51 protein-coding genes, 1 pseudogene and 1 riboswitch (2 of these 53 running past the window's edge) are annotated in these 57,671 nt (G+C 58.5%); of the genes and pseudogenes, 15 read left to right on the top strand and 37 right to left on the bottom strand.

From position 1 onward, the window contains the following. Both fdxA and H2515_RS06935 read left to right on the top strand, forming a co-directional pair. Positions 1–88, top strand: the 3' portion of a protein-coding gene (gene fdxA / locus H2515_RS06940; RefSeq protein ID WP_035191655.1) for a ferredoxin FdxA. Its footprint begins 236 nt before the window's first position; the window shows 88 of its 324 coding nt (coding positions 237–324); its start codon lies off the left edge, out of view; the stop codon is at positions 86–88. Further along, the gene (locus H2515_RS06935) at positions 85–1,773 is read left to right on the top strand and encodes an ABC transporter ATP-binding protein (protein WP_065412616.1); all 1,689 of its coding nucleotides are present in this window, start codon (positions 85–87) and stop codon (positions 1,771–1,773) included. The genes fdxA and H2515_RS06935 overlap by 4 nt, the downstream gene beginning before the upstream one ends. A 17-nt stretch (positions 1,774–1,790) precedes the next feature. Here the strand turns inward: H2515_RS06935 and H2515_RS06930 are convergent, their stop codons facing one another. From H2515_RS06930 to H2515_RS06885, 10 genes are all read right to left on the bottom strand, one after another. Next, positions 1,791–3,803, bottom strand: a complete 2,013-nt coding sequence (locus H2515_RS06930; protein WP_065412615.1) for a transglutaminase family protein — start codon at positions 3,801–3,803, stop codon at positions 1,791–1,793. 3 nt (positions 3,804–3,806) lie between these two features. Then, positions 3,807–4,808, bottom strand: a complete 1,002-nt coding sequence (locus H2515_RS06925) for a hypothetical protein (protein WP_065412614.1) — start codon at positions 4,806–4,808, stop codon at positions 3,807–3,809. Beyond that, complete coding sequence (locus H2515_RS06920) at positions 4,805–5,713, bottom strand: AAA family ATPase (RefSeq protein WP_065412613.1); 909 nt, start codon at positions 5,711–5,713, stop codon at positions 4,805–4,807. Before H2515_RS06920 ends, H2515_RS06925 begins: the two co-directional genes overlap by 4 nt. Then, positions 5,710–7,140, bottom strand: coding sequence for an aminomethyl-transferring glycine dehydrogenase subunit GcvPB (gene gcvPB / locus H2515_RS06915; RefSeq protein WP_051984700.1), 1,431 nt, complete (start codon positions 7,138–7,140; stop codon positions 5,710–5,712). The genes H2515_RS06920 and gcvPB overlap by 4 nt, the downstream gene beginning before the upstream one ends. Next, the gene (gene gcvPA, locus H2515_RS06910; protein WP_065413941.1) at positions 7,137–8,480 is read right to left on the bottom strand and encodes an aminomethyl-transferring glycine dehydrogenase subunit GcvPA; all 1,344 of its coding nucleotides are present in this window, start codon (positions 8,478–8,480) and stop codon (positions 7,137–7,139) included. Before gcvPA ends, gcvPB begins: the two co-directional genes overlap by 4 nt. Positions 8,481–8,484: 4 nt before the next feature. Continuing rightward, positions 8,485–8,868 (bottom strand): glycine cleavage system protein GcvH, encoded by a 384-nt coding sequence (gcvH, locus tag H2515_RS06905; protein WP_014029171.1) that lies wholly within the window; start codon positions 8,866–8,868, stop codon positions 8,485–8,487. Next, on the bottom strand, positions 8,865–9,992 hold the full coding sequence (gene gcvT / locus H2515_RS06900; RefSeq protein ID WP_198661269.1) for a glycine cleavage system aminomethyltransferase GcvT: 1,128 nt from the start codon (positions 9,990–9,992) through the stop codon (positions 8,865–8,867). The genes gcvH and gcvT overlap by 4 nt, the downstream gene beginning before the upstream one ends. Before the next feature lie 88 nt (positions 9,993–10,080). Continuing rightward, the gene (locus H2515_RS06895) at positions 10,081–10,566 is read right to left on the bottom strand and encodes a YajQ family cyclic di-GMP-binding protein (RefSeq protein WP_014029173.1); all 486 of its coding nucleotides are present in this window, start codon (positions 10,564–10,566) and stop codon (positions 10,081–10,083) included. A gap of 11 nt (positions 10,567–10,577) precedes the next feature. Beyond that, complete coding sequence (locus H2515_RS06890) at positions 10,578–11,063, bottom strand: molybdenum cofactor biosynthesis protein MoaE (protein ID WP_198661268.1); 486 nt, start codon at positions 11,061–11,063, stop codon at positions 10,578–10,580. Between the two features lie 2 nt (positions 11,064–11,065). Then, complete coding sequence (locus H2515_RS06885) at positions 11,066–11,308, bottom strand: MoaD/ThiS family protein (protein WP_014029175.1); 243 nt, start codon at positions 11,306–11,308, stop codon at positions 11,066–11,068. 27 nt (positions 11,309–11,335) lie between these two features. Here H2515_RS06885 and sohB point away from each other — a divergent pair, with 27 nt between their 5' ends. Continuing rightward, the gene (sohB, locus tag H2515_RS06880) at positions 11,336–12,415 is read left to right on the top strand and encodes a protease SohB (protein ID WP_232821604.1); all 1,080 of its coding nucleotides are present in this window, start codon (positions 11,336–11,338) and stop codon (positions 12,413–12,415) included. Positions 12,416–12,573: 158 nt separating this feature from the next. Here sohB and H2515_RS06875 read toward each other — a convergent pair whose 3' ends face one another. Next, positions 12,574–12,975 (bottom strand): hypothetical protein, encoded by a 402-nt coding sequence (locus tag H2515_RS06875; RefSeq protein WP_014029177.1) that lies wholly within the window; start codon positions 12,973–12,975, stop codon positions 12,574–12,576. 12 nt (positions 12,976–12,987) lie between these two features. After that, positions 12,988–13,404, bottom strand: coding sequence for a DUF423 domain-containing protein (locus H2515_RS06870; protein WP_035191664.1), 417 nt, complete (start codon positions 13,402–13,404; stop codon positions 12,988–12,990). Between the two features lie 96 nt (positions 13,405–13,500). Here H2515_RS06870 and H2515_RS06865 point away from each other — a divergent pair. Then, a pseudogene (locus H2515_RS06865) lies at positions 13,501–14,223 on the top strand (NAD-dependent epimerase/dehydratase family protein); the annotation flags it as partial. A gap of 366 nt (positions 14,224–14,589) precedes the next feature. Here H2515_RS06865 and H2515_RS06860 read toward each other — a convergent pair. From H2515_RS06860 to H2515_RS06845, 4 genes are read right to left on the bottom strand one after another with little or no spacing between them, the layout of a single operon-like run. After that, a complete protein-coding gene (locus H2515_RS06860; RefSeq protein ID WP_198661266.1) occupies positions 14,590–15,006 on the bottom strand; it encodes a tetratricopeptide repeat protein in 417 nt (138 codons plus the stop codon). Next, on the bottom strand, positions 15,006–17,099 hold the full coding sequence (gene mdoH / locus H2515_RS06855; RefSeq protein ID WP_198661265.1) for a glucans biosynthesis glucosyltransferase MdoH: 2,094 nt from the start codon (positions 17,097–17,099) through the stop codon (positions 15,006–15,008). Before mdoH ends, H2515_RS06860 begins: the two co-directional genes overlap by 1 nt. Before the next feature lie 2 nt (positions 17,100–17,101). Beyond that, positions 17,102–17,608, bottom strand: coding sequence for a hypothetical protein (locus H2515_RS06850; RefSeq protein WP_198661264.1), 507 nt, complete (start codon positions 17,606–17,608; stop codon positions 17,102–17,104). 5 nt (positions 17,609–17,613) lie between these two features. Beyond that, on the bottom strand, positions 17,614–19,149 hold the full coding sequence (locus H2515_RS06845; RefSeq protein ID WP_198661263.1) for a glucan biosynthesis protein: 1,536 nt from the start codon (positions 19,147–19,149) through the stop codon (positions 17,614–17,616). Positions 19,150–19,549: 400 nt separating this feature from the next. Here H2515_RS06845 and H2515_RS06840 point away from each other — a divergent pair, with 400 nt between their 5' ends. Beyond that, the gene (locus H2515_RS06840) at positions 19,550–20,968 is read left to right on the top strand and encodes a dihydrolipoyl dehydrogenase family protein (RefSeq protein WP_198661262.1); all 1,419 of its coding nucleotides are present in this window, start codon (positions 19,550–19,552) and stop codon (positions 20,966–20,968) included. Between the two features lie 12 nt (positions 20,969–20,980). Here the strand turns inward: H2515_RS06840 and H2515_RS06835 are convergent, their stop codons facing one another. The 11 genes from H2515_RS06835 to H2515_RS06785 form a co-directional block, all read right to left on the bottom strand. Next, a complete protein-coding gene (locus H2515_RS06835) occupies positions 20,981–21,463 on the bottom strand; it encodes a CopD family protein (RefSeq protein ID WP_051984701.1) in 483 nt (160 codons plus the stop codon). Beyond that, on the bottom strand, positions 21,454–22,137 hold the full coding sequence (locus H2515_RS06830) for an alpha/beta hydrolase (RefSeq protein WP_198661261.1): 684 nt from the start codon (positions 22,135–22,137) through the stop codon (positions 21,454–21,456). Before H2515_RS06830 ends, H2515_RS06835 begins: the two co-directional genes overlap by 10 nt. After that, entirely contained in the window at positions 22,121–23,482 is a 1,362-nt protein-coding gene (locus tag H2515_RS06825; RefSeq protein WP_198661260.1) for a sigma-54 interaction domain-containing protein, read from the bottom strand. The genes H2515_RS06830 and H2515_RS06825 overlap by 17 nt, the downstream gene beginning before the upstream one ends. Before the next feature lie 125 nt (positions 23,483–23,607). Then, the gene (gene thiC / locus H2515_RS06820) at positions 23,608–25,491 is read right to left on the bottom strand and encodes a phosphomethylpyrimidine synthase ThiC (RefSeq protein WP_065413931.1); all 1,884 of its coding nucleotides are present in this window, start codon (positions 25,489–25,491) and stop codon (positions 23,608–23,610) included. A 73-nt stretch (positions 25,492–25,564) separates the two neighbouring features. Next, positions 25,565–25,658: riboswitch (TPP riboswitch) on the bottom strand. A gap of 40 nt (positions 25,659–25,698) precedes the next feature. After that, on the bottom strand, positions 25,699–28,446 hold the full coding sequence (locus H2515_RS06815) for a DEAD/DEAH box helicase family protein (RefSeq protein ID WP_198661259.1): 2,748 nt from the start codon (positions 28,444–28,446) through the stop codon (positions 25,699–25,701). Next, entirely contained in the window at positions 28,443–28,628 is a 186-nt protein-coding gene (locus H2515_RS06810; protein WP_198661258.1) for a hypothetical protein, read from the bottom strand. Before H2515_RS06810 ends, H2515_RS06815 begins: the two co-directional genes overlap by 4 nt. Beyond that, positions 28,610–28,774 carry a nucleoside/nucleotide kinase family protein gene (locus H2515_RS06805; RefSeq protein ID WP_198661257.1) on the bottom strand — a complete coding sequence of 55 codons (165 nt, stop codon included), beginning with the start codon at positions 28,772–28,774 and terminating at the stop codon, positions 28,610–28,612. Before H2515_RS06805 ends, H2515_RS06810 begins: the two co-directional genes overlap by 19 nt. Continuing rightward, on the bottom strand, positions 28,771–30,489 hold the full coding sequence (locus tag H2515_RS06800) for a site-specific DNA-methyltransferase (protein WP_232821602.1): 1,719 nt from the start codon (positions 30,487–30,489) through the stop codon (positions 28,771–28,773). Before H2515_RS06800 ends, H2515_RS06805 begins: the two co-directional genes overlap by 4 nt. Further along, positions 30,486–31,544 carry a type II toxin-antitoxin system antitoxin DNA ADP-ribosyl glycohydrolase DarG gene (darG, locus tag H2515_RS06795; protein WP_198661256.1) on the bottom strand — a complete coding sequence of 353 codons (1,059 nt, stop codon included), beginning with the start codon at positions 31,542–31,544 and terminating at the stop codon, positions 30,486–30,488. Before darG ends, H2515_RS06800 begins: the two co-directional genes overlap by 4 nt. Positions 31,545–31,562: 18 nt before the next feature. Next, the gene (gene darT / locus H2515_RS06790; RefSeq protein ID WP_206385734.1) at positions 31,563–32,201 is read right to left on the bottom strand and encodes a type II toxin-antitoxin system toxin DNA ADP-ribosyl transferase DarT; all 639 of its coding nucleotides are present in this window, start codon (positions 32,199–32,201) and stop codon (positions 31,563–31,565) included. Then, positions 32,198–32,614 carry a hypothetical protein gene (locus H2515_RS06785; RefSeq protein WP_232821601.1) on the bottom strand — a complete coding sequence of 139 codons (417 nt, stop codon included), beginning with the start codon at positions 32,612–32,614 and terminating at the stop codon, positions 32,198–32,200. The genes darT and H2515_RS06785 overlap by 4 nt, the downstream gene beginning before the upstream one ends. 200 nt (positions 32,615–32,814) lie before the next feature. On the opposite strand from H2515_RS06785, the gene H2515_RS06780 reads away from it, so the two are divergent. After that, complete coding sequence (locus tag H2515_RS06780; protein ID WP_014029195.1) at positions 32,815–34,407, top strand: ABC-F family ATPase; 1,593 nt, start codon at positions 32,815–32,817, stop codon at positions 34,405–34,407. A 12-nt stretch (positions 34,408–34,419) separates the two neighbouring features. Here the strand turns inward: H2515_RS06780 and H2515_RS06775 are convergent, their stop codons facing one another. Then, entirely contained in the window at positions 34,420–34,728 is a 309-nt protein-coding gene (locus tag H2515_RS06775; RefSeq protein ID WP_014029196.1) for a hypothetical protein, read from the bottom strand. Next, positions 34,712–36,166, bottom strand: coding sequence for a phosphomannomutase (locus H2515_RS06770; protein WP_232821600.1), 1,455 nt, complete (start codon positions 36,164–36,166; stop codon positions 34,712–34,714). Before H2515_RS06770 ends, H2515_RS06775 begins: the two co-directional genes overlap by 17 nt. Positions 36,167–36,342: 176 nt before the next feature. Between H2515_RS06770 and H2515_RS06765 the strand changes: the two genes are divergently transcribed. The 4 genes from H2515_RS06765 to H2515_RS06750 all read left to right on the top strand — a co-directional run bounded on the left by H2515_RS06765 (position 36,343) and on the right by H2515_RS06750 (position 42,603). After that, positions 36,343–39,681 (top strand): DEAD/DEAH box helicase, encoded by a 3,339-nt coding sequence (locus tag H2515_RS06765; RefSeq protein WP_198661254.1) that lies wholly within the window; start codon positions 36,343–36,345, stop codon positions 39,679–39,681. 127 nt (positions 39,682–39,808) lie between these two features. After that, on the top strand, positions 39,809–40,003 hold the full coding sequence (locus tag H2515_RS06760; RefSeq protein ID WP_198661253.1) for a hypothetical protein: 195 nt from the start codon (positions 39,809–39,811) through the stop codon (positions 40,001–40,003). Between the two features lie 13 nt (positions 40,004–40,016). Further along, positions 40,017–41,978 (top strand): lytic transglycosylase domain-containing protein, encoded by a 1,962-nt coding sequence (locus H2515_RS06755; protein ID WP_232821599.1) that lies wholly within the window; start codon positions 40,017–40,019, stop codon positions 41,976–41,978. Between the two features lie 28 nt (positions 41,979–42,006). Then, on the top strand, positions 42,007–42,603 hold the full coding sequence (locus tag H2515_RS06750; protein ID WP_198661251.1) for a hypothetical protein: 597 nt from the start codon (positions 42,007–42,009) through the stop codon (positions 42,601–42,603). Here H2515_RS06750 and alaS read toward each other — a convergent pair. The 6 genes from alaS to thiL all read right to left on the bottom strand — a co-directional run bounded on the left by alaS (position 42,600) and on the right by thiL (position 49,354). Next, positions 42,600–45,236, bottom strand: a complete 2,637-nt coding sequence (gene alaS, locus H2515_RS06745) for an alanine--tRNA ligase (RefSeq protein WP_198661250.1) — start codon at positions 45,234–45,236, stop codon at positions 42,600–42,602. The genes H2515_RS06750 and alaS overlap by 4 nt on opposite strands. Before the next feature lie 48 nt (positions 45,237–45,284). Beyond that, the gene (locus H2515_RS06740) at positions 45,285–45,743 is read right to left on the bottom strand and encodes a regulatory protein RecX (RefSeq protein ID WP_198661249.1); all 459 of its coding nucleotides are present in this window, start codon (positions 45,741–45,743) and stop codon (positions 45,285–45,287) included. Beyond that, entirely contained in the window at positions 45,744–46,790 is a 1,047-nt protein-coding gene (recA, locus tag H2515_RS06735) for a recombinase RecA (protein WP_014029215.1), read from the bottom strand. 218 nt (positions 46,791–47,008) lie between these two features. Then, the gene (locus H2515_RS16320) at positions 47,009–47,857 is read right to left on the bottom strand and encodes a CinA family protein (RefSeq protein WP_198661248.1); all 849 of its coding nucleotides are present in this window, start codon (positions 47,855–47,857) and stop codon (positions 47,009–47,011) included. Continuing rightward, a complete protein-coding gene (locus H2515_RS06725) occupies positions 47,854–48,342 on the bottom strand; it encodes a phosphatidylglycerophosphatase A family protein (protein WP_198661247.1) in 489 nt (162 codons plus the stop codon). Before H2515_RS06725 ends, H2515_RS16320 begins: the two co-directional genes overlap by 4 nt. After that, positions 48,332–49,354, bottom strand: coding sequence for a thiamine-phosphate kinase (gene thiL, locus H2515_RS06720; RefSeq protein ID WP_198661246.1), 1,023 nt, complete (start codon positions 49,352–49,354; stop codon positions 48,332–48,334). The genes H2515_RS06725 and thiL overlap by 11 nt, the downstream gene beginning before the upstream one ends. Positions 49,355–49,415: 61 nt before the next feature. Here thiL and gluQRS point away from each other — a divergent pair, with 61 nt between their 5' ends. The 5 genes from gluQRS to hflD all read left to right on the top strand — a co-directional run bounded on the left by gluQRS (position 49,416) and on the right by hflD (position 55,177). Then, positions 49,416–50,291: a tRNA glutamyl-Q(34) synthetase GluQRS gene (gene gluQRS / locus H2515_RS06715; RefSeq protein WP_198661245.1), complete on the top strand. Its 876-nt coding sequence runs from the start codon at positions 49,416–49,418 to the stop codon at positions 50,289–50,291. A 26-nt stretch (positions 50,292–50,317) separates the two neighbouring features. Continuing rightward, positions 50,318–51,016, top strand: a complete 699-nt coding sequence (gene sfsA, locus H2515_RS06710; RefSeq protein WP_198661244.1) for a DNA/RNA nuclease SfsA — start codon at positions 50,318–50,320, stop codon at positions 51,014–51,016. Positions 51,017–51,034: 18 nt separating this feature from the next. Further along, complete coding sequence (gene map / locus H2515_RS06705; RefSeq protein WP_014029221.1) at positions 51,035–51,844, top strand: type I methionyl aminopeptidase; 810 nt, start codon at positions 51,035–51,037, stop codon at positions 51,842–51,844. Positions 51,845–51,846: 2 nt separating this feature from the next. Continuing rightward, entirely contained in the window at positions 51,847–54,438 is a 2,592-nt protein-coding gene (gene glnD, locus H2515_RS06700; RefSeq protein WP_198661243.1) for a [protein-PII] uridylyltransferase, read from the top strand. 70 nt (positions 54,439–54,508) lie between these two features. Beyond that, positions 54,509–55,177 carry a high frequency lysogenization protein HflD gene (gene hflD / locus H2515_RS06695; RefSeq protein ID WP_065413913.1) on the top strand — a complete coding sequence of 223 codons (669 nt, stop codon included), beginning with the start codon at positions 54,509–54,511 and terminating at the stop codon, positions 55,175–55,177. Positions 55,178–55,457: 280 nt separating this feature from the next. Here hflD and H2515_RS06690 read toward each other — a convergent pair whose 3' ends face one another. Together H2515_RS06690 and H2515_RS06685 are read right to left on the bottom strand one after the other, a co-directional pair. Then, positions 55,458–56,477 carry a hypothetical protein gene (locus tag H2515_RS06690; protein ID WP_035193906.1) on the bottom strand — a complete coding sequence of 340 codons (1,020 nt, stop codon included), beginning with the start codon at positions 56,475–56,477 and terminating at the stop codon, positions 55,458–55,460. 347 nt (positions 56,478–56,824) lie between these two features. Next, positions 56,825–57,671, bottom strand: partial view of a cytochrome c oxidase assembly protein gene (locus H2515_RS06685; RefSeq protein ID WP_232821620.1) — the 3' portion only. Its footprint extends 68 nt past the window's final position; only the last 847 of its 915 coding nucleotides appear in the window; the start codon falls outside the window, past its right edge — the gene reads right to left on this strand; it ends in the stop codon at positions 56,825–56,827.

The raw sequence follows: 57,671 nt of genomic DNA, 5'->3' as shown, positions 1-57,671 counted from the left end.
GCCGGCCATCATTCACAAGAAAGCAGCGCCCGAAGATGCTGACGCCTGGCTGGAAGTAAAAGATAAACGGGGCCTGCTCGAAGAGTGAGTGACGCTGACGTGCCCACCGCGTTGCGTTCTCCCAGCTTTCGCCGACTCCTCAGCCTGGTCAGCGCGTATCGGGGCCGCATCCTTCTCGCCATGCTCTTCATGATGATTTCTGGCGCAGCCACCGGTGGGGTGGCTTATATGATCAAGCCGGTCCTCGACCGGATCTTCATCGACCGCAACGCCAGCATGCTCCTCTGGCTGCCGCTGGGCGTCATCATGATCTACGCCGTTAAAGGTGGCGCCGATTACCTACAAGCCATCACCCTCGTGCGCGTCGAAGAAGATATACTGCGCGGTCTGCGTGAATGCCTTTTCGCCCACACTCTGCGCCTGCCCCTGGGCACCCTTATCGACAGCAGCCACGGCAGCACTCTGTCGCGGATGAGTCTGGACCTGACTTTATTGCAGCAGGGCCTCGCGGTGCTGGCGCGCTTCTTCCTTTCCACCTTCCAGATTGTCGCGCTCATGGCGGTAGTGTTTTACATGAGCTGGAAGCTGGCGCTGATCAGTTTTATCACCCTGCCCATCGCATTTTATCCCCTGATTCGTTTCGGCCAGAAGTTGCGCCAGCGCGGCGAGCGCCAACAAGAGCAGATGGGCCAGATCATGGACCAATTTTCTCAAAGTCTGCGCGGCGCCGAAGTGATCAAAAGTCAGGGTGGTGAAGGCTTTGAAGCGCAGCGTTTCGCTATTCAGGCGCGTCACTACTTCGACCTGATGATGCAGATGGCCCGTATCCAGAAAGCGACGGTTCCCATCATGGAGATGATTGCGGCGCTGGGCATTGCGGTCATCATCTATCTGGGGGGCAGTCAGGTGGTGAATGGCGGGATGACGACGGGGGCCTTTTTCAGCTTTCTGACGGCGCTGGGGATGATCTATGAGCCCCTGCGCCAACTCTCCTCGGCCAACAATCAACTGCAACAAGGTCTTTCTGCCGCGGACCGGCTCTTCGCCTGGCTGGACCAAGCGGCAGAAGGCAGCCAGCGCTCCCCGACACCGCGCCCCTGGGGCACCTGGCAATGCCACGATCTCCAGTTACAATTGGGGGGCGAAGCGATTTTACGCGGCCTTCATATCACGCTCCCCCCGCTCACGACGACCGCCATCGTTGGCCCCAGTGGCGGCGGCAAAACCAGCCTGGTACGGGTGATACTCGGCTTGTTGCCGCCCAGCGGCGGAGAGATTACAGTAGCCGGACAATCCATCCGCAATCTCCCCGCCGGCGATTATCGCGGCTATTTCAGCTTTGTCGCTCAAGAGCCGGTACTGTTCACCGGGACCGCCCTGAGCAATATCGCCTATGCCGATGCTCAGCCCGATTATGAACGCGCCGAGGCGTCGGCGCGGCAAGCGCACGCCTGGGATTTTTTAGCCCCCATAGGGGGACTGAAAACGCTGATCAAAGGCAATGGCGGCAATCTTTCCGGTGGTCAGCGCCAGCGGCTTGCCATCGCCCGGGCGCTCTATCTGGATCGCCCCGTGCTGGTCCTTGACGAAGCCACCAGCAACCTCGACAGCGAAAGTGAAGAACACATCGCGGAAACCCTCAGCGCCCTTCATGGCCGAAAAACCATCATCATCGTGGCACACCGCCCGCGCACCACCCGCCTCGCTGACCAGATCATCCACCTGGAGCGCGGACAGATCGTGGCAGGAGAACAGGGACACGGAACGATATAAGGGCTCCAGACGTTCAGTCAGAAAGTCTCGCGCAGCGATTGCCGCAGAGTGGCCAAGGCCACAGACAGACGCCGATCACCATCGGCATCCGGTGTCGGACCATAACGCTGGACCAGATAGATTTCACGCACAGATTCCCGCTGATCCTCTGGCAAGCGCTGCCAGAACAAACTCTCTACTCCCGGTCGGTCGTCTTTTAATCCCAAAGTACGCAAAGCGCGCACCGCACGCTGGCGCCAATATCCGACATCCTTACCCACCCGGTGGCGGTACCACAGTATCCATGCCATCAGCAGCGAAGCACTACTGACCACCCCCACCAACCAGTAAGTCAGTGTGGTGTGCCGGTGCCAACCCGGCGCTTTCGGCCAGTGTGGCGTATAGGCAGACAACTGCGCAATCTGCATGATTTGCGTCCCCGCCGACGCCCAGAGGGCGCGCTGTTTGGCCGGCGTCAGGTCGATAACCATATTAAGCCACTGCCATTGCATCCAGTCCCAGAGTTGTAACGCAGTAGGTACCACCGCAGGGGCTGACATACCGGCATGGCTGCCGCCCTGACCAGATATCGTCGCCGGCGTCGCATCCAGACGTACCCAGCCTTGTCCCGGTAGCCAGGCCTGCACCCAGGCATGGGCCATGCTCTGCCGCACAATCCAATAGTTACCCGCTGGGTTGTACTCACCACCGTGATACCCCGTCACCACCCGTGCCGGAATCCCGTCCAGGCGGAGCAGCAGAGCCAACCCACCGGCGTAGTATTCGCAAAAACCCGTATGGGTATGGAGCAAAAAATCCGCCATGCTTTGCCCATGGGGATAGCCTGCTGGCGCCTGCAGGCTGTACCGAAAAGAAGATCCATGAAACCAGTGCAACAGGCGCTGCACCACCACCGCATCGCTGCCACCCGCAAAATGTGCCGCCAGTGCCCGTACTTGCGGACTCGTGTCCGGCACCTGCAAAGCTGCGGTGCGCTCCGCCGCAGAAAGCACACGCGGTTCGGCCGGTGCAGACCAGACAATATAGCGCATGGGCAAGCCGGAGGCCTTGTTCAGACGCAAGACACCACCTGCCTGCTGCCGGTAGCCAACTGGGATATTCAAACGATAAGGCGTAGCTAAGGCAAACAGATAGTCACTGTTATCCGGACTTAGAACGATTTTCTGGCGAATGCCCGTGCTTTCGGTGCCGACACCTGCAGATACCCCATCCCTCACCCTGGCGACAGGTGAATCCGGTATCCAAGTCCGGCCTTCATCGCGCCAAAGGATCGCTCCCACCCAATACAAATGTTCCGGACCAGCTGGCTGCGGAATGATCTGTGCCCGGAAAGCTGTGGCGGAGTCGAGGGCTAAACGGGTAATACTGTCAGGCGACAAAACCGCGCTGAAACCCGAATGTGCCGCTCCCTGTGGCGGTGCCCAGACCCAGAGCGGCGTCGGCGTGCGCGGCAACATCAGAAAGAAAATGGCCGTCACCGGCAACAGCACCAGCAGAAAAACCAGACTGAAGGCCAGCATGTAGCGGAAATCCCGCCAGCGCAGCCCTTCCGTCGTGCGCGCCACCGCTGCATCGGCCAAGGGCTGCCAAAGTAATCCCAGCAGGGATAGATATAAGGCCGTCAACAGAAAAATGCCGAGCAGAATATCCACGCGCAGCCACGCCGCCACCCCCATACCCAACAGCACCAACGCCGCCACCTGATAAAAGTCGCGCTGGCTGCGCATCTCCAATGCCTTCACCGCCAGCAGCACCAGCACCACCTGACTGGCCATCGCCAGCCAGTTGCCCCATCCGGTCAGTAGTAACGCCAGCACCAGCAAAAAAAGGACCAACATCAAACGTTGCGCCGCACTAAGCCAGGGCAGCCGCCCGTGCCAGGCCCCATACAGCCCTAAACCGGTCGCTACGACCCAAACCCCTGTGGCCCAGAGTGCTGCCTCCGAACCCAGCGCCAGGAGCATAAAGACACCCATCAATGCCGCCAGCAAAGAACCCACACTACGCGTGGGAAGTCGCAGCCCAGACATAAATCAGCCCCCCCCTCGTGGATGCGGAAAACGCCGCAGCCACTGTCCGGCCGTACGCAGCCCCCAAGGCAGGGTCGCCCGCTGATTAGCCTCCCTAGGTATCGGCAGGGGTGGTTGCTGCGCCAGTAACAACCAGGCATGTTCCAGGCCCGAACGTCCGCAGCCGGTCACCATCCCGGCAGGCATCCGCAATTGCCAGGCCCAGCCCTGCTCCAGCACGGTGTCCAGCGCGGCACGGAGCATTTGCAGACGTTGCTCCACCGGCCAGCGTTGCAGTGCCGCACTTTCCCAGTCAAGTAACATCTGTCTCTGCCCTGCCTGCTCCCGTTCAAGCGTCGGCAGGCGCAGCTCCCCCTGTACGCCCAAAGACCAGTCCACCCGATGCCAAAGCACAGTGCCCAACCCTTCTCCGTGCCGACGCTCCCGCACCCAGAGCAAATCGCCGCTACCGCCGGGCTGACCTCCTTCCATCTCCTGATACCCCAGATCTGCTGGTGGCAGGAATTGCCCACCCGCAGCAGGGGCCACCCAAGGTTGATCTACTGGCTCCACCGCCAGATGCATACCGCGCCAGACAAAAGCGAAAGGAAAAGCGGAACCCATCTGCAAAGCGGGTAAAGGCGGCTGACCACGTAGCGGTGGGCGCCAGGTCAGCGCAACCAAGGCTTCCTGGCGCGCACCCACCCGCGTCAGAGTGCGGCGTGCATCACCCAGACGCAGTTCCAGCAGCCACAGAGGCCAGGGGCGTGAATTATGAATGCGTAGAAGCAGATCACCGGACTCTCCCGCGGTAAAAATCTGACCGGGCAGCACGGCGGCACGCACCCGCCAGAGGTTACCGACGGCGACAAAACCGGAGAGCACCATAATGGCCAGCATCATGGAAACCAGCAAGAACAAGACATTATTACCGGTGTTCACGGCAGCAAAGCCGAGGGCCAGGGTCAGCCCGACAAAGACCTTACCAGGACGGGAAAGACGTACCTCCCGCCGCTGGCGACTCACGGACCAAAACCCCAGGTATCCTGCATCAGCAGGGCCGTTAGCGCATCGCCGCTCAGGGATGCGCCAGGCAGCAAACGATGCCCCAGCACCGGTACCGTCACCGCGCGCAGATCATCGGGTGTCACAAAATCCCGGCCCGCCAGAAAAGCCCAGGCCTGTGCACTCGCCTTGAGCGCCAACAGACCCCGTGGCGACAATCCAGTCCGCACCCGCGCATCCTCACGGCTGTGTTGCGCCAGAGCCAAAAGCATTTCCTGTAGTTCAGGACTCAGGAATACTGCCGCAACTTCTACCTGCCACTGGCGCAGCAGCGCAGCATCAGCCAGAGCTTGCAGATCGACAGGCCGTCGGTTTTCCCCAGCCAACAACCGCCGCTCCGCCTCGCGGCTCGGATAGCCCAGCGACAGACGCAGCGTAAAGCGGTCCAGTTGACTCTCCGGCAGCGGGAAGACCCCAGCGTGCTCCTGCGGATTCTGGGTGGCGATCACAAAAAAGGGCTTGGGCAGCGGAAAGCTCTGCCCGTCTGCCGAAACCTGTCCTTCTGCCATAGCTTCCAGCAGGGCCGACTGACTGCGCGGCGAAGCCCGGTTGATTTCATCCATCAGTACTACGGCATGAAAAATCGGACCCCGATGAAAGACGAAGCGTTGCTCGCGCGGATCGAAGAGGCTACTCCCCAAGATATCCCCCGGCAGCATGTCCGCCGTCATCTGCACCCGCGCGAAATCCAGACCCAGCAGACGTGCCAATCCCAGCGACAAAGTCGTCTTGCCCACCCCCGGAACATCTTCCACCAGCACATGCCCGCCGGCCAGAAAGCCGGACAGAATCAGACGCAACGCCCGTTCTTTATCGAGCAATACCGCACCGAGTGCATCCAGCAGGCCCGCCGGAGATACCGTCATTGTGCCGCCGCCACATCCAGGCGCCGCGCCGCCAGCGCCTCATCCAGCCGCCCCACCGGCAGATGGTGGGGCGCTTCACGCAAAAGTTCCGGCTGCTCCAGTGCCTCCTGACGAATCTGCGCCATGACCTCCACGAAACGGTCCAGGGTTGCCTTGCTTTCCGTCTCCGTCGGCTCAATCAGCAAACACTCGGGCACCAGTTGCGGAAAGTAAATGGTCGGTGCGTGGATCCCGAAATCCAGCAGGCGCTTGGCCACATCCAGCGCCCGTATGCCCGTCGCCTTCTGCAAATCGCTGACGCTCAGGATGAATTCGTGACTGGCACGCCGCTCCGGGAAGGCCGCCTGATAACCCACCCGCTGCAATTCCTTGAGCAGGTAGTTGGCATTGAGCGCGGCATAAGCCGATACCCGACCTACCCCTACCCGACCCAGACGGCGTAGATAGGCATGGGCACGCAGCAACACGCCGATATTACCACCATAGGCACTGAGCCGACCGATACTCCGGGGCGACTCCTGCTCGGTCATCCAGTGCAGGGTACCCTCGCCTTCGCGCAGAACCGTGGGCAGAGGCAAGAAAGGCCGCAAGCGTTCCTGCACCGCTACAGCACCCGCACCCGGCCCACCGCCGCCATGGGGCGTAGCAAAGGTCTTATGCAGATTCAGATGCATTACATCAAAGCCCATCCGGCCCGGCTGCACCCGCCCGAGAATGGCATTCAGATTGGCGCCATCATAATAGAGCAGTCCCCCCACCCCATGAACGCGTGCGGCAATATCCGCAATCCGTCGCTCAAACACCCCCAAAGTGGAGGGATTGGTCAGCATAATTCCTGCCACATCCGGCCCGAGATGCTGATCTAAAAAGGCTATATCCAGATCACCATCAACCAGATTGGGAATTTCAACCACCGTAAACCCCGCCATCTGGGCACTGGCCGGATTGGTGCCGTGCGCCGCCGCAGGAATCAGCATTTTCCGCCGTCCATGGTCTCCACGCGCCGCATGATAAGCGCGGATCATGGCAACACCCGCCAACTCGCCCTGGGCGCCCGCCGCCGGGGTCAAACTCACCGCCGCCATGCCGGTTACCGCCGCCAGCCATTCCTGCAACTCCCAGAGCACCTGCAGAAGTCCCTGCATGGCTGGCGCCGGCGTATCCGGATGCAGGCGCGCGAAGCCCGGCAGCGAGGCCATGCTATGGGCAATCCGCGGATTATATTTCATGGTGCAGGAGCCCAGTGGATAAAAGTGAGTGTCGATGGAAAAATTCTTCTGCGACAGGCGGGTGTAGTGACGCAGCACCTCCAGCTCCGCCGGGTTGGGCAGATTCAGGGGCGCCTTCCGGAGCAGGTCCGCCGGGATATCGGACGGCAACTCCGCCGCTGGAAAATGATGATCGTAATCGAAAATGGAATCGCTCATATGGTCTCCAGGACAGCCGTCAGGGCATCGCGATACGCCAACAGGTCGGCCTCTTCCAGCAGCTCCGTGGTGCAAACCAACAGATCACCCGCCTCCCCCATCCCCCAGTCTGCCAGCGGAAGTCCCGCCAGCAGACCATGGTCCAGCAGCGCATCCCGCACCACCACGGCAGCCTGTGGCAGACGCAGCACAAATTCATGGAAGAAAGGTCCGCCATAAGGCAGGCGCACGCCCGGCACGACCGCCAACAGTTCCCGCAGCCGCACGGCACGTTCATGGCATAGCACCGCCGTCTGCTGCAAGCCATGCCCGCCCAGCGTCGCCATGTGGATGGTCGCTGCCGTCACCATCAGGCCCTGATTGGTGCAGATGTTGCTCGTCGCTTTACCGCGGCGAATATGCTGCTCCCGCGCCTGCAAGGTCAGACAAAAGCCCGCACGGCCCTGCCCGTCCACGGTTTTGGCAACCAGCCGTCCCGGTAACTGCCGCACATGGATCTTGCGGCAGGCGAGAAAACCAAAGTACGGCCCACCGCCGGTCAGGGGAATCCCCAGCGGCTGCCCTTCGCCCACCGCTATATCCGCGCCCTGGGTGCCCCAATCCCCCGGCGCCTTCAGCAGCGCCAAAGCCAGGGGATTGACCACGGCGATAGCCAGCAGGCCATGGCCATGGGCCCAGTCGGTCAGCGCATCCACGGACTCCAGCAAACCCAGGGCGTTACTCTGGGGAATAATCAGCGCCGCCGCATCCCCTGCATCCGCAGGCAATATCAGGGTGCCCGCCGCACGGTCATAAGGCACCGTCACCAAACGGATGTTTTGCAAGCCGAGCACGCTGTCCAACACCCGCCGCCAGCCCGGCAACAGGTTCTCCGGCACCAGCACCGACTTGTCGCTGCCCCGAATACGCAGCGCCATCAGGCAGGCCTCCGCCAGCCCCGAGGCCCCGTCGTAAAGTGAGGCGTTGCTCACCTCCAATCCGGTCAGCCGCGTGATAAAGCTTTGGTATTCATAAACGACCTGCAGCGTACCCTGACTGGCCTCCGGCTGATACGGCGTATAGGCGGAATAAAACTCGCCGCGCCCGGCAATTTCCCAGACAATGGCTGGGATGTGGTGGGCATAAGCGCCGCCTCCCGCAAAGCAGCGCAACGGCGCATTGCTCAGGGCCCGCCCCTCCAGTTCGCGGTGCAGGGCCATCTCCGACAGCCCTTCGGGCAAGACCATATCCTGCACTTGCAATTTTGGCGGGATCTCATCAAACAACTGGTCGAGGCGATCAACGCCGACGGCGGCCAACATGGCCGCCGTCTCCAACCCATCGTGGGGAATATAGGGCATTTATTTAAGACTCCGCTAATTTACCGTAAGCTGCTGCATCCAAGAGTCCGGCACAGGCTGCGGCGTCGGCCTCGACCACCATAATCCAGCCCTGACCATAGGGGTCTTCATTGAGCCACTGCGGGTTATCCCCCAGCCCGTCATTACGCTCCACCACCGTGCCATTGACGGGCGCATACAAATCCGCCGCCGCCTTGACCGACTCCAGCACGCCGCAGACTTCGCCACCATGAATCGCCTTGCCGACATCAGGCACTTCCACATACACCAGATCCCCCAGCAATTCCTGGGCATGATCGGTAATCCCTACCCGGTAGCGTCCGCTCCCCAGATCTTCGACCCACTCATGGGTATCGCTGTAACGCAACATCTCCGGAATCTTGCTCATGCCGCATGCTCCTCAGGAAAAGAAAAAGTTGCCACGCCTTTCCGCCAGAAAGGCGGCTTTACCACCAGAGCCGGACGCCGCGCCCCGCGCACCACAACGGCGCATACGGCCCCCGGCTCCAGCGCCGCATCGACACGGGCCAGCGCGATACCACACTGCAGGCTAGGCGAGAAAATACCGCTGGTGATCACCCCACAAGGTTGCCCCAGCGCATCTTCCACCACATAACCATGACGGGGAATCCCCTCACGCATCGCCAGACCAATCAATTTGCCGCCACTCCCCGCGGCCAACTGTGCCTCCAGTGCCGCTCGCCCCAGGAAATCCCGCTCTACGGCACGCAAATCCACCGTCCAGGCCAGATTGCTCGCGTAAGGCGAAACCGCCGTCGTCATATCCTGACCGTAAAGATCCAGCCCCGCCTCCAGACGCAGACTATCCCGTGCCGCCAACCCGGCTGGCCGCACCCCGGCAGCCACCAGCCGATCCGCCAGGCCCGGCAACAAAGTATTCGCGGCGATCACTTCGACACCATCTTCACCCGTATAACCTGTGCGCCCGACGAAGAAGTCACCCTGCTCCAATGCGTGAAAAACCGGCAACTCCGCCAATGCAGGCATCCCCAACACCGTCGCCGCCATGGCCCGCGCTGTGGGACCCTGTACCGCTAGAATCCCCAGATCCGGCCGCTTCTGCAGGGTCACCTGCCAGCCCCGGGCATCCACCAGGGTCTGCAGGTGCGCCGTGTCCGCCTCCGCCCCGCCCGCATTCAGCACAATCCGATACCTACCATCTCCACGATGCGTGACAATCAGATCGTCAATAATCCCGCCATCATCTTGCAGCATCGTGCTGTACAGTGCCTTACCCGGCACCGCATCCAGCTTCGCCACATCGTTGGCCAAGGCATAACGCAGCAACGTCCGCGCATCCGGTCCACTCAGGTCCAAAGGCCGCATGTGCGAGACATCAAAAAGCCCCGCCGTCTGCCGCACCGCCTCATGCTCCGCCAATTGCGAGCCGTAGTTCAGGGGCATCTCCCAACCCGCGAAATCCACCATGCGCGCGCCATGCGCGACATGCCAGTCATAGAACGCCGTGCGCTGTGCTGAGATCGTGCTCATAAAACGGCCGCCGCCGTCACGCTCGGCACCTCTGCAATGAGCGCTGCCCACTTTGTCTTATTCATGCCATCCCTCTTTATGCTTGCGATTAGTCCCGGAAGTTATTGAATTGTATTGGCAGACCAAAATCGTGCCCCCGCAGCGCGGCAATAGCAGCCTGCAGCTCGTCCCGGCTCTTGCCGGACACCCGCAACTGGTCTCCCTGAATACTGCCCTGCGCCTTGAACTTACCGTCCTTCAGGAACTTGATCATGCGCTTGGATACTTCTGTCTCCAACCCGACTTTCAGGCCCAGCACCTGTCGCTCCATTCCACCCGCCGCAGACGCCACTTTACCCACATCCAGTGCCTGCAAATCCACCCCGCGCTTCACCATACGCATTGAGAGCAAATCAATCATCTGCCCCAGCTTGTATTCATCTTCAGCGACCAGGATGATCTCCTTCTCCTTGCGCTCCATCGACGCCTTGCTGCCCTTAAAGTCATAGCGGGTGTTTATTTCCTTAACCGTTGTATGCAGGGCATTATCCACTTCCTGCATATCCACTTCAGACACCACATCAAAACTTGGCATAGAATCTCACTTCAACTTGTGTGTACATGGGAATAGGGAACATGGGTGTGACCCTCGCGACCCCCGGCACGGCAGCCTGGACAATCGGTCACCCAGCGCACGCCCGCAAGGGTGATCTCTTTTTTCCAGAAAGGCGCGCTGGTTTTCAGGACATCCATCAAAAAGCGGCAGGCATCAAAGGCCGCCGCCCGGTGCCGCGACCAGACCGCCACCATCACAATGTTGTCCTGGGGCGCCAGATGCCCATAACGATGAATAATCAGGCTATCGAGAATATCATAGCGCCGGGCTGCCTCGGCACTGATGCGCTCCAGTTCGCGCTCTGTCATCCCCGGATAATGCTCGATCTCCATGGCCAAAATATCTGCCGTCTCGCTATAATCGCGCACCGTCCCGATAAAAGTAACCGAACCACCCGCCCCGGCAATGGCATCCACTGGATAAGCCGCCATCTCCGCCATGGGCTCAAAATCTTCCTGCTGAACCTTAATAATCACAACTAACCACCTGTTACTGGCGGAAAAAATGCTACCTCATCGCCATCATGCACCACCCCAGAAAAAGGTACATGCTGCAAATTTACCGCGGCCAGCAAATGCGCGTCTTGCAGCAGCACACCGGTCGCATCTTCCGCCAGCAACAGCACCTCCGCTACCGTTACGCCCCCCTCCGGGATCAGCAAGGATATTTCCCCCACTCCAACACGCTCGCGCACGCTGGCAAAAAACTTCACATAGATCATGAAAGAAACACCTCAGCAAGAAGCAAAATGATAAGCCTGCACGCGCCAGCCATCAACCATATCCGAAATCTTTACAGCTATCGTCTTTCCGCCTATCTTTGCGCCATGGAAACCTTCTTCAATCACTATCTGCTTTTCCTCGCCGACACCGTCACCATCGTGGTCGCCTTGCTTATCGTTGCGGGCGGCATCACCGCTATTGCCGTGAGCAAACGTAAAAACCCCACATCAGGGCAGGTGCAGGTCAGCGACCTGCGCAAGCAACTAGAACAATCCAGTGAAAACGTCCAGCAATACCGGCTGAATAAAAAAGCCCTGAAAGCCCATCAAAAGACCCTCAAAAAAGACCGCAAAGACAAGGCTAAAGATCCCATTACCGAAAGCTGTACTTATCTGCTCGATTTTAAGGGCGACATCCGCGCCTCTGCCGTCAGCGCCCTGCGTGAAGAAATCTCCGCCATTATTCAGGCCACCAAACCCGGCGACGCCGTCTTGCTCCGCTTAGAAAGCGGCGGCGGCATGGTCAATACCTACGGCCTCGCCGCAGCCCAGATATTGCGCCTGCGCGCCGCCAAAATCCATGTCACGGCACTGGTCGACGCTGTCGCCGCGAGTGGCGGCTACATGATGGCCGTCACTGCCGACCGCATTGTCGCCAGCCCTTTTGCCCTCATCGGCTCCATTGGCGTGGTCGCACAAATCCCCAACTTCCACCGCTGGCTGCAAGACCGCAACATCGACTGGGAACAGTTCACCGCAGGCAAATTCAAACGCACGGTCACCCTATTCGGCGAGAATACCGACAGCGGGCGAGCCAAGCTGCGCGAAGAACTGGAAGAAACCCATGCCCTATTCCGCGAATTTGTGCAGCAGTACCGCCCGCAACTGGATTTAGAGCAGGTGGCCACCGGCGAGGCCTGGCTGGGGAGCAAGGCCTTACAACTAGGACTGGTAGATCAGCTCGCCACCAGCGACGAAATTATTCTGGAAGCGGCACAAAAGGGCAAAGTGCTCACCCTCCATTACCAGCGCCAAAAGACATTCCCCCAACGTCTCGGCCTCGCCGCCCAGCAAAGCTGGGACAAACTCTGGCAAACGCCACTCTGAAGCAGTCCATGCTAAGGATATCCCTTGTCGCGGCGAATACCGGAACACCACCCAGAACCTCAGAATCCAAGCCTACATCTCTGGCGAATTTACCGTTATATGACCCGCGATCAGTGCGATTGTTCTATTTATTTCCTTTTGCAGCTATTACCAAACGGCTATCCTGATGCTTCGGTCTTCCGCACCGATACCCGCTTCTGCCACGCCATTATCGCGTCGACAACCTCCTGATCAAAGTCCATGATTTCGTGTTCTTTTACTAGTTGTTTCGCTGCCTGAACCTGCGTATTAATCTGCCAGGTTCGCGAAATATTCTGGAAATAGGGGTCGGCATCCAGGTAGCAATTTTCTTGAGGCAAGGCACGCTTCAATTTGAGTGGTTTACCTTCTTCAGCACGGCACAGTACGGTTTTTGAATTAATTTCTGCTACGGCATACGCCCGTAGTGCCATTATCGTCCCGCTGTACGGCACATGCTCCACAAGCCAAAACTTATCCCCCACTTCGGCATCGGCGAAATCCAGATATTTACCGTATGCATTTCCCGTTGCAATTAACATAGTTATCCCTCTCTACGTTGCGGATGCCCGCCACATGCTCAGCGCGAGCAGCAGCCAGGAAAGAATCAGTGTTATTCCACCCACGGGTGCAAAAAAAGCCCAAGATACGTCGCCGGTCAGCGTCAGCAGATAGAGTCCGCCGCAGAACAGTAGCGTACCCAAGGCCATCAGTCCTCCTGCCGCATAAAGCAAGCGCCGTTTGCCATACTGGCGGATCAACACGCCGATGAACAACAGACCGAGCCCGTGATAAATCTGAAAACGATTCGCAATATCGTAAATATGCAAGTCCTCGGCACTCACCCGGCCAGCCACCAGATGATCTCCTGCCGCGCCGAAAATCACCGCCAGGGCCATCACCAATGCGCCCAGTGCTACAAAACGCCCACCCCACCGCGCCGCCGCAGTCCCTATCAAACATTCCGCCATACTATTCTCCTTGCCAGCACTCTGCGTTTATAGCCCATGTGCGAGGCCGGGTTCAAATACGGGTGTATCCATCCACACCTTTCATAAGCCTGTGCTATGCTTGGCAACGCAATTTCAGGAGGCATCATGGCAACACATAAGATTTGCATTCTCGGCGGCAGCGGTTTTGTCGGGCGTCATCTGGCTGAGCGTTTAAGTCAAGGCGGGCACTCGGTACGCATTCTGACGCGTAACCGCGAGCGCAACCGTGAAAACCTGCTGGTGCTCCCCGGCGTGGAAGTGGTTGAGGCTGATGTCCATGACCCCATCGCCTTAGAAAAACAACTCGAAGGATGCAATGTAGTCATCAACCTCGTTGGTATCCTCAATGAAAACAACCCCGGCCGCGAAGATTATCCGCCCGAGCGACATGGTGATTTCGAGAAAAATCACATAGAGCTGCCGCGCTTGGTGGCGAATACCTGCGGACATCTGGGCATTCCGCGTCTGCTCCACATGAGCGCCTTAGGGGCCAATCCCATTGGTCCCAGTGCCTATCTGCGATCCAAGGGGATTGGTGAGGAGATCATCCGCCAGTCTGGTGAGAACAGCGCGGAAATGGGTCACTTTAATTACCTGACTGGCCCAAAACTACTCTGGGGGCGCGGTCTGAAGGTAACGTCTTTCCGCCCTTCGGTAATTTTTGGTGAAGGAGACCGCTTTTTTAACCGCTTCGCTCAGTTGCTGCGCGGCATCCCTTTTTTCATTCCCATGGCTGGCACCAACGCCAAAATGCAGCCGGTCTGGGTAGAGGACGTGGTCAGTGCCTACGTGCAGTCCATTGATGATGAAAAAACCTATGGCAAGGCCTATGACTTGTGCGGTCCCAAGGTGTACACCCTCGGCGAACTGATGGCTTACACCCAGAGCCTGATTGGCACCCATCGTGCCATCGTGCCCCTCGGTAACTTTGTCGGCAACCTGCAAGCCAGTATCATGGAGAAGCTGCCGGGCAAAATGCTCACGCGCGATAATTTGCGTTCCCTGTCCGTAGACAATATATGCACCCGGAAGGATCTGGCTGACGTATTTCATATTCAGGCCACCGCCATTGAGAGCGTGGTACCCGGCTATCTGAGGAAAAAAGGTGCCCGTGCGGAGCGTCTGGCCGAAATCCGCAACCGGCGCGCCTAAGCACCAAACCAGCTAATGGGTGGGTGAGCCGACATCTCCCCGCCCAAAGGTGTCCAGAAGTTCTGCAGCGACATCTCCAGACACTTCACCGAGGACAGCCGTCATTCCGGCCAGGGCACGAGTGTCCCCTTGACCTGCTGCCAGACTGAACAGTTCGTAGGCATAATGCAGATCCCTGCGCAGCCCTATCCCCTGATAAAACATCAATCCTAAATTAAACTGGGCGGGCGCATCGCCCTGATCTGCTGCTGCCCCGTACCACCTGGCGGCTTCCAGATAGTCCTGTTTAACTTCAATGCCTTCGGCATATTTCACGCCCATATTGAATTGCGCCACTGGGTCACCCGCTTGTGCCCGTTCCTGCAAGTCGCGCAAGCTGCGGATACCCGCCAGAGCCATCAGATCCAGGGATTCGCCGCCCTTAGTCATCACTTACCCCCGATAATTTGCACATCCGTCAATTTCTGCTCGTCGCTTTGCAAGCCCCAGGCGGTCAAGCGTGCCCGATCGGCTGTAGACCAGACCGCACGGTGCAATGCGAGCATTGAGTTGCGATCACTGAGCAGTATGTTGCGCTCGCGGTTATTGAGCCCCTGCGGACCCTGCTCCAATGCTTTGTGGCAGAGATTCGCCGCGCGTGGCCAGGCACCCGTGCGATTACGCTGCAAGGCGGTATGTATGGCGTTAAAGCGCGGATCCACCACAACCTGTATGAAGGGATCTCCTTCAATGTGGGGCAGATAGGCTACGCTATCCACACTGAGCGCCTGCAACTCTTGCGGGACGTGCATCTCTTCGGGAATAACGAAGAGACGCTGACGCCGCGCCCAGCGTCCCAGTGCTGGCCGACTTGTCCAGGCAGCAAGTGGCACCGCTGCCGTCAATCCGCCAAGTATGGGTACCAGCCAGACAAAATGCCAGACACCCAGAAAGGGGTACAAAAGCGCTGCCAAACTCAGGCCCAGCGCAGAATACCAGCCAAAGTACCGGAAGGCATCGGCCCAGGAGGTTTCCTGATCACCGCGCACCTGCCCGCCCCAGTGCACACCTCGCCCCATCAATGTCTGTATCACGAACTGGCTATGAAAGGCCATACGGATAGGTGCCATGAGGATCGAAAAAAGACTCTCGAAAAACATGCTGGCCAACAGACTGAATAAGCCACCGAAATGGTCTTTTTGACCGCGCTGACGCACGACCCAGAGCACCGCCATAAATTTGGGTGACAGCAGCAGAATAACCGTTACCCCAAACAGCCAGAAGGGCATGGGATCGGCCAGCCAGCCCCAGTCAAAGAGCGCTATACTGCCGTCACTGGCTGTATTGGCCCAGTGCAGTGAGCCCAGTGCTCCAAGGATTAAAAATGTTCCCCATAAAGGCGCCGCCAAAAATGACATGGCACCGTTGATAAAGAGAAAACGATGCGCCGGGCGCAGTCCTTCCCCCGCGAGCAGGCGCAGATGTTGAAGATTGCCTTGCGCCCAGCGACGGTCCCGTTTGAGATCATCAATCAGTGTCGGTGGTACTTCTTCATAGCTCCCCGACAGGCTAGGCACAAACCATACCTCCCAGCCACTTTTGGCCATGAGCGCCGCTTCAACAAAATCATGGCTCAGCAGCGGGCCGCCTAGGGGCGCGCGCCCCGGCAACACGGGCAAAGCACAATATTGGGTGAAGGGTACGGTACGCAGAATGGCGTTGTGGCCAATATAATGGCCGTCACCCAGTTGCCAGAAGCGCAGACCAGCACTGAAGATCGGTCCGTACAAATGCTGTGCAAACTGTTGCAGGCGGGCATAGAGAGTTTCGCGATTGACGGCCAGCGGCTGAGTCTGGATGATGCCGACCTGTGGATTGCCCTCCATCATCTCCAGCATCCGGTAGAGCGTCTCGCCGTTCATCACACTGTCGGCGTCGAGCACAACCATATATTCATAATCCTTACCCCAGCGACGACAAAAGTCCGCCACATTGCCACTCTTGGCCTTGTTGTTGATGGGCCGCCGCCGGTAATGGATACGGCCAAAAGCATCTAAAGACTGACAGAGGGCTGACCACACCAGCTCTTCGCGCAGCCAGATCGAGGGATCACGAGTGTCGCTCAGCAAAAAAAACTCGAAGTGCGCGAGCGCTCCAGCATGTTGCAGAGATTTATAAGTCGCCTGGAGGCCCGCTGCGACTCGCTCTACCTCTTCGTTATAGATGGGCATGACTATAGCTACACGACTCTGCGGACGCGGCTCCGCAAGATGCAACTCGGGGCTACCCGGTACGGTATCTGTTCGTCCGCGCATAAGCAGAATAAATCCCACCAATGCGGTCCAAAAGCCCGCAGAGATCCAGGCAAACAATAATACGAAAATCAGCAGTGTTGGGATTTCCAGCCACAGAGGCAGACGATCGGTCAGTACCTGAGCGAGCATCAGGCCTGCGCTACACGCGGGCAAAATGATGAAGGTGCTGAGCCAGTAGCGCCGGTACCGGCCGATGGCTTCCCATGGCCGGGCGCTGCTACGGCCCATATTCAGGCTTCTCCGGGCAACACGCGCCGAATCGCACTAATCGCACTGCGGTCCAGCAGTGCAGACTGGAAAAGGCGCAACAAGGCCGTACCCCAGGAGCGATCCAAAGGCCGCGAGATCATGCTGGACCGCACAATAGCCGGGGCCATTTGGCGCTGCAACCAGCGACAGGATTTACCGTCATGGGTTCCGCCCACGGGCAGGTTGAGAGACAGATCCAGACGCGCATCCAGTTCATCGCCATCCGTCAGGGTTGCCAAGGCCATGTGCAGACTCGCAAAGGCCTGCGCATAAAGTGCTTCGCCTTCCATGTCGGTGCCACTCAGCTGCGCGACCACTTCCCCGCGAATCCACAGCCGCTGCGCCTCGCTTAAGGACAGGCGAGCCATGTACTGCTCCACACGGGTCAGCACCAGAGCATTGTTTGCGACGACCATGGCCTCCGCTGTCCAACCCGCCAGTAGCTCACCCGCAGGATTGACGCTGTAGCTTGATTCATCTTTAAACATTACGCCTACTCCTTTGCCGCACGTAAGAGATATGTCCAGGTATTACTCATCACCTGGTTGTCCAAGGTTAAAAAACACCGCACGTTGCTGGGCGAATCCGGTTGCGGCTGAATAACCGCAAGCACCCGCCAGACATGGTCTTCTTTATTCCATTCCAACTTTTGACTGAGCACTTTGGCATTGTCTGCAGCATTGAGGTGGATCTGCATGGGCACAGTCCCCGGCAGATTCGGGAGGGCGCCGCCCGCGAAATCAATTACCACCGTCCGCGCACCAGGCACTTTTATGTCATTACCCAAATAGGTGGCCACCGGATGAGCCAGCGGTATCAGACCGTGGTTATTGAGGAAAAAGCGCACGGTATACGCAAAATGCAGGGGTGTTTTGGGCGCAGGCTCATGCTCTGGCACCCAAAACACAGCAATATTATCCATATCGCGGTTGTTGGTGGGGAGTTCTATCAGACGTACCTGCCCCTTGCCCCAGTCGCCATCGGGCTGGACCCAGACGCTGGGACGCCGCTGGTAGTTGGTCTCGATCCCTTCATACGCGGAGAACTGACGATCCTCCTGAATCAGGCCGAAACCCTCGGGGTGATCCATGTCGTAAGTAGTGGTCTGGATGTACAAAGGGTTGTCTATGGGCCGGGTGATCCATTCGCCGTTGCCGTTGGCCATGACCAAGTCACTGGAATCATGCTGCGCCGGATGCCAGTCACCGGCGCTGATACCACGTCCATGTCCGTGCCAGTACATGCTGGTCAGGGGCGCAAGCTCCAGCACCTTTACCGGCTTGCGCAGGTAAATGGTGGCATCGACATGTACTGTGCTGCTATCACCCTGCTGGATGGTGAAGCGATAGGCACCCGTCGCCACCGGACTGTCCATAAGTGCGTAGACCACCATCCGGGTAGCGCCCGCCTTGGGCTGCACCAGCCAGAATTGTTTGAAGTAGGGGAAGATTTCGCCGGAAGGCTGAGCCGTGTCGATCCCGAGGCCACGTGTCGACGTCCCGTAGATGGCATTTTTCCCCACGGCGCGGAAATAAGTCGCACCGAGGAAGGAGATGAACTCGTTATAACGCGGCGGCGTATTCAGCGGCGCGAGCAGACGGAAGCCTGCGTAACCGAGTTCGCTGGGCATATCTTTGGGTACGTTTAGATCACCGAAGCTGAAATGCTTTAGCGTAAAGCGGATGGGCTGCACCACACCATCCACAACGCTGCGGATAACCACTGGGCGGTGAAACCAAGAGCCGGGCAGATAAAACTGTGCCTGAAACGGCAAATTGTCGCCACGCCAGAGTGGCATAACATCCTGAATTTGCGCATATTGTTCAGGGCTGAGGTCTTTCAGGAAGGCTGGGATGGGTAGCGGCTTCGCATCATAAGTGCTGTTCACCAACGTTTTGGCCTTGGCCTCCACGTTGGTCATGCTAAAATCAGCCGCATATACAGGCAGTGTCATCGCCCATCCTGCGAGCCCCAGTAGGGCGGCGGCCAGTAGCTTTAGTGACGGGCGATTCAGATGATAAACATTCATGGCAGAACAAAAGCAAAACTTATGCCAGTTTTATAACTACATAATTTTGTAGTTATTATTATTATTTTAAAGCGGTGATTGTCGCTTGCACCCGACGCTTTTAGAGGGATGGGCCATGAATCGACCGCACCGGAGAGTCTGCTCTTGCAGGCGGGTTTCAGGCAAGCTTTATAGCTCACTGAAAACATTATATTATCACAAGACATTGATAGATTGTTCCCATAAACAATGGGCTTCAGCCATTGAAGATGACGAGGGCTTGCGTCGCTGTCAAACAACACAATTTATTTGTCCAATGCTTGAGTTGCAGGGGGCCTACTGGCCTGGTCAGCAGCAACCCGCCATACACATGACATATAACTTTAAGAATACTTCTTATTTTATTGAAAAAGATGGAGCCATGGAAACAACAAATTATGACATCACGATTATCGGTAGCGGCCCAGGTGGCTATCGCGCGGCAGTACTCGCCGCTCTGCGTGGCAAAAAAGCCGCGATCATCGAGACACAGACCTGGGGTGGCACCTGTTTGAACCGCGGTTGCGTCCCCAAAAAGGACTGGCATGAGACGGCAAAGTGGATCGAGCAAAGTCGTCATTTCGAGAAACGGGGCGTTGTGGGTTTGGCGCTCACAGGAGATATGGCGCAAGCCTGGCAGCACCAGCATAAAGTGGTCGAGACGGTGCGCGCCAGCTACGTCGATTATCTGAAACGTCTTGGTGTGCATCTTTATAATGGCACCGGGCACTTCCTCGATCCGCAGCGCATTCAAATCCAGAGCGCTGCGGGTTTGACGGAAATCCATACGGAAGCCAGCATCATTGCCACCGGATCGGTGCCATCCCTACCCCAGGGAATCACCACGGTACCCGGTAAGGCGCTGACAAGCGATATGCTTTATGACGACGGCGTCCCCAGTGGGGACCGGGTAATTATGGTGGGCGGCGGGGTTATCGGCACCGAGTTCGCGTATATTTTCACCCAACTCGGCAAACAGGTGGAATGGCTGACACACTCCCCTTCCCTCGCCCATACCCGGTATTCCCCGCAGGCCAAGGATACGCTCAAAGCGGCGCTGGCGGCGTTGAATATCCATCCACAGGCCGGATTCAAGATCGCCCGCATTGAAACGACGGCCGCTGGAGTGACGGTCTTCGATGACCGGGGGAAGTCGGTTCAGGGCGATTGGCTGCTGCTCGCTACCGGGCGCCATGCTTTTACGGAGGGATTGGGGCTGGAAAACACCAGTGTCACCCTGGATGATCGCGGATTTGTACAGACCAATACTATGCTGGAGACGGAAGAATCCGGCATCTATGCCATTGGCGATGCGGTCGGACCGATCATGAATGCCAATCAGGCCCTCAACGATGCCCAGATAGTCATCCACAATCTGCTCAGCGCAGAAAAACAGGAACGCGATCCGCTCTGGGTGCCGGAACTGGTTTATTCGGCAGTGGAACTGGCGCGTATCGGGATGGATGATGATGCGGCCGAAGATCTGGGCTTTGAACCAGCCGTGGGTTTTGCCGCTTTTGAGACCTCACCGCGGGCACTGGGGCAGGATGATAGTGTGGGCTTCGTCCGTTTGTTGGCGGACATGGATAGCGGCGAACTGCTCGGCGGTGAAATTGTCGGCCGCGATGCTGGCGAGCTGATTCACCTGCTCGCCAGCAGTGGCAACCGCGATGAGGCCTTGCGTAAGATCGTCGAAACTCGCGTCAACCATCCCTCGCGCGCGGAGGAACTAGTGAATGCCGCCGAAACGCTGGCGGCACGATGGGGTCTGGAAGAGCAGATTTTTGGGACAACAGATTAACGGATTGCAGGGCTACCAAGGGGTGCCAACCATCCCCCACACCCCCATCAGAATCACCACCAGCGATAAGAGCAGGTTGACGCCAGAAACCAGGCGGACCTGACTCAAGGCACGTGCACCCGCCTTCCAGTCCTGATCGCGGACGGCACGCCGTAGCCGTTTGAGCGGCGCAAAGTAGACATGCAGCGACAGCATCACCATGATCGTACCCAACAACATCATCATTGAGATCGGCGCACTGAGGGTGGCAAAGCCCCCGTAGAACAGCGGTACCATGGTGTAACCACTGCTGAGCAATACTACACCGGATATCCAGACCCACAGAAAAAATCGGCGCAGGATGACGTGCAGCAAAGGAATTCGGGTGCTGGCCTGAGCGATTTCTGCCTGCAGAACGGGTGCCAACACGACCGTGGCGAAAAAAAGACCGCCAATCCAGATCACTACGGCAACAATATGTACGAATTGTTCAATCCATAACACATTCACTGGCATGCTATCGTCTCCTGGGAATCGGCAATTGTATGAAGAAAGGTACGTAAATCCAGCAGTTCGTCCTCACAAAGGGTGTGCTCCATGGGATAACGGTGAGCGCTTATCCTATAACCCAATACTTCCATCATCTGCTGGGCAATATCCATATAAGAAATGGGCAAGACGGCGTCCTGTTGCCCGTGCGCCAAAAATATCAGCGGCGACTTGGCCGTAGCTGTCGACAGCTGGGCGCGCAACGGCAGGTAGGCACTCAGGGCAAGCACCGCCTTGGTCACATAACCGCTATGCAACGCGGTATAGAGCGACATGGCGCCGCCCTGCGAGAATCCACCGAGAATGATAGAGGATCCCTTACCCGCCTCATGATCCAGTAGGACGCTGAGCCGCTTGGCCATGTCCTGTAATCCTTCCGCATCTTCCGCGGAATGGCTGTCTGAACCATAAATGTCATACCAGGCCCGCATCGGTCTGCCGCCGTTGATGCGGACCGGGCGCACAGGCGCATTGGGAAATACCCAGCGGCAGCGGCCTTCCGGGTCTACAAGATCCGCCACCCCGGCGAGGTCTTCCATAGAGGCACCGAGGCCGTGCAGCAGCACAACGCAAGGAGCGTCCGCATCGCGACCGGGGCGCGTCAGCAGACCCTCCGGCCAAATATTATGGCTCAACGACATGTTCGGTATGACTCCTCAATGCATCTAACTTACGATATAAAGTGCGTTCGCTTACGCCCAGACGTTGCGCCAGACTGCGGCGATCCCCACCGTAACTTCCCCGCGCCCAGCGTAGATATTGTTCTTCCAGTTCCGCCAGAGGAATGATTTCTGCAACGCCTGGTACGGAGGACTGTCTGGCAGACACGGCGTTTGCCGTGCCGGATTTCTTCTGCCCTGGCAGATGCTGAAGGTTTGCGGGCAAATGCTCGGGGAGAATCCAGATATCATCAGCCAGTAGTGCGGCACGCTCCAGGATGTTGCGCAATTCACGAATATTGCCAGGATAATCATAGTGTTGAAGAATATCCAGCGCGCCCGCATGAAGATGGAGACCCTTGGCCACGGGCAATCGCTGCAGAATAGCTTTCGCCAGCGGGGGAATATCCTCCAGGCGCTCACGCAGCGCGGGCAACACGATAGGAAAGGTATTCAAACGATAATATAGATCCTGCCGGAACCGCTCCTCCTCGACCATTCTTTCCAGCGGGCGGTGTGTAGCCGAGATCAGGCGGAACTGCGAACGAATCGGCTCCACGCCCCCCACTCGCCGGAAATAACCCGTTTCCAGCAGGCGCAGGAGTTTTACCTGCAAGCTGAGGGGAATATCGCCGATTTCATCCAGAAAAAGGGTGCCACCATTAGCCGCTTCTACCAAGCCAATTTTGCGCGAGTGTGCGCCGGTAAATGCTCCTTTCTCATGGCCGAAGAGCTCACTCTCAAAGAGGGTTTCGGGCAATCCCGAGCAATCCACCGCCACAAAGGGCCCGTTGCGAACCCGGCTACCCTGATGTATAGCTGCGGCGGCCAGCTCTTTGCCCGTGCCGGACTCCCCCAGCAGCAATACGACGGCCTCACTGGGGGCCGCTCGTCGGATAAGCGCGGTAACGTCCTGCCAGGCGGGGGAGTTGCCGACCATAGCTGGAGCGGATTGCACAACCGACTGCGGTATAAGAATCAGAAGTTCGAGAAAATAAACGACTTCAGCGTTATCGTTGCGAATGGGGTACAGATCAATCTGGGCGTTTCCGGAGGTACCGCTATGCACCACATGCTGATCGGTACCAGAACGCTGACACGTATCGAGGGGGCACTGGTTGCCCCCCTGACGACATGTGTAGCCTGCTTCCGCCATGATTTCGTAACAGCGCCGCCCCTGTAAAGGCTTACCATCACCGAAAACCCGTCGGTAGGCCTGATTGGCGGCAAGGACCGTGTAATCTGAGCAAAGCAATACCGCCGGAGCGCTAAAACAGTTTAACAGCGACGTCATTTCCGGTCGTAACTGCTTGAGTAAATCCGTCATGACCCTCCCCATCGTAGCTCACACGCCAGATCGCGCTACCCGCACGCGAGCACTCTCCCCGGCAGGCATGCCAACTATAACAGCTTCTGCCAATTCGCGTATGTCATATCTGACAGTCATATTGATTAACGTAGATAGATATTTTTCCCCAGCCGTTTGAAATCCTCAGCCTTTTCCTGCATACCTTCTAAGCGCGCGGTCTCAATATCTTCGCCTTTAGACTGGGCATACTCCTGCAAATCCTGAGAGATTTTCATGGAACAGAAATGCGGACCGCACATAGAGCAGAAATGGGCCGCCTTGGCGCCTTCCTGCGGGAGGGTCTCGTCGTGATATTCCCGCGCCTTTTCCGGATCCAGCCCGAGGTGAAACTGGTCCTCCCAGCGAAATTCAAAACGCGCCTTGGACAGGGCATTGTCGCGCACCTGCGCACCGGGATGCCCCTTGGCCAGGTCGGCGGCATGGGCGGCAATCTTGTAGGTAATCGCCCCCTCCCGCACATCGTTTTTGTCCGGCAGGCCGAGATGTTCTTTGGGCGTGACGTAGCAGAGCATGGCCGTGCCATACCAACCGATCTGGGCGGCGCCGATGGCGCTGGTAATATGGTCATAGCCAGGGGCAATGTCCGTGGTCAGTGGTCCGAGCGTGTAAAACGGGGCCTCGAAACAGTGCTGCAGCTCCTCCTCCATATTGGCCTTGATGAGTTGCATGGGGACATGGCCGGGGCCTTCGATCATGACCTGCACATCGTGCTTCCAGGCAATCTGGGTGAGTTCACCCAGGGTATGCAGCTCGGCAAACTGGGCCTCGTCATTGGCGTCGGCCAGGGAACCGGGACGCAACCCGTCGCCAAGGGAGAAGCTCACGTCATAGGCCTTCATGATTTCGCAGATTTCTTCAAAATGAGTATAGAGGAAGCTCTCCTGATGGTGGGCGAGACACCATTTGGCCATGATGGAACCACCACGCGACACGATACCGGTAAGGCGATGCGCGGTCAGCGGGACGTAACGCAGCAGGACACCGGCATGGATGGTGAAGTAATCCACCCCCTGCTCCGCCTGTTCGATGAGGGTGTCGCGGTAGAGATCCCAGGTGAGGTCTTCGGCCTTACCGTCCACCTTTTCCAAAGCCTGATAAATCGGCACGGTACCGATGGGCACGGGGCTATTGCGGATAATCCATTCGCGGGTTTCGTGAATATGCTTACCGGTGGACAAATCCATGACCGTATCGGCACCCCAGCGGATTGACCAGACCATTTTTTCCACTTCTTCAGCGATGGACGAGCTGACTGCAGAGTTGCCGATATTGGCATTGATCTTCACCAGAAAATTGCGGCCGATAATCATCGGCTCCAACTCAGGATGGTTGATATTGGCGGGAATGATGGCGCGGCCCCGGGCAATTTCGTCACGCACAAATTCCGGGGTAATGGTGTCGGGGATCTGCGCGCCGAAGGACTCACCACGATGGGCGCGGAACAGCGCCGGATGGCTGGCGCGCAGACGCTCCAGACCCTGGTTTTCGCGGATGGCGACGAACTCCATCTCGGGGGTGATGATGCCATGCCGCGCATAGTGCATCTGGGAGACGTTGCCGCCATTGGCCGCCCGGCGGATTTCGCGGCGATGATTGAAACGCAGATCGGCCGTGCGGACATCCGCCAGACGGGCACGGCCATAGGCGGAACTGGGCTCGGGACGGCTGGCGATGGCCGTATCTGGCTGCGACCACTGCCAGCGCAGGGCAGGCAAGCCCGCATGAATATCGATGATCGCGTCCGGGTCGGTGTAGGGACCGCTGCAATCATAGACCGGGATAGAAGGATTGCTTTCGAGGCTGCCGTCCCGTTTCCGCGAATCGCTCTGCTGGATCTCTCGCAGGGGGACACGCAATTCCGGGAACATCTCCCCGGCGAGATAACGCTTGTGTGAGCCGGGAATCGGGCCGCAGGTTACCACGGCATCCTGCATGGTGGTCACAACATCTGTGGGGCGGGTAGCCATCAATCATTCCTCCTAAAAATTTATCCGATTATTGCGGAACAAAATCAGGATGCGGGAGGAAGATGCGGACAGGTGTGCTGCGGTCGCGCTTCCCTACGCCGGCATAACCCGGATCAGGTTCCAAGGGTACCTCTCAGCCCACGACGTGGACGCCCCTAGCGTTTATAACGATTCACTGAGCAAGGTACGGGAAGCTGAGCGAATCTGTCAAGCTATCAACATCTGTCTATCTTGCACATCCGCCACTTCAAAACGGGAAAAGTCCATCAACCTCTTGGATTCTACCACCTCATCATGGGGGATCAGGAGATACTTCCAGGGCTTGCCGCCGACCTGCGCGGCATGATCCGATGCGTGTTTACACCAGCGCGCAGCGGCCGCTGCCTTGGCCCGGACTTCCGGCGTGTTGAGTTCACTGCGCGCTTTGGTTTCCGCCATAAAAACGGTTGTGTCGGTTTCCGCGACGAAATCCGGGATATATTCGGGCTGTTCGGCACCCAGCTTGTAGTACATCTGAAATTGTCCCTTGGCAGGCTTAAACCATTTCAGGGCATCGCGTTCCAAAATGACCGCAAAGCGACGCTCCGTATCAGAGTCGAATTTTTGCAATGGATACAGACAACGCGCAAAGCCGCCAAAGAGCATCTGCTTGATGCGGCCGGGCTCGCTGACCGTTTCCCGAAAGTGGTGAACGCCCTGCCCTGCCGCTACCGTATAATTGCATGGCCTCAGCGCCGTAAAACCCCGGCTTACCTGCACCTCATAGCCGGTCGCTGCCTCCCAGAAATGCGCCATCATTTCGGCGTGAATCAGTCGGGCAAGTTCACCTCCGTAAGTATTCAGAATCTCATGCAGCTCGCTCTCGGCGTAATTTTGCGCCTCATAATGGGTGATACATTGCTCAGCAAGGTCATACAGCAAATCCGCCTGGGTAAAGTAATCAATATCATCATAATCCACGAGTTTTTTGACAAGATAGTCAGCCAATCGCCGCTCCCGCAGACCACTGCCACCGCTGAGGGTAAACTGGGTATTACCGCGCAATTCCTGACCGACGATCTCCCGTTGGCCGGGCTGAAAATTCGGCAGGGCCGCCAACTGGAAGGGGTGGAAACCCGTCGTGACTTCGCCCGTCGGCACCACGGCGATGCGGGGAATATCTATACTCTGCTGGATCAGCATTTCGGTGGTCTTCGCCACCACGGCGGACAGATCCGGCGCACTTTCTCCTTCTCCCGCACCAGCCAGCAGATTGCCTTGAAGCGGTTTCAGTCGTTCAGCCACCTCAGCCCTGATTTGTGCCTGTATCCCTGCATCCCGCAGCGCGCCCGCAACAGGTACCAAGTCACGCCGGGTTTCATAGCTGCCGATTACATCCAGTACCATGCGCGCAGCTTGCCGTTCTGCTGCCGTGTTAAAAACAGGTGCAAAAACGGCAGGTGTCGCGCCAACGTCACCCGCTACCACCAACGCGTCGTCAGCAACGCCAGCAAGACCCAGCCGCGCCATCACGCCAGAAACCACCTGGACGCTGACTTTCTGATCATCGCTCCCGGGCGCGTCCAGAATAACCTGCTGCAAATGAATGGGTGAGTCACCCCGGTTCGCTTCATCAATGATTTCCTGAAACTTGTCGTGGGCGACAATGTTCAGTCGGTCCACCTCCGCCACGCCGGTGCGCTTGCCATAGGGCAGGCGCAGGCCGCGTCCGATGGATTGCTCGATGAGGGTGCGGGCATTGGCTGCGCGTAGCGGCACAATCGTGTAGAGGTTGGTCACATCCCAACCTTCCTTGAGCATGTTGACGTGAATCACGATTTCCGTGGGTTCATCGACGCTTTCTACCGCGAGCAGGCGGGTGACCATCACCTCCTCCTCCGCACCGGTACGACTGGAGTCCACCTGAATGACCTTTTGCGCATAACGCCCGGCGTAGAAGGCATCTGCTTCGATCAGCGCTTTGAGTTGGGTAGCGTGGGTGGTATCCCGCGCGATGACCAGCATGAAGGGTTTCACCACGTTGACCCTATTTTCGCGGGCGTAGGTCAGCAACTCGGCCTTGGTGCTTTCATGCAGGCGCACCCCATCTTCCAGTTTGATTTTCTCCAATTCGTCGGGTGTATGGGCGCTGGCGGTGAAATTACGCTGGGTGACCACAGCGGGCTCTTTAACGAAGCCATCCTCCAGAGCCCGGGCGAGGGGGTAATCCATCACGACATTTTTGAAAGGCACCGGCCCGCGGTTGCTTTCGACAAATGGCGTCGCGGTCAATTCCAGCCCAAACAGTGGGCCGAGTTCATTGATGGCGCGCATACCTGCCTGTGCCCGGTAACGATGCGACTCATCCATCAGCAGCACCAGATCTGGCAAATTGGCCAGATAGTCAAAGTAGCTGTCGCCCAGCACCTCGCGCATCCGTTTGATACGGGGCTCCTTGCCACCGCGCACTTCCGAGTTCACCTTGGAGATATTGAAGATGTTGATCGTCACCGGCGAAAGCAGGCCCAGCGTGCCGCCACCGCGCTGCTCATAGTTGTCGCCGGTGATGATCTCTGGCGACTGCTGCGCGAACTCGCCAATGCCCTTGAATACATACTTCGGCGTGTTCGGCGTGAAGTCGGCGATCAGCTTGTTGTAAATGGTCAGGTTTGGCGCCAGCACGAAAAAGTTGTTGATGCCATGCGCAAGATGCAGATAGGCGACGAACGCGCCCATCAGCCGCGTCTTGCCCACCCCCGTAGCCAGCGCGAAGCACAGCGAAGGGAACTCGCGCTCAAAATCTTCCAACGTGACGAACTGTGCTTTCAGCGTGGACAGAATCGCCGTCATATCGCGCTCGTGCGCGAGCATTTCCGGCGCCGCGTCCAGCGCCTGTACCAGCTTGGCCAACGATTCCGCTTGCGGCGGGCGCAACGACAATCGCCCGCTGACGTGATGCAGAACGCGCTGATTCATGCAGTGGGATCCCGACGCAGCACCTCGGCGCTGAGTCGCACCAACTGCTCATTCCGCACAATGATGATGCTGGTTTCCGTCTGTATGGCAATCTTGCGTGCCTGCAACGCGGCGCGCCGCATAGCTTGCAACGAAGAACGCAAATCCGGATCTTTAGCTTTTGCTAATTCCTGCTGGGCCATGGCTGTTCTCCCCATTCCATTATTACGGGCTCGGTGCCTGCATTGTCGTAAAGCGCCCAGGCATCCGCCTCGGCGGGCAGAAAAGCACGAGCAAATGTGGTTTTGCCAGCCCCGTTTGGCCCGGCGATGATGATGACTTTTTTCACACCTCCCCCTCCTGGAACAAGCCACTTTGGCGGGAATCTGCCGTTTTCCCTCCATGCACCTTCGCACCCCAGCACGGGACGGCGGACGCATCGGTTGGCTCAGGCGAGGCGGCCATCGGGAGGTTCGCCACGTTCAGGCTGTAATCGTCGTGCCCCCATTCGCAGCGGGCCAGCACCATTTTCGGAATCTTCTTCAGCGTCAGGTTCGGCCAGCGCTCGGCGGCCCTGGCAGCGGTCACACTGTGGAAGGCGGCGCAGCAGATCAGCAGGCTTTGCTCGCCGCCCACCTCATCCGACAAAGCCTGCAACTGCTCGGCCGAGAGATTCTGCGTGGTGACATAGATAAAATCGCGCTCGCTGGAATGCCCGTGCTGCCACCAGCGGGTTTCCGACGGCGCATAGCTGAAGCCCTCCAGCTTGCACAACGCCTCGGCCAGTTGCGCCGCGTTGTAGTCGGGGTTGATCACCGAGTTACCCCAGCGATCGTTGACGATGAGGCTGGGCGCGAGGCGGTAATAGCGGAAACCGCCGCCGCCTTGCCAGCCGACGGCCTGCGTGATCCCGCCGGGGTCGTCGCCGTCGATCACCTTCTTCAGGCGCGGAATGATGTGGGTGTGGCAGTGCTCGCCCAGCTCCACCATGATCCAGCGCCGACCCATTTTGTGGGCGACCGCGCCGGTGGTGCCGGAGCCGGCGAAAGAGTCGAGGACTAGGTCGTTGGGGTTGGTGGCGATCTCTAGGACTCGTTGAATCAAGCCCTCTGGTTTTGGGGTAATGAAATCGTCAGCCAGCGATGAACTACCCAGTACGGCTCGCACCTCCTTTCTCGCGGCGTCTGTATGGCTCGCATACTCGTGTAACCACAATGTTTGCGGCACTACGCCTTGATTACGCAGTAAGTGCTTATATCGCTTGAACGAAGGCGTTTTACCCAAACCGTCCTTTCCCCAGTAAATGAAGCCTTCGGTCACATGCCGAAGATGCTCATCTTTCGAGTACGCCCAAACGCGCGTTTTGCTGGGCAATATGTCTTCGCCAGTATTCGGCTGGATAATCGGATAGTAGAGATTGGGGCGCTCCTCAAACGACTTGCTGCAGGTGTAATCACTTGTGCGAAAAATCCCCTTATCGTCCTCGAACTTGTACTGCCTATCCTTCTCTTCTGTTCGCGGAATCAGGTTTCTCTGCCAGCTTTCTGTCTTGCGATATACAAGCAAGTGATCGTGCATGGGTGCAATGGTTTTATGGTCGTTGGCGACAGCGTATTTCTTCTGCCAAACCACATTCGCCACAAAATTCGCCCGCCCAAACACCTCATCACACAATACCTTGAGGTAATGCGCTTCGTTGTCATCAATCGTGATCCACAGCGACCCATCCTCCGACAGCAATCGCCGAATGATCTCCAGCCGGTCGCGCATCAGCCCCAGCCAGATCGAGTGCTCCAGCCCGTCGTCGTAATGCGTGAACGCGCTGCCCGTGTTGTAGGGTGGGTCGATGAACACGCACTTCACCTTGCCAGTGAACTCCGCCTCCAGCGCCTTCAAGGCCAGCAGGTTGTCGCCAAATATCAGTCGGTTGTCGAAAATGTCGTGTTCCGTTACCCGGTGCGCCGCGTGATACGAACGCGCCGGGTCTTCCAGCAAAATGCGCGGCTCTAGCCTGGGTCGCTTGTCCTTGCCGATCCAGGTGAGTTCGAGTTTTTGTTTGCTCATGGCGTGTGATGGCCTGTGGCCTCAAGCCAAGCTTGTGACCTAAGTCGTTCTTCCGCGATGGCAAGCTGACGCGGCGTGAACTGCCGTTTGCGTGCATTCCATTCGTAGACCTGACGTTCCACGCTGTCGCGCTGGGTCGCACCCTCGCGGCTCATCACCCAATGCACGGTGGCCAAGAGTTCCAGGCCATAGGGCGACTCGAAGCCTTCCACCAGTTTGGTCACGTGCTCGAAGCGGACGCGGCTGATTTCGTGCTGATCAAGGAAATCCCTGGCTTCATCGACCGCGCCGGGCACGAGGGTGAGCGGTTTGTCGGGCGCGTCGCCGCCGTCGGCGTAACCTGCAATCAAATGGCCTTCGACTGCGCGCAGCACATGGCGCAGGTTCTCGGCATAGGGCCCGTAGGGCGCCTTGACGTACCGGAGCCGCAGCGGCTCACCGGCTTCCTGCATGAAGTACATCAGCTTGTGGACTTCCAGTAGGGTGATGAACGGGTCGAGCAGGCCGCCCAGATAGCGTTGCATCAGCTCCACCAGGGCGGCGCGCCCCTCCGTCATTTTGGGCACCTCGCGTACATGCACCATCTTGTCGTTGGCTGGTGCACCATTGGGTTCGAACACCAGCACTCGCACGTCGGCAAGCTTTGTCAGCATATGCTCGATACGAGGGCGCACCTCGTTCCAGTCCAGCCCACCCAAGCCTGCGCCCAGCGGCGGAATGGCGATGGAGCGAATGCCCTTGTCGCGCACAACCTTGACCAGATCGGCAAGGCCAGCGTCGATGTCCTCGATGCGGCTTTTGCCTCGCCAGTGGCGCTTGGTCGGGAAGTTGATGATGAAGCGCGGCGGCGTGAGCTGCCCCGTCTCGTAGACGAACATGCGGCCCGGCTGCACGGCCTCGCGCTTGCAGGCGGCGGCGTAGGCCTTGAAGTTATCGGGATACATGTTCTTGAACTGCAGAGCGATGCCGCGCCCCATCACGCCGACGCAGTTGACGGTGTTGACCAGCGCGTCTGCTTCGCTCTTGAGGATGTCGCCGCAAGTGAGTTCGATCATGGCTGTGCTCCTCTCGTTTCAGTAATACCAGTCCGCGCGGACTTCGACCGAGGGCCGATGTCCATTCGCGGGAAGGGCGTTGACCACCTGCCGGTAGACGACAGGCGATTGAACACCGATGCGTTCGATCAGGTGCCAGGGAAAGCGATGCTCCAGCAGAAACTCCGCTTGTTTGCCCTCCTTGCATTGCCGCCAATCGCGCGCCTGAACGGCGTTCCAGTCGATCTCGTCGAGACGTGCGAGATCGTTTCGATCTTCGAAGAAATAGGAGCCTGCGTTCGACAGAGTGAAAGCCCAGCGCACGAGCTGCGCGTTGGCCCACGCGACAACTGCGTGCAGGTCGGCTTCGAAATGCAGGATCGGTCCTTGTCCTTGGCTGTAGTTCAGTTCCGGATGGTTGCCCTGGTAGATCAGGTAAAGCATGACGGAACGCGGACAAAAATAGAACGGCACACAGTCGCCGACACGCAGGTCTGGGTAGCTGCTGAGATGCAATTCGCTCAACCGCCGTAGCTTGATGCTGCTCATGCCAATGGTCGTGCCCGGAGGCGCGCGCCGCACGACCTCCGCATCGCACCACAGGAAGCCGTCAGCACTGATGGAGGGCAGACGATCCATATGAGCGATATGATAGATCTTAATGTTGGAGGGCGTCACTTCAACTCCCATTCGAAGGTGAACAGCGTGTGTTCCTCAACCTGCTGCTGTAGTTGCCCTTCAAACTGTGTGATCAGGTCGTTGTGCTGGGCTTCGACTTCGTCCTGGCGGGCGAACAAGTCGCGGCGCAGCTTGCCGCGCCTGGCTTCCAGCTCACGCTGTTTCTTCTGCCATGACAGCTTCCCCTCCACCGTCGGTGAGGTTGCCGCCAGACGGCGCACATCCTTGATCTCGACGTCGATGCTCTTGATCTCTTGCTCAAGGCCCAGTTTGAGGTCGTCAGCCCAAGCGTCGAGCTTGAGCAGTTCCTGCTCGAAGTAGCCAAGGTTGCGCTGATTGATGGTTTGCAGCAAGGCGCATTGGCGTGCATGCGCATCTTCATTCAGTACCCTGCTATCTGCATCGACATGCATAGTATTGGCTTTGGTAGGGTGTCAAAAGGGTCAATTGAGCGGGCTTGTCATGTTATGGGTATCTATAGAGGATACTAAATCCTGTGTGAAAAGCTATCCATACGCCACCCTGCTGATCGAATAGTAAGGACGCGCCAAGCGAATCAATGTTATCATCGCGCCCGTTATCAGCCCCAGTTACCGATTATCCGGAGTCGATCTTGCTCAGCACCGCCAATCTCACCATGCAGTTCGGGGCCAAAGCCCTCTTTGAAAACGTCTCTGTCGAATTTGGCAACGGCAACCGCTATGGCCTCATCGGGGCCAATGGCAGCGGCAAAACGACGCTGATGAAGATTCTCGGTGGCGATCTGGAGCCCAGCTCCGGACACGTCAGCCTGAGTAGCGGCGAGCGTCTCGGCAAGCTGCGGCAGGATCAGTTTGCCTTTGAAGAGTGCACCGTGCTGGACACGGTCATTATGGGCCATGCCGAACTCTGGCGGGTCAAACAGGAACGCGATCGCCTTTATGCCCTGCCGGAGATGACCGACGAAGAAGGGATGGAAGTGGCGCATTTAGAGGGTGAGTTCGCCGAGTTGGGCGGCTATGCAGCTGAGTCCCGCGCCGGTGAATTGCTGAGCGGTGTGGGTATTCCGCTGGAGCAGCACGGCGGGTTGATGGCGGCGGTATCGCCGGGCTGGAAACTGCGGGTGCTGCTGGCGCAGGCGCTTTTTGCCGACCCGGACATTCTGCTGCTGGATGAACCGACCAACAACCTCGATATTCATACCATTCAGTGGTTGGAAGATCTTATCAACAACCTCAGCAGTACCATCATCATCATTTCTCATGACCGTCATTTTCTGAACAGCGTCTGTACCCATATGGCTGATCTGGATTATGGCGAGCTGCGTATGTATCCCGGTAATTATGATGAATATATGCAGGCATCGACCTTGGTACGGGATCAGTTACTTGCCGATAATGACAAGAAAAAAGAAAAAATGGCGGAACTGCAGGGCTTTGTCAGTCGCTTCTCTGCTAATGCTTCCAAGGCCAAGCAAGCGACTTCCCGCGCCCGCCAGTTAGAGAAAATCCAGCTCGAAGAGGTGAAGCCCTCCAGCCGCCAGAATCCGTATCTGGTCTTTAATCAGGAACGTAAACTCTATCGCAATGCCTTGGATGGTAAGGATCTGAGCAAATCCTTTGGCGAACTGCGTCTGTTTCACAAAATGCGCCTACATGTGGAGGCGGGCGAGCGGCTTGCCATTATCGGCTCCAATGGCCTGGGCAAAACCACCTTGTTGCGCTGTCTGGTAGGTGAATTAACACCGGATGCCGGTGAAATAAAATGGGCGGAAAATGCGCGGATCGGCTACTTCGCCCAGGATTATGCCCCGGAATTTGCGGTGGACATGACGCTTTTCGACTGGATGTGCCAGTGGCGCGGTGAGCGCGATGATGATCAGGTGATCCGTGGCGTACTGGGCCGTTTGCTCTTCGGGCAGGATCAGGTCAATCGTTCGGTCAAGGTGCTCTCCGGTGGCGAAAAGGGCCGGATGCTCTTCGGCAAGCTCACCCTGCAGAAACCGAATGTGCTGATTCTCGATGAGCCGACCAACCATCTGGACATGGAATCCATTGAGTCTCTCAACTCAGCCCTGGAGAAATACGACGGAACTCTGCTTTTTGTCAGTCACGACCGGGAGTTTGTCTCGTCACTGGCCACCCGCATTATCGAATTTACCCCGCAGGGTATCCAGGACTTCAAGGGCACCTATGAGGATTATCTGCGCAGTCAGGGCACGGGCTGAAGATTGGCGGAATTATTTTTTTCGATAAAAGGGTTTCCACATTCCGATAAAGAGTAAAACAACGCCGACCAGGAAAATTTCGCCGATCCATTTCCAGTGAACCATATTCAACACATTCGCCAGATGCAGCAGGCCTTGCGCCTCGGCATCGACGCCATGGTGGACCGCCAGCTCCGCCACGGCGTTAGTCTTGAACACCACACCCAGATAGCGCAGCACCATGAGCAGCAGGTCGGCAATAATCAGGCCGGTGCCGATGTACACCCACCAGACGCGTGGAAAAGAGATGCGCCGCACCCGCCGCTCAGACACGCCAGCCATCCATAATCCGTAAGGCGGCACACAGCATGGTTTCGGCTTGCTCCGTACTATCGGCCTCCGTGTAGCAACGCAGTTCAGGTGCATTACCGGAAGGTCGCAGATGAATGATGCCGCCCTGCGCGAGGGTCACCCGAATACCGTCCGTCAAATCCATGTGCTGCGCGCCGCCCACAATTGCTCCGAAGGCAGAACTGAAGGCCGCAAGATTGGCCACCTTATCCGCGCTGCGAAAGGCATCCAGATACTGCTGGCTCAGCACCGTGGGGAAATTTTGCAAGCGGTCACTGGCGGTAAAGCGGGGTGGGAGATCGGCCAGCAAATTCGCCAGGGGAACGCCCCGCTCTTTCGCCGCCGTGAGCACCGTCAACATGGGTAGAATCGCATCGCGGGTGGGGAGTGCCGCCAGGGTGTGGCCATTCCGGGTGATCGGGCTACCCAGCAGAAAACCACCGTTAGCTTCATAACCGCAGACCGGTGCCTGTCCTTCCTGCAAAGCGACCTGCATCGCCGCTATGACATAAGGAGAGCCAATCCGGGTGCGCCGGATTTCCGGAAAAAAGCCGGACAATTCCAGCGCCGTATTGCTGCTTACCGGTGTGACTACCGTATGGGCGCCTAAAGCATGGGCCGTCAGAATCCCCAGCACATCGCCACGCCACCAGTGACCTTCATGGTCAGCGATCATGGGACGATCAGCGTCGCCGTCCGTAGTCAGAAGCGCATCGAGATGGTGCTCAGCCACCGCACGCTGCGCCAGAACCGTGTCTTCGGGGCGCAGGGCCTCGGTGTCCAGCGCCACGAAATCCGCAGAGCGCCCCAGGGGCAGCACCTCGGCACCCAGCGACTCCAGCAGCGTTACCAGCAGATCACGGGCGACGCCAGAGTGCTGGTAGACGCCCAATCGCCATCCGGCAAGGCTGTCCGCGCCGAAAAAAACCTGGTAACGCTGTTGATAGAGCGTCAGCCAGCGCGGATCGGCAGCGGGCAAAACAGGTAACTTATGCAGCGCGCCCACAGCATCGAAAAGGGCCGCATCCACCGTCACATCCTGACGCAGAATCCCGGCTTCATCCGCCTTCATCAGTTCTCCATGCGGGCGGTTAAATTTAATGCCGTTGCGATCAAACGGAATATGACTGCCGGTGACCATCAGCGATGGTACCCCCGTCGTCAAGCCCGCAAAAGCCAGTGCCGGTGCGGGAAGATATCCGGCAAAACCCGGTTGCCCACCTTCCGCCAGGACGGCTGCCCAGGCCGCAGCCAGCATCCGCGGCGTGCTCGGACGCAGGTCGCCGCCCAGTATCATCGCGTCCCCGGCGTGAAACTCGCCGATTTCCGCGAGATAGCGCAGAAAGGCCCGCGTGTGTACATAAACGACCTGATCCGTAAGATCTACCACCAGCCCCCGCAATCCACTCGTCCCAAAAGCCACCATCATCAGCCCTCTCTGTGCCCGCTGTTCCGCTCATGATAACGGTAAGGCGCTGGCGGTGATACTGGCGACCAGTTCGAATTGCTTCCCCTCTTACCCCTCGACTGTGTACTATCTGCGGTTTGCGCTGCGGCGTCGCCCGAGTGCATTTCCTGATAATGGTTACCCCACTGAGCAAACCCATGCCTACCAAAAACGACTGGATGAACTGGCACCGCAACGCCAGTACGATGCCCACGCTGGAGACGTACAGCTATGAAGACATCCGCAGTTGGCTGGGTGATCTGGAGATTCGCAAGGCCCAGCCTTATCAGAAATCCATCAGCCATCTGGAGCACCGCGGCAGCACCGACCTCAGCGCCCTGGTTCAGGGCACGGCACGCAAGCCGTACCGGGTAGACATTCACCTCAGCCAGGGGCACCTGGTGACGCTGTGTACCTGTCCGGTGGGAGGTCGCTGCAAGCATGTCACAGCAGTGCTGCTCGCCCTCCTCGCCCAGCGCAGCAACACGGCGCCGACGCCGGTGTTGCGCCCCCATGTGATGCAATGGCTGAGCGAACTGCGCTCCCACCTGGATCCGCCCAAACGCAAGCCCTCGACCAGCACTTACGCCCTATACTGGCTGCTGGAACTAAACAGCAGGCGCCATCAGGGTCCGGTACTCAGCTGCCGCAAGGCTCGCCTGAACAAGACGGGAGAATGTACCGATCTCATTCTTTGGTACAATTTTGAAGGCGCTCTACGCCGCCCACCCAGCTTTATTGACGAAACGGATCAACGCGCCTTGCGGCGCCTGCTGCTGGAAGACCCCTACGCCAGCCAAACCGGTGAATTTGATCTCGGCCCCCGCCACGGCGCCGCAGTGCTCGCCTTACTCGCAGGTACAGGGCGTCTCTTCGGCAACACACTAAGCAACCCAGCCCTGCGCCTGGGCGACAACCGGCCCGGCACGCTGACCTGGAAAGTCGGCAAGGGTGGGGAGCAGTCTCCAGCGTTGGAAACCACGCCAGCCGCCAGCGGCTACCTGCCCCTGGATATCACCTGGTATCTGGATGGAGAAACCCAGGAAATCGGCCCGATCGACACGGACATGCCGGTCACGGTCCTGCGCGATCTGTTACAGGCCCCCCCCCTTAATGCACAAGAAGCCACCCTTTTGCGTGAGATGCTGGAACAGTCGGCGCCTGGACTCCCCGCACCCGTGACCGATCCCGAACAAGAGTTACGGGAGATTGCTGCGCCGCTGCAAGCCTTGCTCTGGTGCGACACCCTGGCACTCCTCGGCATTCAAGCGCACCGCGACTATGCCGACCAATGGGGCCCTAGCTGCCGCTTCGACTATGCGCAACCCACTTTTGTGTATGGTCCCGCGCACATCGCCATAGACGACGACAGTGTCATCCAGACCCTCAACAATGGCGAAATGGTTCGCATAAAACGCGACACGGCTGCCGAAAAGCGGGCGTTGCAAGCACTGGGCAAAACCGGCCTGAAGCCCGTCAACGACAGCATCTTCCACAGTTTGTCGCTGTTGCCGCATTCCATCTACGGGCTAACCAGTGAGGCCGACTGGGACGGATTCATGACAACGCGTGTTGAAGCGCTTCGCGAACAAGGCTGGGAAGTGCGCTGGCCCGATGGCTTCCGCCATTACTTCCTGCAAGTGGACGAATGGGATATGCAGGTGGATGGCGCCGAAGAAGAAGGCTGGCTGGGCCTGGATGTCGGCATCGTGGTAGACGGCAAGCGGCTGGCACTACCCCCCCTGCTTGGCGCCCTCTTCGCCCGCGATCCGCGCTGGTTGGATCCGGGTGGTCTCAGCACGATCCCGGATGATGAGCACGTTCACCTGCACACCCCGGCGGGTGTGCCCATCCAGACCACGGCAGATCGCCTGAAGCCACTGGTCGGCACCCTCATCGACCTGTTCAGCCTTGGCGCTCCAGGCCCTCTGCGGATGTCCGCCTTTGACGCGCCACGGCTCACCCAGTTGGCGGATAACAGCCAGTGGCGTAGCGAGGGTATGGATGCCGTGCGCGCCCTGGCTAAGCGCCTGCCCCAGAATGGGGAGATTACACCAGTCGCGCTACCCGCCGGTTTCGCCCTCCCTCTGCGCCCTTATCAGCAGGATGGGCTTGCCTGGCTGCAATTTCTGCGCGAGCACCACTTAGGTGGCATTCTCGCGGACGATATGGGCCTCGGCAAAACCGCACAGACTCTCGCCCATCTCCTGCTGGAGAAGGAGAGCGGCCGCCTGACCGATCCCGCCCTGATCATCATGCCCACCTCCCTGATCCATAACTGGCGGGAAGAAGCAGAGCGCTTTGCCCCCGACCTACGAGTGCTCGCCCTGCATGGTAAAGAGCGCAGCAGTCGCTTTGCTGAAATACCCAGCAATGATCTGATTCTTACCACCTATCCCCTGGTCTGGCGAGATATTGAGACACTCAAGGTCCAGAGTTTTCATCTGTTGATTCTCGACGAGGCACAGATGGTCAAAAATGCGCAGGGCCGCGCCGCCGAAGCTATTCGCGAGATCCCCACCCGGCACCGACTCGCCCTCACCGGCACACCGCTGGAAAACCATCTTGGCGAACTCTGGGCGCAATTCGACTTCCTTCTGCCCGGGTTTCTCGGTGACCAGCGCAGTTTCCAGCGCGTCTGGCGCGGGCCTATTGAACGCCATGGAGATGCTGAACGTCTGGATTTGCTTGCCCGCCGGGTACGCCCGTTCATCCTGCGTCGGCGCAAGGAAGAAGTCGCCAAAGAGCTCCCCGAGAAGACCATCATCATCCGCTCCATGGATATTGACGGGGCTCAGCGCGACCTTTATGAAACCGTGCGCAGTGCCATGGATGAACGTATCCGCCAGGAAATCGCCGCCAAAGGTTTTCAACGCAGCCAGATCGTCATCCTCGACGCCATGCTCAAACTTCGCCAGGTCTGTTGTGACCCGCGCCTGCTCAAGAGCGAGAAGGCGCGTAAAGTACAGGAGAGCGCCAAACTGTCGCTGCTCATGGAGATGATTCCGGAATTGCTGGCGGAAGGTCGCCAGATTCTGCTGTTTTCACAATTCACCGAGATGCTCGCCCTGATCAGTGCACGCCTCGACAAGATGCATATCCCTTACGTGCTACTCACTGGCAGTACTCAGGATCGCAAGACGCCCATCGACCGCTTTCAGCGCGGTGAAGTGCCGCTCTTCCTGATCAGCCTCAAGGCGGGCGGGGTCGGCCTCAACCTCACGGCAGCAGACACCGTAATTCACTATGATCCATGGTGGAATCCCGCCGCCGAAAATCAAGCCACTGATCGTGCCCACCGCATCGGCCAGAAACGTCAGGTTTTTGTTTACAAACTGATTATTGCCGGGAGTATTGAGGAAAAAATTCTGGCATTGCAGGAGAAAAAGGCCATCCTCGCCGCCGGCGTGCTGGAAAAAGCGCAGAAAGAAAAGCTCCGTTTCGGTCCTGACGATCTTGCCTCTCTTCTCGCGCCGCTGCCCGAAACCCGGCGCTGAGGCACCCGAGCCACGACGCTTCCTGAATGGCACGCTTGGTGGCATTATAGATGGGGTTAGCCAGAGGCGCACTGGTCAGCCCTGCAAGCCATCTGATTTCGTCGGCGAACTCTAGGAAGCAAGACGTATGAAAGCAGCACGGACAGCAGATAAAATGATCGCCATTTTTCAGCAAGCGGCTGCCAATGGCGAATCTCATGGCGTGATAGGTCACGGCAAGAATCTTTGCGGACGGATTGTTTTGCATATCACTCTCCTGGCTAAAGACCATCCTCAGCGGCTTGCCTCCATCCCCAGCGCCGCAGTCGATGGCTGTGTTTGAAGCCGTCTTGAAAATGCGCCTTCCGCGCCCTGCAGCGGTCTTGATGTCGCTGGCATTATTGGTGAGTTGCGGTACGGCAGTTGCGGCGACCGACACCCTCAACGCCGTTCAGAAGCGACTCCTGAACTCGGCGGCAAGCGCTTTCGCCCAGGGTGATTATCGCCCTGCCGCCAACGCGCTACCTGAATTAGAAAATACCTACATGGGGCCATGGGTAGGGTACTGGTCTCTGCAACCCCGCCTCAAATCCGTGACCCAAGACCAGTATCAACGCTATGCGAAGCACTATCCGAGCGGGGTAGCGCATCATTTGTTGCGCCAACAGTGGCTGGCGGAACTCGCCCAGCGCAAAGACTGGTCAGATTTTACCCGGGTGTTTCAGGCTGGCAGCATCCCCGATCTGATCAGCTTGCGCTGTGACGCCGCACGCGATCCACTGCTCAGCACCAGCATGGTGGTCGCCCCATTCTTCCTCTGGAGCGGCGCCGCAGCGAATGATCATGCCTGCAACGCCATGGCGCGTGTTTATCTGGAACAGGGGCAAATCACGCCACCAGAACTGTGGCTGCGCCTGCAACAAATGTACGAGGCTTCCGCTTTTGACGCTGCACTGCGCTTTGCGCCTTTTTTACCCGCGGCGCAATCCGGCCAGCTTGCGCCGACGGTGACTGCACCTGCCGCGTGGATATCTCAGCAGATTCAGCATTATGGCAGCAACAAATGGCCAACTGGCCAGACCCATCTACTGGTTCTCGCCCTGCTGCGCCTCGCTGCCACTCACCCCGCGCAGGCGGCACAGTTTGTGCGGACCCTCGGCGTTCTCTCTTCTGCTGATAAGTCGCTGGTACTTTATAACAGTGCCTATCATGCCACCCTGTCCTTTCGTTCCGAATCCGGACACTGGTATGCGCAAGCCTACGCCGCTGATCCGCAGTTTCGCCCCCGGCCACAACTATTGGCCTGGATGGTGCGTACCGCTTTGCGCGATGGCAACTGGAGCATGGTTGAGCAGGCCACACAGCAGATGGACGCCGTCCAACGCCAGCAGCGGCAGTGGCAATTCTGGTCCGCCGTCGCGCTGCTGCACCGCGGACATACGCAGGCTGCCCACACTTTGCTGGCAGCTCTGGAATCTCCCTGGACTTATTACGGGCAACTGGCTATGGCGACCCTCAACAAGCCACTGACCTTAAAGCCTGGCGATCCGCCCGCACCGACCGAAGCGCGCGCCACACCCGGTAATAATGCCCCCGAGCGGACCGCAATCACACTCTATCATCTCGGACTCTATTTCGACGCCCTCACCGAATGGGACCAGTTTTTGAAGGGGCTGAACGGGACGGCGGAGATCAAAGCGGCGGCCCAGGTGGCTTTTCAGCATGAGGCGTGGTTGCTGGGTATTCATGCGAGCAGTCTGATTCGCGGGGGAGAAGACTGGCAACAAGGCTATGTGCTTCCCTATGCACAGAAAATCAACGCTGCCGCCACCCAGACCGGCCTGCGCCGCGCCTTCCTGGCCGGTCTGATCCGACAGGAATCTGGTTTTGCATTCGGCATCCAGTCCGACGTCGGCGCACAGGGGCTGATGCAGGTGATGCCTGCCACAGCCCAGTGGCTACAGACCCATGTAGCCGCAGCCGCCAACGCCGATCTGCACAGCGTCAGCGGTAACCTGACCTTGGGTTCTCACTATCTCAGCCTTCAGCAACAGCATTTTGGCGGCTCCGAGTTGCTGGCGGCGGCCGCTTACAACGCCGGACCCGGCGCACCACAACGCTGGCTGAACCGTTGGACACCACCCCCGGGGCCATGGGCTGGTCCGATTTTCACCGCGAACATCCCCTTCCAACAGACCCGCCACTATGTACAGAGCGTGCTTACCAACACCGTTGTCTACGCCGCCATTTTAGACCAGAAACCCCAAGCCATCTGGCCGCAATGGCGTCTTGGCGAAGTAATGGGCCAGACACAATGAGTCGTCATTTCCTGCGGAGGCAATTATCATGAACTGGCCACAACGTCACCTCATCTGCTTAGTGTCCGGCGCCATCCTATATGCCGGAACAGCAGCCACTGGGGCCAGCGCATCCCCTGTGGATATTCAATTAAATATTGGAACGCAGCCCATGTATGCAGCGCCGGGCTACCCGCCCGTAACCATCGCCACACCACCCCTGATGATCTGGCTGAGCAATCTGGGGGTCTATGCGGCCTATGGCGCTCCCCAACCCATTTTCTATCTGGGCTCAAGTTATTATTACTATTACGGGAATCGCTGGTGGGCCGGACCGGGCTATCGTGGACCCTGGCGCCCTATCGTCGCGCCACCACCCGCACTCCGTCATTGGAATCACCGCGACTGGCAGAATATTCAGCGCGACGTCGGCCGCCATTATCGCGATCCGCAATGGCGCCATTTTCGGCCAGCGGAACGTCCGCAACCGCCGCGCTATCGCGGACCAGAGCAGCGGGCACCTGGCGCTTTTCGGGGACCCGAGGGACATGGACCTGCGCAGCGACCAAATCATGGACAGGGCCATAACGATCAGAATCGAGGCCATGGTCCGCAGGGACAAGGATCACGGCAGGGTCGAAACTAACCGAGTTTGCCTCTGACCCAATCGCGGGCGGCATTGAGGGCGGCGTCTAAGGCCGCCGGATTACCGGCCCCGGCCTGCGCCATATCCGGACGCCCGCCGCCCTTGCCACCCAGTGGGTTCGCCACGATATTCACCAGCTCTCCGGCGTGAATCCGTCCAGTCAGCGCTTTACCCACTCTGGCAATCAACGCCACCTTCTCCCCTTCCACACCCGCCAGGACGATGACGCCGCCGTCAGGTAACTGACCGCGCAGACGATCCAGGGCATCGCGCAGGGCTTTGCCATCCATCCCCTCCAGGCGGCGGATCAATACCGACACACCGCCCACGTTTTCGACCTGTGCCGCAAGATCCGCACCCGCTCTGGCGGCTTCATCCCGCTTAGCTTTTTCCAGATCTTTTTCTAGTTGGCGCAGGCGCTCCAGGGTTTGTGCCAAACGTTGGTCGAGCTCTGCTGGGGCGACTTTCAACAGTCCGGCCGCTGCTTGCAGGCGTTCTTCATCGCGCTGAATAACTTCTAGTGCCGCCGCGCCGGCGACGGCCTCGATACGCCGGATGCCTGCGGCTACACCACTTTCACTGAGGATCTTGAATACGCCCATATCCCCCAGTGCCTCCACATGGGTGCCGCCACAAAGCTCCATGGAGAAATCTCCCATACGCACCACCCGCACCTCATCACCGTACTTCTCGCCGAAGAGGGCCATGGCACCCAGGGCCTGTGCCTCGGCAACAGGCAAGACCCGGGTTTCTGCGCCGACGTTATTGCGAATAGCGGCATTGACCACGCGCTCGATTTCCCGCAACTGCGCCGCCGTCACCGGCTCCGGCTGACTGAAGTCGAAACGCAGCCGCTCCGGGTTGACCAGCGAACCCTTCTGCTGCACGTGACTGCCAAGAACGTTGCGCAGGGCGGCATGGAGCAAATGGGTCGCGGAGTGATGGGCTGCCGTTGCTCGTCGCCCCACTTCGTCCACACTGGCGAGCACCACGTCGCCAACCTGTAGACGACTCGATGTCAAATGCCCCAAATGCACATACAGGTGACCCAAGGGCTTTTGCGTGTCACGCACGGCAAACAGGGCACCATCTGACTGGAGTTCGCCACGATCCCCCGCCTGTCCGCCGGACTCCCCGTAAAAAGGCGTCCGATCAAGAATAACCACACCTGCATCCCCAGCTTCGAGGAAGGCCACTTCTTCTCCATCGCGGATCAGCGCCAGAACCTTCCCCTCATCCGCACAGGCCGTATAACCGGTGAACACCGTAGTGGGCAGGCGCATGGCCAGATCGTGATAGACCCGTTCCGTCTTCACTTCTCCACTGCCCGCCCAGGCGGCACGGGAACGGCTGCGCTGCTCAGCCATGGCCGCCTCGTAGCCCTCCATATCCATGACCAGATCGCGCTCGCGGGCAATATCGGCGGTCAGATCGACGGGAAAACCAAAGGTATCCGCGAGCCGGAAAATGATTTCGCCGGGGATGGCGGCACCCGCTGCCAGACCCGCAATGGCCTCTTCCAGCAGACTGAGTCCGCGCTCCAGCGTTTCCCGGAATCGGGTCTCCTCACGCTCCAGAGCACGCTCGACTTCGCGCTGTGCCCGCGCAAGTTCGGGAAAAGCGCTGCCCATCTCGGCCACCAGTGGTGCCACCAGTTGATGAAAAAATACGTTCTCCATGCCCAGCTTGCGGCCATGCCGCACGGCGCGGCGGATAATGCGGCGCAGTACATAGCCGCGCCCCTCGTTGGCGGGCAGGACGCCATCGGTGATGAGAAAGCTGCAAGCGCGGATGTGATCCGCCAGCACCCGCAAACTGGTGTCCGTCGCCGTATCACTGCCGTAGGTTTTGCCACTGATGCTGGCCGCCGCGGCAATCAGCGGCTTGAAGAGGTCGGTGTCATAGTTGTTGTGTACACCCTGGAGAACGGCCGCGAGACGCTCCAGACCCATGCCGGTATCGACAGAGGGTTTGGGCAGAGGGGTCAGGGTGCCGCTGCTGTCCCGGTCAAACTGCATGAAAACCAGATTCCAGATTTCGATATAGCGATCACCATCGGCCTCGGGGCTACCCGGAGGGCCACCGGGAATGTGGGGGCCGTGGTCATAGAAAATCTCTGAGCAGGGGCCACAAGGGCCGGTGTCACCCATGCTCCAGAAGTTATCCTTCTCGCCACAGCGGGAGAGGCGCGCGGGGTCAATGCCGATCTCGTTAATCCAGATGTCGGCCGCCTCATCATCCTCTTCGTAAACCGTAATCCAGAGCTTTTCCGGCGGCAGGCCCAAACGTTCGGTAAGGAAACGCCAGGCAAAACCGATCACTTCACGCTTGAAATAATCACCAAAAGAAAAGTTGCCCAGCATTTCGAAAAAGGTGTGGTGCCGCGCTGTGTAGCCAACATTTTCCAGATCATTGTGCTTGCCACCCGCACGCATACAGCGCTGTGAGGAGACAGCGCGCCGGTAGGGACGGGTTTCCAGACCGAGAAACACGTCCTTGAAGGGTACCATACCGGCATTGGTGAACAGCAGGGTCGGATCATTACGGGGAATCAGCGGGCTGGAGGGTACGATCTGGTGCCCCTGCTCCACAAAATACTCCAGAAAAGCTTGGCGAATGGCTTGCGCGTGCATCGGTCTTCCGTTAATAAAAAACAAAAATGAAAAGTAATTCTGGCTATCCTAATCGGCGGAGAAACCCTCATCTCTGCCAGCTGCCGCAAGTACGCGTCGAATGACGTCCCCTGTGAATCCACGTCCGGCCAGAAAACGGGTACGCCGGGCATAATCTTTGGCATCTGCCGGCGCCGTACCGCCAAAACGCTTCTGATACACCGCCTGCGCTTGCTCCAGCCAGTTAACCTCTGTATTTGCGGCGGGTTCATCAACCCCCGCCCGCTGCAAGTCCTGGCGCAAGCGCAACGGCCCATGCCCCTGACGCACACGGGTACGGGTGAGCATTTCCGCGTAACGCGCATCATCCTGATAACCGGCAGCGACAAGTGCGTCCAGCGCCAGCGCCACGTCCCCTGCGTCACATCCCGCACGGAGCAGCTTGTCACGCAACTCCAGACGTCCATATTCCCGACGTGCCAGCAGCCGTAGCGCCAGCGCGGTGGGATCGCTGCGTTCTGCCGTCAATTACTCGACCGCTGCGGGCTCGACCGGCTCGACCACGTCTTCGGCAAAGGCCAGGGGATGTCCTGCTGCCGCTGCCCGTATCCGCTGCTCGATATTGACTGCCAGCTCCGGATGTTCCTTGAGATACTGACGGGCATTGTCCTTGCCTTGGCCGATACGCTCCCCCTGGCAGCTGTACCAAGCCCCGCTTTTCTCCACAATATCGAACTTCACACCCAGATCCACCAACTCGGAGAGACGGGAGATGCCTTCACCGTAGTAGATGGCGAATTCGGCTTCGCGGAAAGGGGGGGCCACCTTGTTTTTGACCACCTTAACGCGGGTATCATTACCTACCACTTCGTCGCTCTTTTTGATCGCGCCGATGCGGCGGATATCGAGACGCACGGAGGCGTAGAACTTGAGTGCATTACCGCCGGTGGTCGTCTCCGGGCTGCCATACATCACGCCGATTTTCATGCGGATCTGGTTGATGAAGATAACCAGAGTGTTGGTCCGCGAGATATTGGCGGTGAGCTTGCGCAGGGCCTGGCTCATCAGACGGGCTTGCAGACCGACGTGGGAGTCGCCCATGTCACCTTCAATTTCCGCTTTGGGGGTCAGCGCTGCCACGGAGTCGATCACAATCAGGTCCACTGCCCCCGAACGCACCAGCATGTCAGCGATTTCCAGCGCCTGTTCGCCGGTATCGGGCTGAGAGATCAGCAGGTTTTCCAGATCAACGCCGAGCTTGTGGGCATAGCTGGGGTCGAGGGCGTGCTCGGCATCAATGAAGGCCGCTGTGCCTCCGGCTGCCTGACAGCTGGCGATGACGTGCAGGGTGAGCGTCGTCTTGCCGGAAGATTCCGGCCCGTAAATTTCCACCACCCTGCCCCGGGGCAGGCCGCCCACCCCCAAGGCGAGGTCCAAGCCCAATGAACCGGTGGAGTAGACCGCTATATCTTTGATGGCATTGTGATCGCCGAGACGCATGACGGCGCCTTTACCAAACTGCTTGTCGATCTGTGACAGGGCGGCCGCAAGGGCCTTGCTACGCTGTTCATCCATAATGCTTTCCTTCTCCTGATATAGAGGGTTATCCTATCCTTTCAAACCACCATTTTGCAGTGGCGCGCGGCGGGACCTGGTCACCCGGAACAGCGGGTCATCGGAACAACCTTTTCCGGCATTCTACCTGAGCGGGCGAGCGGGGCAAACGACTGATGGCCGGGGGACAGCCATTTGGCGGGTCGGCCGCCGTCCAACCTTGCTGGTGCCTTCAGCTTTTACTCTAGCAACAGTCCGAGCAACCCCCCCAGGGCCACAGAGCCCGCCGCATACTGCACCGACCAACGATCTCCTGAGAAATGGCAGGTCCGCACTTGCGCTCCGGCATTCCGCGCACCCCAGGCAATACAGACGGTGCCCACGGGCTTGCCAGGCACCGCGCCTCCCGGCCCCGCGATACCCGTGATGGCCGCCGCAAGATCGGCGTCGCGCAAGGCGCCCGTCAGCATTTCCAGTGCGGTCTCCTCTGCTACGGCCCCGAGCTGCGCGAGGGTGGCTTCCTGCACCTGTAGCCATTGCACTTTCGCGGCATTGCTGTAGGTGACAAATCCGTGCCGCAACAGCGCCGAGGAGCCAGATAAGGCGGTGATCCGGGCGGCAAGGCCGCCGCCCGTGCAAGACTCCGCCAAGGCGAGTCGGGGACCCTGCGCACCGGCCTGCTGGAGCAGACACCATTCCGGCGGGGCCATTTGCAACGGCAAGGCGGCAGTTGTCCCCGATTCGACCCAGTACTCGCCCGGCAAAATCTCCGTTTCAGGGCCACGATCGTTGAACAGACTCCAAGGTGTCGGGCAAGCCGGCAAAGACGCGCGTGCCCAATCCCGCAACCCGACCCAGTCACCGGCAGACAGATGGGTGCAAGATGCTGATTTTATCCAGTCTGCAGCGTTCGCAAACTCGCCAATGGCCAAAGCCATGCCGGAACAAATGGGCAGTGTGGCGACGAGCCCTACCCGGACATCCACACCGGCACGCCTGGCCCAGACCGCGAGACGCTGGGCATCCGGCAACGCGGCAGGACGCATGGGCAGAAATATCTGCAAGGATTCCGTAGGGGTATCCGTCATAACCAGCCCGCCCACAGAATCAGTCGTAAAATAATCAGTGCCGGGATCGCCGCAGCGATATCATCGAGCATAATGCCGGTGCCGCCATGAACATGTTTGTCCAACCAGGAAATCGGCCAGGGTTTGAGCATGTCAAAAAAGCGGAAGAGCAGGAACCCGGCGAGCAATGTCCACCAGCCGAAAGGCACCAGCCAGAGGGTGAGCAGCAGACCTACCCATTCGTCCCAGACAATCGCCGGGGGATCCAGGGCCCGTTTGCCGCTACCGCCATTTTGCATCTCCCGCGCCGTAGCTCCGCAGAGCCATGGGCCTACGGCGATCATCCCCAGTAGAGCGAGCGTGTAAACCACATGATTTTGCAGCACGAAGGCCAACAGTAGATAGAGGGGGATCGCCGCGATAGTGCCCATAGTCCCCGGAAGCACCGGCGACAGACCGCTGCCGCCGCCGAATGCCAGCCAGTGATACCACGGTCTAGAGTGCATGGACATGCCCCCAGGAGGAAGGCAACGACAATGACTGATCCCGCCAGGTCAGGGTTACCGCAACTTGCCCATTGGGATTCGGGGACAGGATGCTGCCCACCGCGGTCAAACGCAGAGACAGGGCAGCGGCTACCCGTTGTAACGCCGCAGAAAGTGCAGCAGGAGCACAAAGAATGAGTTCATAATCATCGCCGCCGGTCAGCGGCCAACGTTGCCAGCGTTCCGGATCCTCACCGGCTAAATCCATCAGTTCCCGGCTGAGCGGCAGTGCATCCAGGGCAATCTGCGCATGGACACCCGATGCTTCCAAAATATGGCTGAGATCGGCCAGAAAGCCGTCGGAGCAATCCATAGCGCAACACACGCCGCATGCTGCAGCCGCTTCACCAAATTCGAGGCGAGGCGTGGGACGCAGACGCCGTGCTTCCAGTGCTTCCCGCTGGGCTACTGAACAGGGGAAACTTTGCCCCTCCTGACCACGCTCCACCAAAGCCAAATCCAGAGCTGCGGCAGCATCTCCGAGACTGCCAGTGACCCAGACCATGTCTCCGGGCTGAGCTGTATCACGACGCATAACACATTGATCTACCAGCCCCAATGCGGTTATGGAGAGCGTCAGAGGTCCATCCGTAGATACCGTATCTCCCCCTGCCAGGGTAACGCCATAGCGCTCGGCGAGCGCACTCCACCCCGCCATAAAGTCTTCCATCCACGCCCCATAGCCCGCTGCGCGCAGCGGCAGGGCCAGACTGAGCAAACACCAGCGCGCTTCCGCACCCATGGCGGCGAGATCACTCAGATTGACGGCCAGCGCTTTCCAGGCCAGGTCATAGGGACGGACATCGGGAAAGAAATGGCGGTCGCCAACCAGCGTATCCATCGTCGCCACCAGTTGCCGACCCGCGGGGTCCAGCCAGGCGGCGTCGTCGCCGATACCGAGCCGCACACCCTTGCCCGCCTTACCGAGACGACTCCGTAACTGTTCTATGAGCGCAAACTCTCCGCCCGCCATGTTCACTCCGTTTTTGCCGATGCTCGCGCTACTATAGCAAGGACATCACCTGAAGGAAGCCATGCCCAGCACCCCCACTGTCACCGGACGCTTTGCGCCCTCCCCCAGCGGCCCACTCCATGCGGGATCACTCATTGCCGCCATTGGCAGCTATCTCAGTGCCCGCAGCCAGGGCGGACGCTGGCTGTTGCGCCTGGAGGATGTGGATGAGGGTCGCGTGCGTCCCGGTGCCGCCGACACCATTCTCCGGCAACTGAAGGCTCTGGCCCTGGACTGGGACGGACCGGTGCAGACGCAAGCCGCCCGCAAGAACGTCTATCAAGATGCGCTGGAGGCTTTGCAAGCACAGGACGCCGCCTACCCCTGTGCCTGTACCCGTCAGGAGATCCGCGGCTTCGGTGCGCGTTATCCGGGTGTCTGCCGGGCGGGTCTGGCACCCGGACGGCAGACCCGCTCCTGGCGCCTGCGGGTGCCGGATATCCTTAACCCCTGGGAGGACCGCTTTCACGGCTGGCAGTACACCCCTGCAATCCAGGGCGATCCCATCCTGCTGCGTGCGGACGGTTACTTTGCCTATATGCTGGCCTGTGCGGTGGACGACGGTGAGCAAGGCGTCAGCGAAGTGATCCGTGGCGCTGATCTGCTCGCACTTACCGGGGTACAGCGTCACCTGCAAAGCGCGCTGGGCCTGCCGCATCCGCAATATGGACATCTGCCACTGCTTTTTAATGCCGCAGGTCATAAGCTCTCAAAAAGTGCCGACAGCCCCGCATGGGCTGGCGACCCTAGTCAGGCTTGGGAAAAAACGTTGCATCTCTTGGGTTGGATTACGCCTCCTGACCTTCATGGTGCCGACGCAGCGCTGTGGCGTGACTGGGCGTTGACACAGATGACTGAAGAAAAGCTTCTTTATCGCATGACTGCCGCTGGCCTGTAGCGCAGCGTAGCGCTAAGCTACCCCAGATGGATCTACCCCCACTAACCTCCGCCACTCTGCTCCGTCGCTACAAACGCTTCTTGGCCGATTGCCAGTTGGCCAGCGGCGAGATACTCACTGTGCATTGCCCCAACTCCGGGAGCATGCGCAGTTGTGCCGAACCCGGTCAGCCCATTCTGATTTCTCTTAGCGACAACCCCAAACGCAAATTGGCCTGGACCTGGGAGCTCTACTGGAGCGACGCCAGTTGGGTCTGCGTCAACACCCAGCGCCCCAACGCGGTGGTCGCCGAAGCCCTCGCGGCGGGTAAAATACCCATTCTGCAACATTACACGCAATTACGCCGGGAGGTGCCTTATGGCAGCCATGAGCGCGTCGATATCCTGCTCAGCGCCGAGGGCCAACCACCCTGCTACGTAGAGGTAAAATCCTGCACACTGCTGGAGGACGACCGCGTCATCCGCTTTCCAGATGCGGTCAGCAGCCGTGCCCTGCGCCATCTGAACGCCTTGACCGAGGTGGTCCATAACGGCGGGCGAGCGGTGATGTTTTTCCTGATCGGGCGGGAAGATGGTCAGGGATTTGCCCCTGCAGACGCCATCCATCCAGCCTATGGAAAGGCCTTGCGCCAGGCGCACGCCGACGGTGTGGAAATTCTGGCCTACCGGACCCGCGTCAGTCCTGATAAAATAGCCGTAAGCGCGGCGGAAACGCTTTTCTTTTAGCCGCTTCAGGAGGACCGCATGTTACAACGTAGCAAAAAATCACCCCAAGGCAGCATCAAAACTCTGGAAGAAGTCGAGAAAATGCGGGTCGCCGGCCGGCTCACCGCCATGGTACTGAAGATGATCGGCCCCCATGTCAAAGCCGGTATCACTACCGGCGAACTGGATCGCATCTGTCACGATTACATCGTCAATGATTTGCAGGGCATTCCGGCACCACTCAACTATCAGCCCAGCCCGGAATATCCACCCTTCCCCAAGTCCGTCTGCATCTCCCTCAACCATGTGATTTGTCACGGCATCCCTGGTGACCGCGTTATCCGGGATGGCGACATGCTGAACATTGACGTCACCGTCATCAAAGACGGCTATCATGGCGACAGCAGCAAAATGTTCACCGTCGGCGAGGTGCCCTTGCGGTCGCGGCGGGTGATGGAAGTCGCTCATGAAGCCATGGTACGCGGCATTCAGCAGGTGCGGCCCGGCGCGACTCTGGGCGATGTCGGCCATGCCATTCAGGTCTACGCTGAGGCACAGCATTGCTCCATTGTGCGGGAGTTCTGTGGGCACGGGATTGGCCGCGTTTTCCACGACGAGCCGCAGGTATTGCACTATGGCAATCCCGGCGAAGGCATTGAACTGATAGCGGGTATGACCTTCACCATCGAGCCCATGGTCAATGCCGGCAAACGCCATATCAAGGCCCTGCCCGACGGCTGGACCATCGTCACCAAGGATCACAGTGCCTCCGCCCAGTGGGAGCACACTATTCTGGTCACCGACGATGGCTACGAAATACTGACCCAACTACCCGGCGACCCCATCTAGGAATGGCGAAGCGCGTCGCGCAAGCCTGGACGCCCGTACCCCATGCGGCCTTGCGCGAGGGTCAGGGCTTGCTGCAAGCCGCCTTTTCGCCACAGCAGAGCAGCAGCACCTTGCTCCGCCAGCACTGTCGCCTGGTGGACAACACCTTGTGCACGCTCTGGCAGACCCCATCGGGCACAGACATCTCAACCGCTGCACAACTCACCCTGGTGGCCGTAGGCGGGTACGGGCGTGGCACGCTTTTCCCCGGCTCTGATATTGACCTCTTGATCCTGACCCCCAGCGTCCTGACCAGGATACAAAAAGGCTTCATCGAAGGCTTCCTGACCAGTCTCTGGGATCTGCAAATGCAGGTGGGACACAGTGTCCGCAGCGTGGACGAATGCTTACAGGAGGCACGTCAGGATCTGGGTATCGCTACCACCCTGCTGGAATCCCGCTATCTCGCGGGATCACATCCCTTGCTGCAGGATATGTATCGCGCCTTGCAGGATAATCCCCCCTGGTCCCCGCCGTTGTTTTTCGCCGCCAAGCTGGCGGAGCAGGAAAATCGCCACGCCCGGTGCAGCGATACCGCCTTTCATCTCGAACCCAACGTCAAGGAAGGCCCCGGCGCGCTGCGCGATATCCATCACCTGCAATGGCTCGCGGCCAGTGTTTTTGGGGAGGGCAGTCTGCGTCGTCTGCGCGATGAGGACATCATTACCGGCGAGGAATACCGCCAACTCCTGCGCGCCCAGGCTCTGCTCTCCCGCCTGCGGATCGCCCTGCACTATGCCACCGGACGCCACGAAGACCGTCTGCGCCTCGACTTGCAGGTGCCGCTGGCGCGGCAATTGGGTTACACCGACCGCCCCGGACGCAGCGCCGTCGAACAGTTGATGCAAAAGCTCTACCGCGCCTTCGCCGACATCCTGCGCGTCTCTGCCATTGCACAGGAGAATATCGCGCAGCAACTGGCCACCCGCAAGGCAATGCCAGCGGACACCGATCAGCACGTCGCCCTGCCCACGCTGCACCGCGATGATCCGCAATTGCTCCAACACGTTCTGAGCCTGTTCCGCAGCCTGGCGGAAGACTTCCGGCGGCGCACCCTCGATGCCCAGACCCAGCGCCAGCTTTACGGGTTACGGAGCGCTATTCACCCGCGTGACCTTGATCGTGATCCCATTGCGCGGAGTGAATTTCTCGCCATTCTCGCCCAACCAGAGGGCGCCTATCGCAGCCTTAACATGATGCAGCAATGTGGCATTCTGGCGCGAATACTCCCCGCTTTCGGACACATTACCGGACGTATCCAGCACGACCTTTTCCACGTTTATACCGTTGATCAGCATACCCTCTTTCTGCTCCGCAACCTCAGTCAGATGTGGACCAGCGAGGCGCCACAGATGCCCATTGCCAACGCCGCCCGAAAACAGGTCGAAAAACCGGAATTACTGGTGCTGGCTGGCCTCTTCCACGATATCGGCAAAGGCCGCGGTGGCGATCACTCCAAAATCGGCGCGCAGGAAGCCCGACGCTTTGCCCGGCGTTTGCAGTTGTCGTCCTGCGATACAGAACTGATCGTCTGGCTGGTGGAACAACATCTGCAAATGTCCAGCGTCTCCCAGCGGCGTGACCTCGAAGATCCGCAGGTCATCAGCGATTTTGCCCATCTGGTCCAGGATGAACGGCATCTTGCCTATCTTCTGCTCCTCACCGTCGCCGATATGCGTGCTACCAATCCAGAACTCTGGAATGACTGGAAGGGACTACTGCTCAGCACGCTGTACCGGGCGACGGCCAGCGAACTCCGGCGGGAAGATCGTCAGATACAGGACCTTCCACAAATCGTCGCCGACAAACAGCGCGCCGTTTTAGAGGGAATCGCCAGTATGGACCAGTTGCGGGCACGCGCCCTCTGGCAACATCTTTCTGGCCCTTATTTCCTGCGTTACAGCGCGGACGAACTGCTCTGGCATTGCCGGGAAATACTGGCATACCAGGGCTGCAAAACCCTCGTCGCCGTACGGCCCCATGCGCCCGAGGGCAGCGAAATTCTGCTTTATGGTTTGGACCGTCCGGGGCTTTTTCAGCAGATTACCGGTGCGCTGGATCGGCAGTCCTTGAACATTATCGATGCCCGAATCGATACCAGCGAGGATGGGCGCGCTCTCGATACTTTTCTGGTCATCGACAACAGCCACGCTTTCGCCCACAGCGACCAGGCCCACACGGACCTCGCTGCCGAGCTGCGCGCGGTCATCGAAGGCGAGACCGCCAGCAAACCCCGCTTTGGATTACGTCATCGCGACCCACGTCATCGTTTTTTTGCCCATGTTCCCGCCGAAATCCGGGTAGACAACCGCGCCCTACCCCGCTACACCCTGCTGGAGGTGCGTGCCGCTGATCATCTGGGTCTGCTCTATCAGGTGGGTGAGGCACTACGCGCCTTACAACTCAATATCCACGGCGCGAAAGTCTCCACTTTTGGTGAACGGGTGGAAGATACCTTTTTCATCCTCAACGAGTGTGGGCACAAACTGACGGACGCACAGGCCAAAGCGCTGACTCAAACCCTGGGCAACATTCTGAACGGCAAGGCCGCATAGACGATGCAGCTTGGTCAGGCACGCTCTCATTCCCAGCACATCCGCCCTTTCTCCAGACAGGCTCAAAACCATGTGGTCATTCCTTCTTCCTGATGCCCGGCGCCGCCGCGACCGCGCCCTGGCCCTCGCTGGCGTCCTGCGCAGTGCCCTGCTGGTGCAGAGCATTGCGCGCAATGGTACTCAGCCTGGAGAACTGCTGCAGACCTGTATTCAGAGCATTCTCGCTCTGGAGTGCCAGGACAGCCTGCGTGCCTTGGGCGATATCGACAGCCTGCGTCAGCCCCTGGCCCTGCTCTGCCCCCTGCTACAACGCGGCCCCAGCAACACCCTAGAGGCCGAACTACTACGTTACAGCATGGCGTTAGCCACCCTTGGCAAACGTCTGCTTACAAATTCGTCCGCTACCCAACGCGTCCAGGAAGGCATCGAACAGGCACAGCGCCAGGTCGTCCACTTTAGCGATCCGGCACAGCGCAGCATCATTGCCGGACTCGCTCAAACTTACACCGAGGCCATCGGTACCCTGCGCCCGCGCATCATTGTCAGCGGTGAAAGCCGCTTTCTGAGCGATCCTGACGATGCCGCACGCATCCGCACCCTCCTGCTCAGCGGCATTCGTGCGGCGGTCTTGTGGCGCCAGGCGGGCGGTCACCTGCCCGGCACCATCCTGGAACGACGCGGACTCTGCCAGGAAGCAGAAGAACTGCTAGCCATCCATCCACAGCACAGCACTTTTTAACCCCCCTCCCGCATCGCCCACAGGTGTCTAGATGCGCGCCACACCCGCAAACCGACCGCATTTTCGAAGCGCTGAGAAGGGCCGAGGATCGGAGCCCGGCTGTCGGGGCAGACTTGCATTCTCACAGCCATTCGTTTCCATGGGAAACTCCCAGCCCCATACCGAAGGGGGAATCATTCCATCACTACCTGCGCTTCATCCAGGTCAAAAAGCCCTGGATCAAACACCCTCCCAGATACTCCCGCAGAGGCTCTACTCAATTGTTGCCGGAGCAGTCATCTCAATGCACAGCCTTGTCGCGTTTGGTGGACATTTCGTGGGTCCCAAACATCATTCCGGAAATGCCGCCTACCCGCAACGCATCAAAGAGTTTTTCCAGTATTTCCGCGCGCGTTTCACCCAGGGATCGCCATGATATCCGCAATGCGCCAAAATGCTGTTGTGCGTCGTACAACTCCAGAGTCATATCTTCCATTATGCCGTCTGTGAGTTTTGCCAGGATGTGCTGTGGTTTCTGCGAAAAATTTACCGCATTCTGGATAAATTCCACCAGCACCAGTTCTTGATACTCCTGAGCCCCCTCACGGACGGCAAAGACAAAGCGGCCCGGAATGCCTAACGCATTGCATCTGGTCTCCAGCCACAACGCTTCCTGATCGACATGCTCGGACCATTTCCCGTACCGCTCCAGATACTCTCCTACATCCAGTTGCCAGGCCAGGCAAGGCCCTGGAAGTTGTGCAGGATAGGTGATCGTACCTATAAAGCAGATATAGGACGGTACGCTTTGCGGCGTCGGCGGGTTGCTCAGCATCTCCGCTACCAGGCGGTGGTCCATGCCCATCTGACGGTGCAAGCGAAAAATGTCCACCGGATCCATATTCAGTAAACATCCGCCATCGACGGGAAGCGGATAAAAAGTGACGGTCGCACGCTCGCAAACAAGGCCGTAGCGGACTAGCGCTGCGGCGACCAGATCGGCAGAAAATCCGGCAATTTGGTCCGGCTCCAGAATGGGAATAGCAAAGAGAGTGGTCACTTCACCGGTCTCCGTCAGGAACATCTCCGCGCGCTCTTTGGCGAACTCCCAGAAATCCGCCGCTGCCTCCATATCCTGTTCGACCAGTTCATCGGATACTGCCTGGAGGGTTTCGTCATCCTCATCTACCAGAAGCGCATCTATCGCATCGCCCAGTGCCGATAGCAGGGCGTGATCGCCGTCAATAAAGCAGCGGGCGGCTAAACGCGTCAGTGCACTGGCTGTCGGTGAGATGGTATTGCTGGTATTAGTACGTGACACTGTTTTCTCCTATTACTGGCATACCGAGATGCACGGCTGTGCAAATACGCAGCCATTCCCCTCCTTACACTTCGGCGAATGGCTTTTCTGCCGGGATGACAGGCTCCACTCTGGTTGTATTTTTAGTACCGCAACGTAGAGTATGCGCAAATTTCTTTACAAGCGTAGTGTTACGATAAGCGATACCCACCAAGTGAGCAGTGTCTCCTGCACTTTACTTTTCTTGTAGAGACGCAAAGCTGGATCCCTTTTCAAGGCGTGGGGGCCATTAGCTGCACTCCCGACCCCGGAAGTCCGTAAGACCCCTGACTTTCATACTGCTCATTTATTGACTTTTGGAGGATACATCAGTCTTCACTATCAACAAAAAGCAGCGTTTCTGGGTCATGTAAAACATCTTCTATCCATCGCCAAAAGTGCCAACTTACGAGACACATTGTCGGCAATGATAGCGCCATCATTGCTATCCCGGCAGAGCGTTGATCTGATAGCGGGGTCATCCCCCAAAGTATATGTGATGACCCCATAGGATTGGTGCTTGTGGAACTCCAAAACCACATTCCGCCCATCCCCATCATAATCACCTCGGTTACAAATACATAGCCCGCTTTTTGCAAGTGATTTCGAAGATTTGGCAAGGACGGAAGCACCTTAAGAGACTGCATCCACAGAATAATCCCTAGAGCAAGATACGCCCCTGGTAACAACGTGAATATAACACTGTATTTTAACCCAAGATACATCTGGCTGGACATACTCCACAAAACCAATAGTGACAGTAAAGCGAGGCTACTCACCGCCGGATTGTGCGCGAACCTAAGCAATCCATATAAATAGCGCTTGTTATTAATGGTCACATTGTCGGGTATACCAAGCACCAAAAGTGGCGCTGCCAGCTCGAATTCGCCCATTAACTTTATGGTGTAAATTGTCATCGACCGGTGAACCAAAAAATTCATTGGCGAATTCCATAGAATGATTGTCAGAAAGAGCCCTGCGATGAATGACCACATTTTCCACTGAGGCCATGCGATACGCGGTCGTCCATTAGCAAAATGACTATCATACTGATAAAGATATTGCCCCATAACTGCCATTGCAGCCAATAATATAATAGGATTTATATACAAGAACCATGTGGTAGAAAAATCATACTTTTCGCCCGCCATATAAAATCCAACAGCATACATTGAC

This window comes from Acidithiobacillus ferrivorans, assembly GCF_016250455.1.
Classification (GTDB): domain Bacteria; phylum Pseudomonadota; class Gammaproteobacteria; order Acidithiobacillales; family Acidithiobacillaceae; genus Acidithiobacillus; species Acidithiobacillus ferrivorans.
Note: the sequence above shows the minus strand (reverse complement) of the source record. Positions and strands in the feature narration are given on the sequence as shown.

Excerpts from the sequence above, each read along its gene's own strand:
- H2515_RS06930 (WP_065412615.1), bottom strand. The coding sequence starts at position 3,803 with ATGTCTGGGCTGCGACTTCCCACGCGTAGTGTGGGTTCTTTGCTGGCG.
- H2515_RS06920 (WP_065412613.1), bottom strand. The coding sequence starts at position 5,713 with ATGACGGTATCTCCGGCGGGCCTGCTGGATGCACTCGGTGCGGTATTG.
- gcvPB (WP_051984700.1), bottom strand. The coding sequence starts at position 7,140 with ATGAGCGATTCCATTTTCGATTACGATCATCATTTTCCAGCGGCGGAG.
- gcvPA (WP_065413941.1), bottom strand. The coding sequence starts at position 8,480 with ATGCCCTATATTCCCCACGATGGGTTGGAGACGGCGGCCATGTTGGCC.
- gcvH (WP_014029171.1), bottom strand. The coding sequence starts at position 8,868 with ATGAGCAAGATTCCGGAGATGTTGCGTTACAGCGATACCCATGAGTGG.
- gcvT (WP_198661269.1), bottom strand. The coding sequence starts at position 9,992 with ATGAGCACGATCTCAGCACAGCGCACGGCGTTCTATGACTGGCATGTC.
- H2515_RS06895 (WP_014029173.1), bottom strand. The coding sequence starts at position 10,566 with ATGCCAAGTTTTGATGTGGTGTCTGAAGTGGATATGCAGGAAGTGGAT.
- H2515_RS06885 (WP_014029175.1), bottom strand. The coding sequence starts at position 11,308 with ATGATCTATGTGAAGTTTTTTGCCAGCGTGCGCGAGCGTGTTGGAGTG.
- sohB (WP_232821604.1), top strand. The coding sequence starts at position 11,336 with ATGATAAGCCTGCACGCGCCAGCCATCAACCATATCCGAAATCTTTAC.
- H2515_RS06875 (WP_014029177.1), bottom strand. The coding sequence starts at position 12,975 with ATGTTAATTGCAACGGGAAATGCATACGGTAAATATCTGGATTTCGCC.
- H2515_RS06870 (WP_035191664.1), bottom strand. The coding sequence starts at position 13,404 with ATGGCGGAATGTTTGATAGGGACTGCGGCGGCGCGGTGGGGTGGGCGT.
- H2515_RS06860 (WP_198661266.1), bottom strand. The coding sequence starts at position 15,006 with ATGACTAAGGGCGGCGAATCCCTGGATCTGATGGCTCTGGCGGGTATC.
- mdoH (WP_198661265.1), bottom strand. The coding sequence starts at position 17,099 with ATGGGCCGTAGCAGCGCCCGGCCATGGGAAGCCATCGGCCGGTACCGG.
- H2515_RS06850 (WP_198661264.1), bottom strand. The coding sequence starts at position 17,608 with ATGTTTAAAGATGAATCAAGCTACAGCGTCAATCCTGCGGGTGAGCTA.
- H2515_RS06845 (WP_198661263.1), bottom strand. The coding sequence starts at position 19,149 with ATGAATGTTTATCATCTGAATCGCCCGTCACTAAAGCTACTGGCCGCC.
- H2515_RS06840 (WP_198661262.1), top strand. The coding sequence starts at position 19,550 with ATGGAAACAACAAATTATGACATCACGATTATCGGTAGCGGCCCAGGT.
- H2515_RS06835 (WP_051984701.1), bottom strand. The coding sequence starts at position 21,463 with ATGCCAGTGAATGTGTTATGGATTGAACAATTCGTACATATTGTTGCC.
- H2515_RS06830 (WP_198661261.1), bottom strand. The coding sequence starts at position 22,137 with ATGTCGTTGAGCCATAATATTTGGCCGGAGGGTCTGCTGACGCGCCCC.
- H2515_RS06825 (WP_198661260.1), bottom strand. The coding sequence starts at position 23,482 with ATGACGGATTTACTCAAGCAGTTACGACCGGAAATGACGTCGCTGTTA.
- thiC (WP_065413931.1), bottom strand. The coding sequence starts at position 25,491 with ATGGCTACCCGCCCCACAGATGTTGTGACCACCATGCAGGATGCCGTG.
- H2515_RS06815 (WP_198661259.1), bottom strand. The coding sequence starts at position 28,446 with ATGAATCAGCGCGTTCTGCATCACGTCAGCGGGCGATTGTCGTTGCGC.
- H2515_RS06810 (WP_198661258.1), bottom strand. The coding sequence starts at position 28,628 with ATGGCCCAGCAGGAATTAGCAAAAGCTAAAGATCCGGATTTGCGTTCT.
- H2515_RS06800 (WP_232821602.1), bottom strand. The coding sequence starts at position 30,489 with ATGAGCAAACAAAAACTCGAACTCACCTGGATCGGCAAGGACAAGCGA.
- darG (WP_198661256.1), bottom strand. The coding sequence starts at position 31,544 with ATGATCGAACTCACTTGCGGCGACATCCTCAAGAGCGAAGCAGACGCG.
- H2515_RS06785 (WP_232821601.1), bottom strand. The coding sequence starts at position 32,614 with ATGCATGTCGATGCAGATAGCAGGGTACTGAATGAAGATGCGCATGCA.
- H2515_RS06775 (WP_014029196.1), bottom strand. The coding sequence starts at position 34,728 with ATGGCTGGCGTGTCTGAGCGGCGGGTGCGGCGCATCTCTTTTCCACGC.
- H2515_RS06770 (WP_232821600.1), bottom strand. The coding sequence starts at position 36,166 with ATGATGGTGGCTTTTGGGACGAGTGGATTGCGGGGGCTGGTGGTAGAT.
- H2515_RS06765 (WP_198661254.1), top strand. The coding sequence starts at position 36,343 with ATGCCTACCAAAAACGACTGGATGAACTGGCACCGCAACGCCAGTACG.
- H2515_RS06760 (WP_198661253.1), top strand. The coding sequence starts at position 39,809 with ATGAAAGCAGCACGGACAGCAGATAAAATGATCGCCATTTTTCAGCAA.
- H2515_RS06755 (WP_232821599.1), top strand. The coding sequence starts at position 40,017 with ATGCGCCTTCCGCGCCCTGCAGCGGTCTTGATGTCGCTGGCATTATTG.
- H2515_RS06750 (WP_198661251.1), top strand. The coding sequence starts at position 42,007 with ATGAACTGGCCACAACGTCACCTCATCTGCTTAGTGTCCGGCGCCATC.
- alaS (WP_198661250.1), bottom strand. The coding sequence starts at position 45,236 with ATGCACGCGCAAGCCATTCGCCAAGCTTTTCTGGAGTATTTTGTGGAG.
- recA (WP_014029215.1), bottom strand. The coding sequence starts at position 46,790 with ATGGATGAACAGCGTAGCAAGGCCCTTGCGGCCGCCCTGTCACAGATC.
- H2515_RS16320 (WP_198661248.1), bottom strand. The coding sequence starts at position 47,857 with ATGACGGATACCCCTACGGAATCCTTGCAGATATTTCTGCCCATGCGT.
- H2515_RS06725 (WP_198661247.1), bottom strand. The coding sequence starts at position 48,342 with ATGCACTCTAGACCGTGGTATCACTGGCTGGCATTCGGCGGCGGCAGC.
- thiL (WP_198661246.1), bottom strand. The coding sequence starts at position 49,354 with ATGGCGGGCGGAGAGTTTGCGCTCATAGAACAGTTACGGAGTCGTCTC.
- gluQRS (WP_198661245.1), top strand. The coding sequence starts at position 49,416 with ATGCCCAGCACCCCCACTGTCACCGGACGCTTTGCGCCCTCCCCCAGC.
- sfsA (WP_198661244.1), top strand. The coding sequence starts at position 50,318 with ATGGATCTACCCCCACTAACCTCCGCCACTCTGCTCCGTCGCTACAAA.
- map (WP_014029221.1), top strand. The coding sequence starts at position 51,035 with ATGTTACAACGTAGCAAAAAATCACCCCAAGGCAGCATCAAAACTCTG.
- glnD (WP_198661243.1), top strand. The coding sequence starts at position 51,847 with ATGGCGAAGCGCGTCGCGCAAGCCTGGACGCCCGTACCCCATGCGGCC.
- hflD (WP_065413913.1), top strand. The coding sequence starts at position 54,509 with ATGTGGTCATTCCTTCTTCCTGATGCCCGGCGCCGCCGCGACCGCGCC.